Annotated in this window: 54 protein-coding genes (1 of these 54 cut by a window edge); 27 read left to right on the forward strand and 27 right to left on the reverse strand. The window is 63.9% G+C overall.

Features of this window, described 5'->3' with window-relative positions; genetic code table 11:
• On the reverse strand, positions 1-115 hold the beginning of the coding sequence (locus tag ACX3OZ_RS05835) for a DUF4260 domain-containing protein (RefSeq protein WP_459093820.1). The gene continues 257 nt to the left of window position 1, outside the view; 115 of the gene's 372 nt are visible here — the first part of the coding sequence; it begins with the start codon at positions 113-115; its stop codon lies off the left edge, out of view.
• 218 nt (positions 116-333) lie between these two features.
• On the opposite strand from ACX3OZ_RS05835, the gene ACX3OZ_RS05840 reads away from it, so the two are divergent.
• The 5 genes from ACX3OZ_RS05840 (at position 334) to ACX3OZ_RS05860 (ending at position 2,434) form a co-directional block, all read left to right on the forward strand.
• A complete protein-coding gene (locus tag ACX3OZ_RS05840; RefSeq protein ID WP_459093821.1) occupies positions 334-534 on the forward strand; it encodes a twin transmembrane helix small protein in 201 nt (66 codons plus the stop codon).
• A gap of 1 nt (position 535) precedes the next feature.
• Positions 536-1,138 carry a cob(I)yrinic acid a,c-diamide adenosyltransferase gene (locus tag ACX3OZ_RS05845; protein WP_459093822.1) on the forward strand — a complete coding sequence of 201 codons (603 nt, stop codon included), beginning with the start codon at positions 536-538 and terminating at the stop codon, positions 1,136-1,138.
• 90 nt (positions 1,139-1,228) lie between these two features.
• The gene (locus ACX3OZ_RS05850; RefSeq protein WP_459093823.1) at positions 1,229-1,930 is read left to right on the forward strand and encodes a rhomboid family intramembrane serine protease; all 702 of its coding nucleotides are present in this window, start codon (positions 1,229-1,231) and stop codon (positions 1,928-1,930) included.
• Between the two features lie 89 nt (positions 1,931-2,019).
• Positions 2,020-2,202 carry a putative motility protein gene (locus ACX3OZ_RS05855; RefSeq protein WP_459093824.1) on the forward strand — a complete coding sequence of 61 codons (183 nt, stop codon included), beginning with the start codon at positions 2,020-2,022 and terminating at the stop codon, positions 2,200-2,202.
• Between the two features lie 10 nt (positions 2,203-2,212).
• Positions 2,213-2,434 (forward strand): hypothetical protein, encoded by a 222-nt coding sequence (locus tag ACX3OZ_RS05860; RefSeq protein WP_459093825.1) that lies wholly within the window; start codon positions 2,213-2,215, stop codon positions 2,432-2,434.
• A 170-nt stretch (positions 2,435-2,604) separates the two neighbouring features.
• Here ACX3OZ_RS05860 and ACX3OZ_RS05865 read toward each other — a convergent pair whose 3' ends face one another.
• Entirely contained in the window at positions 2,605-3,270 is a 666-nt protein-coding gene (locus tag ACX3OZ_RS05865) for a TlpA family protein disulfide reductase (protein WP_459104013.1), read from the reverse strand.
• 22 nt (positions 3,271-3,292) lie between these two features.
• Between ACX3OZ_RS05865 and argH the strand changes: the two genes are divergently transcribed.
• The 3 genes from argH to lysA all read left to right on the forward strand — a co-directional run bounded on the left by argH (position 3,293) and on the right by lysA (position 7,105).
• On the forward strand, positions 3,293-4,738 hold the full coding sequence (argH, locus tag ACX3OZ_RS05870; protein ID WP_459093827.1) for an argininosuccinate lyase: 1,446 nt from the start codon (positions 3,293-3,295) through the stop codon (positions 4,736-4,738).
• 205 nt (positions 4,739-4,943) lie between these two features.
• Entirely contained in the window at positions 4,944-5,663 is a 720-nt protein-coding gene (locus ACX3OZ_RS05875; protein WP_459093828.1) for a gamma-glutamylcyclotransferase, read from the forward strand.
• A gap of 182 nt (positions 5,664-5,845) precedes the next feature.
• A complete protein-coding gene (gene lysA / locus ACX3OZ_RS05880; RefSeq protein WP_459093829.1) occupies positions 5,846-7,105 on the forward strand; it encodes a diaminopimelate decarboxylase in 1,260 nt (419 codons plus the stop codon).
• 67 nt (positions 7,106-7,172) lie between these two features.
• On the opposite strand, the gene ACX3OZ_RS05885 is transcribed toward lysA, so the two are convergent.
• Entirely contained in the window at positions 7,173-7,583 is a 411-nt protein-coding gene (locus ACX3OZ_RS05885) for a response regulator (RefSeq protein ID WP_459093830.1), read from the reverse strand.
• Positions 7,583-8,437, reverse strand: a complete 855-nt coding sequence (locus ACX3OZ_RS05890) for a DUF3426 domain-containing protein (RefSeq protein WP_459093831.1) — start codon at positions 8,435-8,437, stop codon at positions 7,583-7,585. Before ACX3OZ_RS05890 ends, ACX3OZ_RS05885 begins: the two co-directional genes overlap by 1 nt.
• 217 nt (positions 8,438-8,654) lie before the next feature.
• Here ACX3OZ_RS05890 and ftsE point away from each other — a divergent pair, with 217 nt between their 5' ends.
• From ftsE to ACX3OZ_RS05925, 7 genes are all read left to right on the forward strand, one after another.
• A complete protein-coding gene (gene ftsE / locus ACX3OZ_RS05895) occupies positions 8,655-9,317 on the forward strand; it encodes a cell division ATP-binding protein FtsE (RefSeq protein ID WP_459093832.1) in 663 nt (220 codons plus the stop codon).
• Positions 9,310-10,239 (forward strand): cell division protein FtsX, encoded by a 930-nt coding sequence (locus tag ACX3OZ_RS05900; protein WP_459093833.1) that lies wholly within the window; start codon positions 9,310-9,312, stop codon positions 10,237-10,239. The genes ftsE and ACX3OZ_RS05900 overlap by 8 nt, the downstream gene beginning before the upstream one ends.
• 156 nt (positions 10,240-10,395) lie before the next feature.
• A complete protein-coding gene (locus tag ACX3OZ_RS05905; protein ID WP_459093834.1) occupies positions 10,396-11,205 on the forward strand; it encodes a lysophospholipid acyltransferase family protein in 810 nt (269 codons plus the stop codon).
• A 128-nt stretch (positions 11,206-11,333) separates the two neighbouring features.
• Positions 11,334-11,678, forward strand: a complete 345-nt coding sequence (locus tag ACX3OZ_RS05910) for a hypothetical protein (RefSeq protein ID WP_459104014.1) — start codon at positions 11,334-11,336, stop codon at positions 11,676-11,678.
• A 339-nt stretch (positions 11,679-12,017) separates the two neighbouring features.
• A complete protein-coding gene (gene rpmF / locus ACX3OZ_RS05915) occupies positions 12,018-12,197 on the forward strand; it encodes a 50S ribosomal protein L32 (RefSeq protein WP_459093836.1) in 180 nt (59 codons plus the stop codon).
• A 118-nt stretch (positions 12,198-12,315) separates the two neighbouring features.
• Positions 12,316-13,716, forward strand: a complete 1,401-nt coding sequence (gene fumC, locus ACX3OZ_RS05920) for a class II fumarate hydratase (protein ID WP_459104015.1) — start codon at positions 12,316-12,318, stop codon at positions 13,714-13,716.
• Positions 13,717-13,931: 215 nt separating this feature from the next.
• Complete coding sequence (locus tag ACX3OZ_RS05925) at positions 13,932-14,387, forward strand: hypothetical protein (RefSeq protein WP_459104016.1); 456 nt, start codon at positions 13,932-13,934, stop codon at positions 14,385-14,387.
• Positions 14,388-14,405: 18 nt separating this feature from the next.
• Here ACX3OZ_RS05925 and ACX3OZ_RS05930 read toward each other — a convergent pair whose 3' ends face one another.
• The 3 genes from ACX3OZ_RS05930 to gloB form a co-directional block, all read right to left on the reverse strand.
• Positions 14,406-14,657, reverse strand: coding sequence for a hypothetical protein (locus ACX3OZ_RS05930; protein WP_459104017.1), 252 nt, complete (start codon positions 14,655-14,657; stop codon positions 14,406-14,408).
• Positions 14,658-14,804: 147 nt separating this feature from the next.
• Complete coding sequence (locus ACX3OZ_RS05935; RefSeq protein ID WP_459104018.1) at positions 14,805-15,344, reverse strand: GNAT family N-acetyltransferase; 540 nt, start codon at positions 15,342-15,344, stop codon at positions 14,805-14,807.
• 2 nt (positions 15,345-15,346) lie between these two features.
• On the reverse strand, positions 15,347-16,114 hold the full coding sequence (gene gloB, locus ACX3OZ_RS05940) for a hydroxyacylglutathione hydrolase (RefSeq protein ID WP_459104019.1): 768 nt from the start codon (positions 16,112-16,114) through the stop codon (positions 15,347-15,349).
• 105 nt (positions 16,115-16,219) lie between these two features.
• On the opposite strand from gloB, the gene ACX3OZ_RS05945 reads away from it, so the two are divergent.
• From ACX3OZ_RS05945 to ACX3OZ_RS05955, 3 genes are all read left to right on the forward strand, one after another.
• Positions 16,220-16,951 (forward strand): class I SAM-dependent methyltransferase, encoded by a 732-nt coding sequence (locus tag ACX3OZ_RS05945; RefSeq protein ID WP_459093842.1) that lies wholly within the window; start codon positions 16,220-16,222, stop codon positions 16,949-16,951.
• Between the two features lie 364 nt (positions 16,952-17,315).
• Positions 17,316-18,410 (forward strand): pyridoxal phosphate-dependent aminotransferase, encoded by a 1,095-nt coding sequence (locus ACX3OZ_RS05950; protein ID WP_459104020.1) that lies wholly within the window; start codon positions 17,316-17,318, stop codon positions 18,408-18,410.
• Positions 18,407-19,378, forward strand: coding sequence for a prephenate/arogenate dehydrogenase family protein (locus tag ACX3OZ_RS05955; RefSeq protein ID WP_459093844.1), 972 nt, complete (start codon positions 18,407-18,409; stop codon positions 19,376-19,378). Before ACX3OZ_RS05950 ends, ACX3OZ_RS05955 begins: the two co-directional genes overlap by 4 nt.
• Before the next feature lie 163 nt (positions 19,379-19,541).
• Here ACX3OZ_RS05955 and ACX3OZ_RS05960 read toward each other — a convergent pair whose 3' ends face one another.
• On the reverse strand, positions 19,542-20,513 hold the full coding sequence (locus ACX3OZ_RS05960; protein WP_459093845.1) for a DUF2125 domain-containing protein: 972 nt from the start codon (positions 20,511-20,513) through the stop codon (positions 19,542-19,544).
• Positions 20,514-20,652: 139 nt separating this feature from the next.
• Here ACX3OZ_RS05960 and ACX3OZ_RS05965 point away from each other — a divergent pair, with 139 nt between their 5' ends.
• Positions 20,653-21,195 carry a gamma-glutamylcyclotransferase gene (locus tag ACX3OZ_RS05965; protein ID WP_459104021.1) on the forward strand — a complete coding sequence of 181 codons (543 nt, stop codon included), beginning with the start codon at positions 20,653-20,655 and terminating at the stop codon, positions 21,193-21,195.
• Positions 21,196-21,197: 2 nt separating this feature from the next.
• Here the strand turns inward: ACX3OZ_RS05965 and ACX3OZ_RS05970 are convergent, their stop codons facing one another.
• Positions 21,198-21,905, reverse strand: a complete 708-nt coding sequence (locus ACX3OZ_RS05970; protein WP_459093847.1) for a transglycosylase domain-containing protein — start codon at positions 21,903-21,905, stop codon at positions 21,198-21,200.
• Between the two features lie 88 nt (positions 21,906-21,993).
• Here ACX3OZ_RS05970 and ACX3OZ_RS05975 point away from each other — a divergent pair, with 88 nt between their 5' ends.
• The 5 genes from ACX3OZ_RS05975 to ACX3OZ_RS05995 all read left to right on the forward strand — a co-directional run bounded on the left by ACX3OZ_RS05975 (position 21,994) and on the right by ACX3OZ_RS05995 (position 25,319).
• The gene (locus tag ACX3OZ_RS05975) at positions 21,994-22,896 is read left to right on the forward strand and encodes a polyprenyl synthetase family protein (RefSeq protein WP_459093848.1); all 903 of its coding nucleotides are present in this window, start codon (positions 21,994-21,996) and stop codon (positions 22,894-22,896) included.
• Between the two features lie 4 nt (positions 22,897-22,900).
• Complete coding sequence (locus tag ACX3OZ_RS05980) at positions 22,901-23,536, forward strand: MOSC domain-containing protein (RefSeq protein ID WP_459093849.1); 636 nt, start codon at positions 22,901-22,903, stop codon at positions 23,534-23,536.
• A 10-nt stretch (positions 23,537-23,546) separates the two neighbouring features.
• The gene (locus ACX3OZ_RS05985) at positions 23,547-24,032 is read left to right on the forward strand and encodes a YbaK/EbsC family protein (protein WP_459104022.1); all 486 of its coding nucleotides are present in this window, start codon (positions 23,547-23,549) and stop codon (positions 24,030-24,032) included.
• 110 nt (positions 24,033-24,142) lie between these two features.
• The gene (locus ACX3OZ_RS05990; RefSeq protein ID WP_459093851.1) at positions 24,143-24,745 is read left to right on the forward strand and encodes a glutathione S-transferase family protein; all 603 of its coding nucleotides are present in this window, start codon (positions 24,143-24,145) and stop codon (positions 24,743-24,745) included.
• 145 nt (positions 24,746-24,890) lie between these two features.
• The gene (locus ACX3OZ_RS05995) at positions 24,891-25,319 is read left to right on the forward strand and encodes a PACE efflux transporter (RefSeq protein WP_459093852.1); all 429 of its coding nucleotides are present in this window, start codon (positions 24,891-24,893) and stop codon (positions 25,317-25,319) included.
• Between the two features lie 152 nt (positions 25,320-25,471).
• Here the strand turns inward: ACX3OZ_RS05995 and ispG are convergent, their stop codons facing one another.
• Entirely contained in the window at positions 25,472-26,710 is a 1,239-nt protein-coding gene (gene ispG, locus ACX3OZ_RS06000) for a flavodoxin-dependent (E)-4-hydroxy-3-methylbut-2-enyl-diphosphate synthase (RefSeq protein WP_459093853.1), read from the reverse strand.
• 145 nt (positions 26,711-26,855) lie between these two features.
• On the opposite strand from ispG, the gene ACX3OZ_RS06005 reads away from it, so the two are divergent.
• The gene (locus ACX3OZ_RS06005) at positions 26,856-27,158 is read left to right on the forward strand and encodes a YkvA family protein (RefSeq protein WP_459093854.1); all 303 of its coding nucleotides are present in this window, start codon (positions 26,856-26,858) and stop codon (positions 27,156-27,158) included.
• 49 nt (positions 27,159-27,207) lie between these two features.
• On the opposite strand, the gene pyc is transcribed toward ACX3OZ_RS06005, so the two are convergent.
• From pyc to ACX3OZ_RS06035, 6 genes are all read right to left on the reverse strand, one after another.
• Positions 27,208-30,648 carry a pyruvate carboxylase gene (gene pyc, locus ACX3OZ_RS06010; RefSeq protein WP_459104023.1) on the reverse strand — a complete coding sequence of 1,147 codons (3,441 nt, stop codon included), beginning with the start codon at positions 30,646-30,648 and terminating at the stop codon, positions 27,208-27,210.
• Between the two features lie 106 nt (positions 30,649-30,754).
• Positions 30,755-31,171, reverse strand: a complete 417-nt coding sequence (locus ACX3OZ_RS06015; RefSeq protein WP_459104024.1) for a protein tyrosine phosphatase family protein — start codon at positions 31,169-31,171, stop codon at positions 30,755-30,757.
• A 100-nt stretch (positions 31,172-31,271) separates the two neighbouring features.
• Complete coding sequence (locus tag ACX3OZ_RS06020; protein ID WP_459104025.1) at positions 31,272-32,348, reverse strand: quaternary amine ABC transporter ATP-binding protein; 1,077 nt, start codon at positions 32,346-32,348, stop codon at positions 31,272-31,274.
• Entirely contained in the window at positions 32,349-33,218 is an 870-nt protein-coding gene (locus ACX3OZ_RS06025; RefSeq protein WP_459104026.1) for an ABC transporter permease, read from the reverse strand.
• A 121-nt stretch (positions 33,219-33,339) separates the two neighbouring features.
• A complete protein-coding gene (locus ACX3OZ_RS06030; protein WP_459104027.1) occupies positions 33,340-34,365 on the reverse strand; it encodes an ABC transporter substrate-binding protein in 1,026 nt (341 codons plus the stop codon).
• Positions 34,366-34,623: 258 nt separating this feature from the next.
• Positions 34,624-35,664 (reverse strand): glycine betaine ABC transporter substrate-binding protein, encoded by a 1,041-nt coding sequence (locus ACX3OZ_RS06035; RefSeq protein ID WP_459104028.1) that lies wholly within the window; start codon positions 35,662-35,664, stop codon positions 34,624-34,626.
• Between the two features lie 226 nt (positions 35,665-35,890).
• Between ACX3OZ_RS06035 and ACX3OZ_RS06040 the strand changes: the two genes are divergently transcribed.
• Positions 35,891-37,099: an ABC transporter substrate-binding protein gene (locus ACX3OZ_RS06040; RefSeq protein ID WP_459093861.1), complete on the forward strand. Its 1,209-nt coding sequence runs from the start codon at positions 35,891-35,893 to the stop codon at positions 37,097-37,099.
• Between the two features lie 65 nt (positions 37,100-37,164).
• Positions 37,165-37,755, forward strand: a complete 591-nt coding sequence (locus ACX3OZ_RS06045) for a class I SAM-dependent methyltransferase (protein ID WP_459104029.1) — start codon at positions 37,165-37,167, stop codon at positions 37,753-37,755.
• A gap of 58 nt (positions 37,756-37,813) precedes the next feature.
• Here ACX3OZ_RS06045 and ACX3OZ_RS06050 read toward each other — a convergent pair whose 3' ends face one another.
• The 11 genes from ACX3OZ_RS06050 to ACX3OZ_RS06100 form a co-directional block, all read right to left on the reverse strand.
• On the reverse strand, positions 37,814-39,136 hold the full coding sequence (locus tag ACX3OZ_RS06050) for a branched-chain amino acid ABC transporter permease (protein ID WP_459093863.1): 1,323 nt from the start codon (positions 39,134-39,136) through the stop codon (positions 37,814-37,816).
• Complete coding sequence (locus ACX3OZ_RS06055; protein ID WP_459093864.1) at positions 39,133-40,137, reverse strand: branched-chain amino acid ABC transporter permease; 1,005 nt, start codon at positions 40,135-40,137, stop codon at positions 39,133-39,135. The genes ACX3OZ_RS06050 and ACX3OZ_RS06055 overlap by 4 nt, the downstream gene beginning before the upstream one ends.
• A 5-nt stretch (positions 40,138-40,142) precedes the next feature.
• On the reverse strand, positions 40,143-40,847 hold the full coding sequence (locus ACX3OZ_RS06060; protein WP_459093865.1) for an ABC transporter ATP-binding protein: 705 nt from the start codon (positions 40,845-40,847) through the stop codon (positions 40,143-40,145).
• Positions 40,848-40,897: 50 nt separating this feature from the next.
• On the reverse strand, positions 40,898-41,668 hold the full coding sequence (locus ACX3OZ_RS06065) for an ABC transporter ATP-binding protein (RefSeq protein ID WP_459104030.1): 771 nt from the start codon (positions 41,666-41,668) through the stop codon (positions 40,898-40,900).
• Between the two features lie 162 nt (positions 41,669-41,830).
• Positions 41,831-42,217 carry a methylglyoxal synthase gene (locus tag ACX3OZ_RS06070; protein ID WP_459093867.1) on the reverse strand — a complete coding sequence of 129 codons (387 nt, stop codon included), beginning with the start codon at positions 42,215-42,217 and terminating at the stop codon, positions 41,831-41,833.
• A gap of 95 nt (positions 42,218-42,312) precedes the next feature.
• Positions 42,313-44,064, reverse strand: a complete 1,752-nt coding sequence (locus ACX3OZ_RS06075; RefSeq protein ID WP_459104031.1) for a methyl-accepting chemotaxis protein — start codon at positions 44,062-44,064, stop codon at positions 42,313-42,315.
• A gap of 503 nt (positions 44,065-44,567) precedes the next feature.
• On the reverse strand, positions 44,568-46,151 hold the full coding sequence (locus ACX3OZ_RS06080) for a methyl-accepting chemotaxis protein (RefSeq protein ID WP_459104032.1): 1,584 nt from the start codon (positions 46,149-46,151) through the stop codon (positions 44,568-44,570).
• A gap of 137 nt (positions 46,152-46,288) precedes the next feature.
• The gene (locus ACX3OZ_RS06085; RefSeq protein WP_459104033.1) at positions 46,289-48,691 is read right to left on the reverse strand and encodes a methyl-accepting chemotaxis protein; all 2,403 of its coding nucleotides are present in this window, start codon (positions 48,689-48,691) and stop codon (positions 46,289-46,291) included.
• 147 nt (positions 48,692-48,838) lie between these two features.
• Positions 48,839-51,247, reverse strand: a complete 2,409-nt coding sequence (locus tag ACX3OZ_RS06090) for a methyl-accepting chemotaxis protein (RefSeq protein WP_459093871.1) — start codon at positions 51,245-51,247, stop codon at positions 48,839-48,841.
• 416 nt (positions 51,248-51,663) lie between these two features.
• Complete coding sequence (locus tag ACX3OZ_RS06095) at positions 51,664-53,700, reverse strand: methyl-accepting chemotaxis protein (protein ID WP_459104034.1); 2,037 nt, start codon at positions 53,698-53,700, stop codon at positions 51,664-51,666.
• Positions 53,701-53,964: 264 nt separating this feature from the next.
• Positions 53,965-56,043, reverse strand: a complete 2,079-nt coding sequence (locus tag ACX3OZ_RS06100) for a methyl-accepting chemotaxis protein (protein WP_459104035.1) — start codon at positions 56,041-56,043, stop codon at positions 53,965-53,967.
• Positions 56,044-56,203 lie beyond the last annotated feature (160 nt).

A 56,203-nucleotide genomic window follows, 5' to 3' on the forward strand; every position in this document is an offset into this window, starting at 1 on the left:
ACACCGGGATCGCCAGCCACCACGCCCAGCCACTATCCAGCTGCCAGAACAGGACCAAAGCGCCCACCAGCACCAGCGCGCCCTCAAACCGCTGCCAGATCACGAACCAGCTCATCGCACGCCACCTTCCATTGCTTTCCGTGTCCCTCGCCATGGCAACGGACATTAGGCACCCCCATCTACTCGGACAAGCCGATCCATTTGTGACAACCGGCCGCGCTGATCACCGACAGGGAATTGTTCACCTCGTCCCGGATTCGTGCGATCTATGATGCGCTGGCCGCAGGTCTTGCCGCCTCCATCACTGACCAGCGCTCCAATCGGTAGGATGTCATGCAACTCGCTCTCAATATCGCCATCGCCCTCGCCTTGCTCTTCGTTGTCGTCGTGCTGGGCATGGGTCTGTGGAACATGACCAAGGGCGGGCCGGGCAGTACCAGCCAGAAGCTGATGCGCCTGCGCGTCGCCGGTCAGGCCGTGGTGCTGCTGCTGCTGATGGCCGCCTTGTTCTTCTTCGGCGCCGGGCGCGGCTAGCATGGTCAAGCTCAACCGCATCTACACCCGCACTGGCGACGACGGCACCACCGGGCTGGTGCGCGGCCCCCGCCGCCCCAAATTCGATTTGCGCGTCGACGCCTATGGCACGGTGGAAGAGGCCAACGCCACTATCGGCGCGGCGCGTATCCATACCGGCTCCATGCCCAAAATCGATATGCTGCTGGGCCGGATCCAGAATGATCTGTTCGATGTCGGCTCCGATCTGGCAACGCCGGGTGCCGACAGCCCCGACGCCGATTTCCCCTCATTGCGCATCCGCGCCGTGCAGACCGCTTTCCTCGAGCAGCAGATCGACCATTTCAATGCCGATCTGGCGCCGCTGAAAAGCTTCATCCTGCCCGCCGGCACGCCGCTGTCGGCGGCCCTGCACATCGCCCGCACCGTCACCCGCCGCGCCGAGCGCATCACCGTCGAACTGGCCGCTGCCGAGCCCGACACCAGCCCCGAGGCCGTGCGCTATCTCAACCGCCTGTCGGATCTGCTCTTCGTGCTGGCCCGCGTCGCCAATAATAATGGCGCCAAGGATGTGCTGTGGGTCCCCGGCAACCATGGCGATGTCAAAAAGGGCGGTCGCGACTAGGCCCCCGATCTCCGCGCGGGTCTGGAACCGACCGGAGTTTCAAGACATTAGTGCAGCCGGGCGATGTCGCCAGGGTAAGGGCCAAAAGCAATGTTTCTGCCGCTGCATGACACCAATCCCATGCGCCATATCGGTTTCCCCTATGTCACCTATGGGCTGATCGGCCTCACCATCATCTGTTTCATGCTGCAGGCGGTGCTACCGCCGGCGGCCTTCGATCAGGCCACCATCGATTTCGGCATGATCCCCATCGTGGTGCGCGATCTCTATCCCCAACCGGTGCCGTGGCTGCCCGATTGGGCGACGCTGGTGACCTATGCGTTCCTGCATGCTGATTGGCTGCATCTGCTCAGCAACATGCTGTTTCTGTGGGTGTTCGGCGACAATATCGAGGACGCGCTGGGCCATTTCAAATTCGCCCTGTTTTACCTCGCCTGCGCCGTGCTCGCCGCGCTGGCGCATCTGGCGTTCAACCTCAACGACAATGGCCCGCTGATCGGCGCTTCGGGCGCCGTGGCCGGGGTGATGGGCGCCTATATCCTGCTTTACCCGCATGCCCGCGTCTTCGTGCTGGCCCGCATCGTCATCCCGATTCCGCTGCCGGTCCCCGCCTTCTGGATGCTCGGCTTCTGGGTGGCGACGCAGTTGTTTTACGTGCTGATCGGCTCGGAAGAACCTGTCGCCTGGTGGGCGCATCTGGGCGGCTTCCTCGCCGGCATCGTGCTGGCCGCCCTGCTCAAGCGGCGCGACGTGCCGCTGTTCGGCGGTCGCTGGGCGCCGGCTGCGCGCTAATTCAAACTAAATTAACACCGTCGCCGAAGACTTTGTTTACGCCGCCCTCCTAGGCTCCCGCCTGGACCAGTCAGCACAGGAGGTCTGCGATGAATACCGACCTCTCGACCCAGATGATGGCGATGAATTCGGTCAAGCTGCAAACCAGCGTGCAGATTGCCGTGTTCAAAAAAGCCCATGAGATGCAGACCGACCTGCTCGAAACCCTGATGCAGTCGGCGCTTTCGACCCCACCGCCCGGTCAGGGCGCCAAGGTCGACAAGCTGGCCTAGGGAGAAGGTGATGAGCAATGCTCTCGGTATCAGCCCATCGGTGATGATCAACCGCATGGTGGATCGCGCCGGCACCCCGCTGGCCGCCCAATTGGCCAAAGTCGCCGAATTGCGCATGGAACTGATGCTGGCCGTCGACGACGACCAGCAACAAGCCGCCAGCGCCAGCCCCACCGGCGAAGCCCCGGCCGTAGCGCTCAGTTCAGGCGCGGTGGTGGACCGGCTTATCTGATTTTCTTCTTCCCTTCTCCCCTTGAGGGAGAAGGTGCCCGAAGGGCGGATGAGGGGTTGCTTCCCCAAGCATTGAAGCATGGGCCTGCGCAGCACCCCTCACCCTGCTTTTCCGCTGAACGCGGCAAAGCTGTCCCTCTCCCTCAAGGGGAGAGGGGAAGAAAGGTAGAACTAGCTCTTGAGCGCCAACAGCGCCTCAACCACCGCTTCGCCATCGGCGCTATGCCACTCCGCCGGGCCCTGCAGCACGGCCAGCTCGCAGCCATTTTCATCCAGCACTAGCGTCGCCGGCAGGCCCACGGCCACGGCCTGCTGCTTCAGCCGCTCGAAGGCGGCAAACGTGTTGTCGGCATAAAGCGGCAGATTGGCGAACGCGCCGTCATCAAGGAACGACTGCGCCTTGGCCACCCCGCCCTCGCCAATATCGAGATTGATCGGCAGCACCATGAAGGCGTCCGAATTATATTTCGTCGCCAGCGCGTCGAGCGCCGGCATTTCCTCGCGACACGGCACGCACCAGCTGGCCCAGAAATTGACCAGCAGCGCCTTGCCCTTGAAATCAGCAATGGTCATGGCCTTGCCGTCGGCGTCCTTGAACGCCAGCGTGGCATAGCCGCGCCCTTCGCCGGTGCCATTCAGCGCCGCCAGCTCGCCCTTGGCCGCAGCGTCGATCGCCTGCGCCGCCGCGTCCTGCACCGGACATTCCTTTGCCTGTCCAGCATTGCCGAGCCACAGCCACGCCGCTATAGCTAGCGCCAATCCCGTCACCCCCAGGATGACCCACAGCCGGACCCGGCTGTGGGTCATCCTGGGGCGAGGCGCGTGCATATCGGTCATAAAGCAATCTCCGAGGTATTCGATGAGCAACAAGATGTGGGGCGGGCGGTTTGCCACCGGCCCGGACGCCATCATGGAAGAAATCAACGCCTCGATCGGATTCGACCAGCGTTTATTCCGCCAGGATATTGCCGGATCGATCGCCCATGCCACAATGCTCGCCGAGACGGGCATTCTGACGCAGGAGGATCGCGACAGCATCGTCGCAGGTCTAACCGAGGTGCTGGCTGAAATCGAGGGTGGCAGCTTCACGTTCTCGCGGGCGCTGGAAGACATTCACATGAATGTCGAAAGCCGCTTGCGTGAAAAGATCGGCGATGCCGCCGGCCGGCTGCACACCGCCCGTTCGCGCAACGATCAGGTCGCGACCGATTTCAAGCTCTATGTCCGCGACACCATCGACACGCTGGTGATCCAGATTCACACCCTGCAGCTGGCGCTGGTTACCCGCGCCGAGCAGGAAGCCACCACCATCATGCCCGGCTTCACCCATCTGCAAAGCGCCCAGCCGGTGACCTTTGGCCACCATTTGCTGGCCTATGTCGAAATGCTCGGCCGCGACGCCGGCCGCCTGCTCGATGCCAGGAAGCGCCTCAACGAGAGCCCGCTCGGCTCGGCGGCGCTGGCCGGCACGCCCTATCCCATCGACCGGCAGATGACCGCGAACGCGCTCGGCTTTGACCGCCCGACCGCCAATTCGCTCGACGCCGTCTCCGACCGTGATTTCATCCTCGAAACCCTGGCCGCCGCCTCGATCTGCGCCATGCATCTGTCGCGCTTCGCCGAGGAAATGGTGATCTGGAGTTCGGCTCAGTTCGGCTTCATCAAGCTCAGCGACAAATTCACCACCGGCTCTTCCATTATGCCGCAGAAGCGCAATCCGGACGCCGCCGAGCTGGTGCGCGCCAAGATCGGCCGCATTCTGGGCGCGCTGACCAGCCTGATCGTGGTGATGAAGGGCCTGCCCTTGGCCTATTCCAAGGACATGCAGGAAGACAAGGAAGTCGCCTTCGATGCGCTCGACGCGCTGTCGCTGTCGCTGGCCGCCATGACCGGCATGGTCGGCGATCTCACCGCCAACCGCGAACGCATGCGCGTCTCGGCCGCCGCCGGCTTCTCCACCGCCACCGATATCGCCGACTGGCTGGTGCGCGAGCTGAACATCCCGTTCCGCGACGCCCATCACATCACCGGCCAGATCGTTGCGCTGGCCGAACAGAAAAACACCGGCTTGGAAGGCCTCACCATCGAGGACTTCAAGACCATCGATGAGCGCATCGACAGCCGCATCCACAAGGTGCTCACCGTCGAAGCCTCGGTCGCCGCCCGCAAATCCTATGGCGGCACCGCCCCATCCAACGTGCTGATCCAGGCCGCCCGCTGGAAAACCGAGCTGACCGGCCAGCCCCACGACCCCCTGCCGCTGCCCAAGTCGCGTGGCAGTCATGGCGATGGTGGGGTTGAATAATTTCTCAACTGCCCCAATGCTCCCCTGCGGGACCTGTCGCGATTTTGCCCCACCCACGATGTCACCCCGGCCTGAGCCGGGGCCCATCTCCCGATCCCGCCGGCGCCCCCATCTCAGGATGGGTCCCGGCTCAAGGCCGGGATGACGCCGCATTGGTGACTGGCATTTGGCAACAGACTCCCTGCCGAAAAATAAGGAGAATTTGGTGGCCAAAAAACCCCGACAGATGCGCCTCACCGAGCGTCATGTCGGCTATCTCCAGCCCCAAATCCTGTCCGACGTGCTGCCCCCGCCGCCGCCCGGCCTGCGCGAGGCCGGCCCGGACGATCACCGCAACACCATTGCCAGCCTGTTCGGCCCCGATCCCGGCGCCGACGAAGTCTGGATTTTCGCCTATGGCTCGCTGATCTGGAAACCGGCCTGCGACTTCGTCGAAATGCGCACCGGGCTAGTGCGCGGCTGGCACCGCTCATTTTGCCTCGGCTGGAACAACCGCTTTCGCGGCAGCGATGAGAATCCCGGCCTGATGCTGGCGCTGGATCGCGGCGGCGCCTGCAAGGGCGTACTGTATCGCCTGCCGCCCGACCGGGTCGAACACTGCCTGACCCAGCTATTCGAGCGCGAAATGGGTTGGCGGCCCTCGCCCTTCCCGCCCCGCTTCGTCAATGTCGCCACCGACGAGCGCAGCATCCGCGCCCTCACCTTCTGCATCGACCGCAATTCGGGTCGCTATGTCTCGGGTCTCAGCATCGACGCCATCGCCGACATGCTGGCCACCGCCGTCGGCTCGCGCGGCTCGATGGCCGAATATCTGTTCGCCACGGTCAAGCACCTTGAGGATATCGGCATTCACGATCCCCATCTCTGGCGCCTGCAAGCCATGGTCGCCGACCGCATCGAAGCCACCTATGAGGCCGCGCGCTAAGTCGGGCTTTTGTTTTTCACGGCGTCAGTTTAGATCACCGGGCCCTCCCTTCTCCCCTCGTGGGAGAAGGTGGCTCGCGTAGCGAGACGGATGAGGGGGCAACGCGGGTTGAGCAAACCCCTCACCCGCCCTTCGGGCACCCTCTCCCACAAGGGGAGAGGGGGAAGACAGGAAGATTGGCCTTGGTCCACCATTTTCAACACCGCGACGACACGCTGTTTGCCGAGGACGTCAATCTCAACGAGCTCGCCGCCAAGGTTGGCACGCCGTTTTACGTCTATTCCAGCGCCGCCCTCCGCAGCCAGGTGCGCGCGGTACAGGCCGCCTTTGACGGCATCCCCACCCTGCTCGCCTATGCGATGAAGGCCAATTCCAATCAGGCCGTGCTCAAGCTGATGGCCAGCGAGGGCGCCGGCGCCGATGTGGTGTCGCTCGGCGAATTGGAACGCGCTTTGGCCGCCGGCATCAAGCCGGCAAAGATCGTGTTTTCCGGCGTCGCCAAGACCGTCGCCGAAATGCGCCGCGGCCTCGAAGTCGGCATCAAATGCTTCAACCTCGAAAGCGAGCCCGAACTCGAACGCCTGTCGATGATCGCCCAGGATATGGGCCTGACCGCCAAGGTCTCGGTCCGCATCAATCCTGACGTCGATGCCCGCACCCACGCCAAGATTTCCACCGGCAAGGCCGAGAATAAATTCGGCATCGCCTATGCCCGCGCCCGCGAAGTCTATGCCCGCATCGCCGAGCTGCCCAATGTCGAAGCCGTGGGCGTCGACATGCATATCGGCAGCCAGATCACCGAACTCGCCCCCTTCGCCGAGGCCTTCACCCTGCTCGCCGACCTGGTCAAGGCGCTCCAGGCCGACGGCCACGCCATCGCGCATATCGATGTCGGTGGCGGCCTCGGCATTGTCTATAACGCCGAGGAAGACGCGCCGCCCCTACCGGCCGCCTATGCCGACGTGGTGCGCGACAAAATCGGCCAGCTCGGCTGCACCCTGGTGATCGAACCCGGCCGGCTGCTGGTCGGCAATGCCGGCATCCTCGTCACCAAGGTCGAATATGTGAAGGAAGGCGGCACCAATTTCGTCATCGTCGACGCGGCGATGAATGATCTGCTGCGCCCGACGCTGTATGAGGCCTATCACGACGTCCAGCCGGTCAATCACTCCAACCTCGCCCCGATCACCGCCGACATCGTCGGCCCGGTCTGCGAGACGGGTGACTATCTCGCCAAGGGCCGCACCATGCCCGGCGTCAAGGAAGGCGATCTCCTGGCGGTGATGAGCGCCGGCGCCTATGGCGCGGTGATGGCCTCGACCTATAATTCGCGCCCGCTGATCCCCGAAGTACTGGTCGACGGCACCCGCCACCACGTCATCCGCCCGCGCAAATCGCTGGAAGAATTGCTGGCCCTCGATAGCGTGCCGGACTGGCTGTAGGCGACACTCCGCACATACTCGGTGACATCGCGGTTGGGACGAGCGCTGTGCTAAGCGGCCGGCGCCCCTACTGCTCCCGCGCCCGCCGAGCCAGTGACAACACTTCCACCGGCTTGCCGACCAGCGCGTCATCGACCTTCTGCAACAATTCCGCCAGCGTGAACGGCTTGGTGATGACGTCATAGATCAGCGCGTCGAGCCCATGCGCCCGCTCGCGCTGATCGGCAAAGCCGGTCATCAGCACGATGATCATCTGGGGATATTTCGCGGCCACATGCAGGGCCAGCGCAATGCCGTCCATGATCGGCATCTTGATATCGGAAAGCAGCAGGTCGAATTGCCCCTCTTCGGCATCAGCCGTCTCGGCGGCCAGCCCGCCATCTTCTTCGGCGACGACCTCATGGCCCTTCATGGTCAGCGCGCTCACCACGAAGGCGCGCACTGACGGATCATCTTCGGCAACCAGAATACGGGCCATCAATGTTGCTCCAGAATAGAAAACTCGGTGGCGGGTTCAGCCCCGCCTATGGTCATTTCCTGCCCGCCGGCAAAGCTTAGCCGCACCCTTGCAGCGTCGCCCGGGGGCAGAGTGAGTTGGGTATCGAAGGTCGAGCGTTCGCCCGCCATCAGGTCGCGCACCGAGGGGGTCACGCTCCATTCGTAAACGCCGCGCCCCTGCGCATCGATCAGCGTCACCACCACCGCCGGCACCATCACCGGCTCGGGCATCAGTCCGACGATCTGCGCCGAAACGATCAGCACATCCTTGCCGTCGCGCAGCGTGCGCAGCGTCGACACATTGGAAAATTCCAGCCCCACCACATTGACGCCCAGCCCGATCGCCTCATAGACGCCGGCCAGCTCCGGAAACCGCTCCACCACCTGCGTCCGGCCGAAATAGCCGACGATCAAGATCGCGCCGAGCAGCAGCACCGCCAACACTCTGACACTGCGCCGCAGCCGCGCCAGCGGCAGCTCGGCCGCCATGGCATTCTGGCGCTGGCTGAACGCCTTTTGCCGTTTGCGCATCAAGGCGGCATCGGCGCTGGTGCTTTGCTGCTGGGTCGCTGCATTGGCCTGTTCCAGCGCCTGCCGCGCCGCCCCATCCGTGGTCGCGGAACGTTCCTCGGCCATCATCACTTCGTCGAGCGCATCCTCGGTGATCGAATCAAACGCCGCTTGCTGCTCCGGCGTCGGCGGGGTTTCCGGTGCCACCGGGCGCTGCTTCCAGGCCTGTCGGCACTGGGCGCACTGCACCTTGCGACCGGCCGAGCCTATGGCCTCATAGGTCACCTGATACTTGGTCTGGCAATGTGGACAGGTAATGATCATCGGGCCAGACAGAACGGAGGAGGCAGTAACGCAGCGCCGACCCTAGCGGCAGGGGGTTAAAACTCCTCAAACCTGTGCGACCCACCGATCAATCCACCACATTTTCGTCCCTTTCATCCCGGCAAGGACAGCGCCTGCACATGCCGCCGCCATGGCTGTTATGATGCGCACAACACCTGATTCGCCCGCATGGCGGACCAAAGGGGAGCCTCTGTTCTTGATCGAGTTTTCCAATGTCGGGCTGCGCTACGGCAATGGTCCGGAGATTCTGCGGGACCTGAGTTTTTCGGTCGAGCCGGGCTCGTTTCATTTTCTCACCGGCCCTTCCGGCGCCGGCAAGACCAGCCTGCTGCGGCTATTGCTGCTGTCGCTGAAGCCGTCGCGCGGCCGCGTCACCATGTTCGGCGAGGATGTCAGCCATCTCAGCCAGGACCGCCTGCTGCAGATGCGCCGCCATATCGGCATCGTGTTTCAGGAATTTCGCCTGCTCGACCATTTGACCACCTTTGAAAATGTGGCCCTGCCGCTGCGCGTGCTGGGCCAGCCCGAAAGCGAATACCGCCCCAATGTCACCGAACTGCTCGAATGGGTGGGGCTGGGCGAGCGCATGAATGCGCTGCCGTCGCTGCTCTCGGGCGGCGAAAAACAACGCGCCGCCATTGCCCGCGCCGTCATTGCCCGGCCCAAAGTGCTGCTGGCCGACGAGCCCACCGGCAATGTCGATCCGGACCTGTCGAGCCGGCTGGTGCATCTGTTTGCCGAACTCAACCGCACGCTGGGCATGACCATCATTCTGGCGACCCACGAACTGCCGCTGCTGGACCAGTTCAGCTATCCGCGCATGCTGCTCAGCAAGGGCGAGCTGGTGATCCATGATTGAGCGTATCCTGACCGTCCTGCCGAGCCGTCGCGGCGCCGCCCCCATCGTCCCCGAAAAAAGCGTGGCTGGGCGCACTTTGCTGCTGCTGATCACCATTATGGGCTTTCTGTCCGCCGTTACTTTGGGCGGGGTGGTGCTGGTGCAGAAATCAGCCATTGCCTGGTCGTCCGATGTCGGCCGCGAAGTCACCATCCAGATCCGCCCGGTCTCGGGCGAGGTGATGGAATCCAATCTGCGCACCGCCGTGTCGCTGGCCGAATCCACCCCCGGCATCGCCTCGGCGCGGGCGCTGACCCTGGCCGAAAGCGAGCAATTGCTCGCCCCCTGGCTCGGCGCCGGGCTCGATCTCACCGCCATCGAAATTCCCCGCCTCGTCGTGGTGCAGCTGGCCGATCCGGTTGATGCCGATATCGAAGGGCTGGAGCGCAATCTCGGCGCCATCAAGGGGGCAAGTCTGGACACCCACGCCGCCTGGCGGCAGCAGCTCAACACCATGGCCGGCACCATCGTACTCTCGGGCCTGCTGGTGCTGATTCTGATCGGCGCTGCCACGGTGCTGGCCATCGTCTTCGCTACCCGTGGCGCCATGGCCACCAACCGCGAAATCGTCGATGTACTGCATTATATCGGCGCCTCCAACAAATTCATCGCCGGCGAATTCCAGGGCCGGTTCCTCTCCATCGGCCTGCAGGGCGGCTTGCTCGGCACCGTGGCCGCCTTGCTGTTCTTCGCCCTGATCGGCACCGCCGCCGGCAATATGCTGTCGAGCGAAGCCGGCGCGCAGGTCGGCGTGCTGTTCGGACGTTTCGCCCTCGGCATTGACGGCATGATCGGCATCATCGCCGTCGTCCCGGTCATCGCCGCCCTCACCGCCATCACCTCCCGCGTCACCGTCCGCCGCTTCCTGGCCGAGACGTCGTAGGCATAGCGACCTCAATGTTGGGGAGCCCCAATGTGCTCCCTCCCCCTTGAGGGGAGGGGACAGCATCGGGGCCGACATAGCCCATGGAACGCCCTCGCCAAGCCGGCGTTTGCCCGTTATGACGCTCAAAACGGCCCCACGCCGTAGGAGAGGCTGATGGCTATCGTGCAGGCAGTGCGCTCGGCGCTGTTCTATTTCGTCTTTATCGGCCAGACCGCGCTGGTCGCTATCACCATCGGCACCATCGCCATGTTCCGCGGCCGTACCCCGGCCAGCTGGGCCATCGCCAAATTCTGGTGCCGCTCCAATTTGGCCTATCTGCGCTTTTTTACCGGGGTGAAAACCCAGGTCAGCGGCATGGAAAACATTCCCGAGGGCGGCTGCATCATCGCCGCCAAGCACCAGAGCGACTGGGATGTGTTCTCGATTTTCCCGCACACGGGCAGGCCGGCCTATATCGTCAAAAAAGAACTGATGCAGATCCCCTTCTTCGGTCCGGCGGCGCGCTCGCTCGATTGTATCGAAGTCGATCGCAAGCGCGGCGCCGAAGCCATTCCCTTGATGATGGCGCAGGCCCATGCCGCCATCGCCCGCGGCTGCCGCATCGTCATCTTCCCCGAAGGCACCCGCAAGGCGCCGCTCGCCCCCGCCGACTACCGGCAGGGCATCGTCCGGCTCTATCTCGAGCTCAAGGTGCCGGTGGTGCCGGTGGCGCTGAACTCGGGCCTGTTCTGGGGCCGCAACAGCCTGCTGATCTGGCCGGGCACTGCCGAAGCCAAATTCCTGCCGCCGATCGAAGCCGGGCTCTCGGCCGACGTGTTTCAGGAGCGACTCAAAAAAGCCATCGAGTCCGAATCAGATGCCTTGATTCTCAAGGCTGCTGAACATGGTCTCTCCCGCCCCCTCGATCCCAAGCTGCGCGCCCGCCTCGACGCTCTCAAGCAAGCGGCCGCCGACGCCCCATAACCACTACATATTGACGATTCGGACGAACGCGAACATAGATGTAGTAATCAAGCATGGAGCCGCTTGACGTGCTTGGTGTTTTGTTCTACCTTTGTTCCAATTCGACGATCGCTGTGGGGATGGCGTAAATGGCCAAAACTGTCGAGAGCAATGTCCTGACCCACGGTTTTGGCCGCCACAGCAGCTGGCAAGGCCGCTCCGGTCGCGCCTATGGGCTGATCAGCGAAAACTTCGAACATTTCGTGCTGGGTGAGGACAATCTGTTCCTCATCGCCAAGGGCAGTCATGTGCTCTGGGTCGGCTCGACCACCGAGCTGGTCAATGATCCGATGAGCCGCACCCGCTTCCGGCTGGCGCTCGATTGCGCCGATCGCGCCTTCCGCGTGCTCGCCCCCGGCGCCGCCGCCGAGCGCCTCTCCACCATCTGGGACCTCGAAGGCGCCGAGCCCCTGCCCGGCGTACAGGCGGCCTAGGCCGCATTTGGCCTTTCGTAGGGAGAGCCACCAGCCCCCACCCTCCCCCTTGCGGGGAGGGACAGCGAGATAGGACTTAGCCCTTCGCTAAGTCCGTAAATCGAGCCGGGTGGGGGTATCTTTCCGCGAGTCCGGTGCCCGGGAGCCCCCCACCCTTGATCCCTCCCCGCGAGGGGGAGGGTGTCGACTACGAGAGCAACGCAATCCGACACGCAGACTCTTGCAAATCCCCCTAGCCAAGCCTTCCAGCTTGCTCTATAGAGCCGATCAACCCCTTTCAGAGATGAACTCTCTGGGCCGCTTTGGCGGCACAACGATATTGAATTCGGAGTACCGACCATGGCAGTGCCAAAACGCAAGACCTCGCCGATGAAGCGCGGCTTCCGCCGTTCGGCCGACGCCCTCTCCGCCCCGGCCTATGTCGAAGACAAGGATTCGGGCGAGCTGCGCCGTCCGCACCACGTCGACCTGAAGACCGGCATGTATCGCGGTCGTCAGATTCTCGACGCTCGGAAGTAAACCAAAGACGAGGCGCGCCTTGCGTCCGTTTCTGATATGCCGACGGCCGACCCTTCACTGGGTCGGCCGTTTTGCTATGTCTGCCGCCGGAAAGAGCGGCCTAAACCGGAGTTAAGCCATGAGCATGCGCGTTGAGTCGGACACGATGGGCACCATCGAGGTTCCTGCCGATAAATATTACGGCGCGCAAACGGCCCGCAGCCTCGCCAATTTCGACATTGGCGGCGAGAAGATGCCCCGCGAAATCATCACCGCCTTTGGCGTGCTGAAGAAAGCCGCGGCGCTGGCCAACCACAAGCTCGGCCTGCTCGACGTCACCACCCGCGACCTGATCATTTCCGCCGCCGACGAGGTGATTGAAGGCAAGCTGGCCGACCACTTCCCGCTGGTGGTGTGGCAGACCGGTTCGGGCACCCAGTCCAACATGAACGTCAACGAAGTCATCTCCAATCGCGGCATCGAAATGGCCGGTGGCGTCATGGGCTCCAAAAAGCCCGTCCACCCCAATGACCACGTCAATATGAGCCAGTCGTCCAACGACACCTATCCGACGGCCATGCATATCGCCGCCGTCGAGGCGATCGAGAATTACCTGATCCCCCGCGTCACCCTGCTGCGCGACACCCTCGCCGCCAAGGCCGAGGAATTCATGGATGTGGTCAAGATCGGCCGCACCCATCTGCAGGATGCCACCCCGGTGACCCTGGGCCAGGAGATCAGCGGCTGGGTCGCCCAGATCGATCATGGCCTGGCTGCCGTCAAGGTCACCCTGCCCCAGCTCAAGGAGCTGGCACTGGGCGGCACCGCCGTCGGCACCGGGCTCAACGCTCACCCCGATTATGCCGTGACCGTCGCCGCCGAGATCGCTAGCCTCACCGGCCACGATTTCATCACCGGCGCCAACAAGTTTGCCCTGCTGGCCGGCCACGATGCCTTTGTCGGCACTTCGGGCGGCCTCAAGCAGCTCGCCGCCGCCTTCATGAAAGTCGCCAATGACGTGCGCTGGCTGGCCTCCGGCCCCCGCTCAGGCCTCGGCGAAATCACCATTCCCGAAAACGAACCCGGCTCCTCGATCATGCCGGGCAAGGTCAATCCGACCCAGTCCGAAGCCATGACCATGGTGGTGACCCAGGTGATGGGCAATGACGCCACCATTGGTTTCGCCGCCAGCCAGGGCAATTTCGAGCTGAACGTGTTCAAGCCCGTCATCGCCTACAACATTCTGCAGTCCATCCGCCTGCTCGCTGACAGCGCAAAATCCTTCAACGATCATTGCGCCATCGGCATCGAGCCCGACCGCACCCGCATCGCCCAGCTGCTGGAACAGTCGCTGATGCTGGTCACCGCGCTCAACCGCAAGATCGGCTACGACAACGCCGCCAAGATCGCCAAGACCGCCCACAAGAACGGCACCACTCTGCGCGAAGAAGCCATCGCCCTCGGCCTGCTCACCGGCGAAGAATTCGACGCCGAAGTCAAACCCGAACAAATGGTCGGCCCGCTCAAGCTCAAAAGCTGATCTCCGAGAACGCCAGGCTCTCAGTCGACACCCTCCCCCTTGCGGGGAGGGATCAAGGGTGGGGGTCGGCTGGCCCCATATCGGGGCTCGCGCACCCCCTCCCAGCCTCCCCCGTCAAGAGGGAGGTGTCGCGCAGTGGATGCGACCCGTTACAAGCCCTTCCCGCCCGCCATCACCTCTGGCATTGTGCGCTCCGCCCCTTTGGAGAGCCCGCCATGACCGAGACCGTTTACATTCCCTCCAATGGCCGCCAGCAACCCACCCGCCCCGGCCGGTTCATCCCGCCGCTGCTGGTGTTTCCGTTCCTGGCCTATAATCTGATCGTGTTCACGATTTTTGCCGGCAATCCGCTCAATTGGGCGGCGGGCATGTTCGCTCTGCCCATGCCCTCGGGCACGCCCTGGCACATCAGCGCCGGCGATTTCCTGCTGGTCGTCGGCATTGTCTGCCTGTTCTTCGAAGTGCTGAAATCCACCCGCAGCAACCGCGCTTCCATCGTCGAGCACATGCTGTCGATGGCGATTTTCGTGGTGATGCTGGTGGAGTTCCTGCTGGTCGGCTCGGCCGCCAGCTCGGTGTTTTTCCTGCTGATGGTGATGAGCCTGATCGACGTCGTCGCCGGCTTCACCGTCTCCATCACCAGCGCCCAGCGCGACGTCTCGATGAACTAGGGCGGGGGCGCTCCGCCCCTAAGCCACAATACTCGTGCGATAGCCCGCCGGCAGCCGCTTGACCGCGATCCTGGCCCCAGCGGCATAAGCGCCGATCGCCCCCTCGGCACTGCCCCGCCGCCGCGCCCGCTGCGGCGGCAACACATCCCGCTCGGCCAGCAGCTGACTGACAAATGCCGCCATCGGCGCACTGCGCAGCAATGACGGCCGTGGCCGTGCCGCTTCCAGCCGCATCGGCAGTCCCGCCCGGATCGTCTCACTATCGGCCATCTCAGCCTCGCTTTGTCCCAAAGCAGGCCAGCACGTCCCGATATGAGACAAATCATCTGGCCTTACCCCCTATTAGGGGCAAGCGGCGTGCCAGATGCTAATCATTTGTTAACTATAATGCCATCGCGCTGTGGATCGACCAGCGCGTCACAGGCTCAGCCGCATCACATGGCGGCGCTTTCCTGCCGTCCCGACCGGCGCAAAGCCCAGCCGCTCGAAGGCCGGCACAAAACCCATGAAGCGATAGCTCGGAGAATCGGGGGCGACCGGATAGGCCTCCAGCACGGCAGCGCCCTGCGCCTTGGCATGCTGTGCCGCCGCCGTGATCAGCGCGGCGCTGAGCCCGGTCTTGCGCTGCGCCTTGGCGACATACATGCAGGTCAGCGACCACACCGGCAAATCGTCCTCCGGGCCACCCAGCCCGCGAAAACTCTGTTTGGGCGCCACTGACACCCAGGCCACCGGCACGCCTGCCAGATAGGCCAGCAATCCCACCGGCACGCCCTCGGCGATCCGCCCCAGCATCTGCCGCTGGCGACTGGGGCTCTTGGTGTCCTTGAGTTCGTCGCTGCTGGCCCGCCAGGTCATGCACCAGCAATAGCTCGGCGCACCGGGCGCGCCGAACAGGCTTTGGAAATCGCTGACTGTCTCATCCGTGACCGGTTTGAAAATCAGCGCGGCGGACATCGCTAGAAATTGTCCTTGCCCTTGCGGATCGCGGCGAACACCTCGGCGGCGCTGGCGCCTTCCAGCCCAAAATGCTTCGCCAGGCCCGGATCGTCGGCGCGTAGTAACGGATTGGCCGCCTTGTCCTGGCCGAGGGGGAACGGGATGGTGGCCTTGCCGGCCTTGCGCAGTGCCTCAACCTCGGCGGCGCGCTGCTGCAACGCCACATTGTCTGGGTCGATCGACAGCGCAAACGCGGCATTGCTGGCGGTATATTCATGGCCGCAATAGACCAGCGTGTCGTCCGGCAACTCGCGCAGCGCCTTGACGCCGTCCCACATCGGCCCGGGCGTGCCTTCAAACATGCGGCCCACGCCGAGCGAGAACAGCGCGTCGGCGGTGAACAGATGCTTGCCGACCTTGTCGTGAAACACGATATGCCCCAGCGTATGGCCCGGCGCGTCAAACACGTCGAACACTGTCTCGCCCAGGCTCACCGTCTCGCCGCCGGCCACCAGCTCATCAAGCCCGTCGATCTTGTCGGCCTCGGCCCGTGGCCCGACCACACGCGCGCCGAATTCGGCCTTCAGCGCCGGAATCGCCTCCACATGGTCGATATGGTGGTGGGTGATGAAAATATCGCTCAGCGTCCAGCCGCGATGCTCCAGCGCGGTCTTGATCGCGGCGGCGTCCGGCGCATCAATCGCCGCCGTGCGGCCGCTGGCGGTGTCGTGAACCAGATAGCCGAAATTGTCGCTCCGGGCGGGGAACACATCGACGATCAGACCCATGGCACTACTCCTTCATAATCAGATTAAGCTGATAGCTAGGCCGCCGAGGGGCACAAAACAACCGCCCCGTTGGACAAGACCGGGCGAAAGCGGCAGAGTTGGGCCATGACTGCCGATGTCACCCGCCTCATCACCTATTACAAATCGCCACTGGGCCGCATTTCGCGCGCCCTGGTGCGCGAACAGGTGACTGGCCTTGCCGGCGATGTGCGCGGCAAGCGCGTGCTGGGGCTGGGCTTTGCCACCCCCTATCTGCGCTTTGCGCTGGAGCCAGCCGAACGCGTGCTGGCCTTCATGCCGGGCCGCCAGGGGGCCTCAGCCTGGCCGCGCGAGGGCCCGTCGCACACGGTGCTGTGCGATCCGCTGGAAATGCCGCTGACCGACGCCGCCATCGACATGACCATTGCCGTCCATGCCCTCGAACACGTCGCCGACGACGAGGAACTGATGCGCGAACTGTGGCGCATCACCGCGCCCAACGGCCATCTGGTGCTGGTGGTGCCGCGCCGCCGCGGCATCTGGGCGCAGCGCGACAACACCCCCTTCGGCTCGGGCAATCCCTATTCCGGCGGCCAGCTCGACAAGCTGCTGCGTGACCACAGCTTCGTCCCCGAGCTGTGGCGCGACGGCCTGTTCCTGCCGCCGTTTCAATCATCTCTGGTGCTCAAATCCACCCGCCTGTTCGAACGCGCCGGGCGCCTGTTCGGCCCCGCCATGAGCGGCGTCATCTGCGTCCGCGCCCGCAAGGAAGCCTTCCCCGCCATCGCCCGCCGCAAACGCGAAGAACGCTTCGTCCGCGTCCCCGGCATGAGCACCGCGACAGCTCGACAGAGCTAGCCAGCTCTCCGCCGCCCACCGCCCCCGCAGTCATCCCCCTCACCCCTTGCGGGAGAGGGACCGGATTTCTGCGTCCAGCAGAAATCCAGGGTAGGGGTGGTTTAGCCCCGATCACAGTAGCTCCCGCCCCCTCCGCCGAACCCGCCCCACACCCCCACCCTTGATCCCTCCCCACAAGGGGGAGGGAGACGATGAACACCGGCGCCTCAGCCAGCGCCTCCCTCCCCTCGATGGGGAGGGAACGAGGGTGGGGTGGGGCCAAACCCACCGAGGTCCTTATCCAGGGTGCAAGCGTACTTCCCTTTGCCTTCCCCCCGCAGTTTGACTATGGTCCGCGCGGTTTTTCCGCCCAGCGTACCCCATCATGTCCGATCCCATTCGACCCGTTCCGCAGCCCGGCATTCTCGACATTGCGCCCTATCTGCCCGGCAAGGCCGGCGCGGCGGGAAGCCAGGCCGTCAAGCTCAGCGCCAATGAATCCCCGCTCGGGGCCAGCCCCAAGGCCATCGCAGCCTTCCACTCGGTCGGTGATCACCTCGAAATCTATCCCGAGGGCTCCTCGCGCCTGCTGCGCGAGGCGCTGGGCGAAGTGCATGCCATCGACCCGGCGCGCATCGTCTGCGGCAATGGTTCGGACGATCTGCTGCATCTGTTGGGCCAGACCTATCTGGGCGACGGCGACGACGCGCTGATGAACCGCTACGGCTTTTCGGTCTATCCCATCATCACCCGGGCGACCGGCGCGACCATCACCATGGTCCCCGAGACCAATTACACCGCCGATGTCGATGCGCTGCTGGCGGCCGTGACGCCCCGGACCAAAATCGTCTGGCTGGCCAATCCCAACAATCCCACCGGCACCTATCTCAGCGACGCCGAAGTGCGACGCCTGCATGCCGGGCTGCGCCCCGATATCCTGCTGGTGATCGACAGCGCCTATGCCGAATATGTCACCGCCGCCGATTATTCGGTGGGGCTCGATCTGGTCGGCGAGGCCGAAAACGTCGTCATGGTCCGCACCTTCTCCAAGATGGGTCTGGCGGCGGCGCGCATCGGCTGGATGGTCGGCCCGCCGCATCTCGTTGACGCCATCAACCGCATTCGCGGCCCGTTCAACGTCAATCTGCCGGCCCAGCTGGCCGCTGCGGCGGCAACGCGCGACGTTGAATTCACCGCCCAGCTCAAGACCTATAACGCCAAATGGCGCGATTGGCTGACGGCCGAGCTGCATTCCAACTCCATGTATGTGCTGCCCAGCCAGGCCAATTTCGTCATGGTGCTGTTCCCCGACGACGCCCTCGCCGCCAAGGCCTTTGAGGCGCTGTATGAGCGCGGGTTGATCGTCCGCGAAATCGGCCCGTCCTATGGCATTACCAACGGCCTGCGCATTTCCATCGGCTCCGAACAGGCCATGATCGGCGTCGCCGGCATTCTCAACGCATTGGTCAAAATCTCATGAGTGCGCATTTTCGCAAGCTGGCCCTGATCGGTATCGGGCTGATCGGTTCCTCCATCGCCCTGGCGGCGCGCCGGCAGGGTCTGGTGGAGGTGATCTCCATCGCCACCCGCCAGCAGGCGACGCTGGACGAAGCACGCGAACTGGGGTTGGGCGACATCTATACGCTCGACGCCGCTGAAGCGGTGCGCGGTGCCGATCTGGTCATCATCTGCACCCCCGTCGGCGCCTATGAAAGCGTCATGCGCGCCATCGCTCCGGCACTGGAGCCGGGCGCCATCCTCTCCGATGTCGGCTCGGTCAAGGGTCACGTGGTCAAGACGCTGGCGCCTTTGGTGCCGGCTGGCGTCAGCCTCATTCCCGGCCACCCCATCGCCGGCACCGAATATTCCGGCCCCTCCGCCGGCTTTGCCGAACTCTTCGCCGGCCGCTGGTGCGTCCTGACCCCAGCCGGCGACGTCGATGCCGCCCAGACCGAAAAGCTGGCCGCCTTCTGGCGCGCCATGGGCAGCCAGGTCGAAGTCATGGAAGCGGGCCACCACGATATGGTGCTGGCCATCACCAGCCATATCCCGCATCTGGTGGCCTACAATATCGTCGGCACCGTCGCCGATCTCGAAGCCGCCACCCAGTCCGAAGTCATCAAGTTCTCCGCTTCGGGCTTCCGCGACTTCACCCGCATCGCCGCCTCCGACCCGGTGATGTGGCGCGACGTCTTCCTCACCAATCGCGACGCGGTGCTCGAAATGCTCGGTCGCTTTTCGGAAGACCTCTCGGTGCTGCAACGCGCCGTCCGCACCGGCGACGGCCCGGCGCTCGAAGCCATGTTCACCCGCACCCGCGCCATCCGCCGCTCGATCATTTCGGCCGGCCAGGAAACCGCCACCGCCAATTTCGGCCGCGAACTCGAAACCCCACCAGCCCCGCCAACCCCCTTCATCCGCGAACACGGCGGCGGCGACGACGCTTAGCTCCCTTCTCCCTGAGGGGAGAAGGTGGCCCGAAGGGCCATCTCGATCCCCTCCCCATCGTCACCACCCGGTTTATCCGGGTGGTCCACTCCACGCGCTGAGCGAATGGATTGCCGGGACAAGCCCGGCAATGACGAATGAAGGGGAGACCTACTGAGGCGCCCTAAAACAGCGGCGCCAAAGCCGCGATCGGCACCAGACCCGAAAACACCGCGCCGGCGCGGAAGCTGAGCAGATTGCTGTGCGACCCATCGGCCGCCGGCGTGCCCAGCACCAGAGTGCGCCACGGCTCTTCGAGCAGCGGACCGAGCCGTTCAGCGACACCAACCGACTTCACCGAGATCTGACCATCGAGCATGCCCTGCGGATCGAGCCGCAATTCGCCCTGCGCGTCGAGGCTGGCATCGGCGTCGGTGGCGTGGACCGAAACGACTTTAAGAAAACCACCAGAACTTTGCCAGTTTGCTGCCAGCGCTTGCTGGTCCCAAACGCGCACATCATCGGGCAATCCGGTCAGCTCCAGCTGCACTTCGGCCGTGGCATCGCTGAGCGTCAGCCCCGGCCATTGCGCGTTCTGTGCCCGTGCAAAAAGCGCCAGCGCGGCCAGCCCGCGCTCGCCATCATGCTGCTCGGGAATGTCAAACAGATGCGCCTCAACCAGCGGGCTTTGGGCGATCAACGACTCGCCAATGAGGTTGTCGAACCAGGTCACATCCTTGCCCGATACCGAGGCACGGGCGATGCGCCAGTCGCTCAGTCGGACGCTGGCTTCCAGGCTCGACCAGTCTAACCCATTGCGCGTGCCGGTAAAATTGTCGCTCAGCTGCAGCGGCCCCTGTGCCGAAGCCAGCACATGGGTCGGCGCGTAAACGAGAATGCTGGCGCGAATGCCGGGCACCTCTACCGTCACATCGCCGCTGACGATCTGCGCCGCAACGCAATCGGCATCGAAGCGGAATGGGTAGCCGCCGACATGCAGCGTCTCACAAGTGATGCGCGGCGTGGTGATGCCATCGGCGTCGGCGAGCAGCTCGATATTGGTCTTGACGATGCCCGCCAGCACGACCCAGGCCACGCTCCACAGCGCCACCACGGCCAACACGACACTGCCAAGAATAATGATTCGTTTCTTCATGGCGAAACTCTTACCTAAAGCGGCTTGCCTGCGCACCCCGTTCACCGGCGGTAAATCCCCGCTGCCTTAGGATCGCCCGGCTTCTATTGCAATTCAGCGTGCGGGCAGGCTTGCCCGGCTTTCTGTTCAGGTTATGGCGATGCAAACCACGGCGACGCATTGGGTTTTCGGCTACGGCTCACTGATCTGGAACCCCGGTTTCCCTCACCTTTCCGCCCAGCAGGGCCTGCTCCGGGGCGCCCATCGCAGCCTCTCCATCGTCTCCCACCACCATCGCGGCACCGAGGAACATCCGGGCCTGGTGTTCGGGCTGGCCCGCGGCGGCTCCTGCCGCGGCATGGTGTTCGAAGTCGCCGATACCGACTGGCAGGCCGTCCGCGATTATTTGCAGGCGCGTGAACAGGTTACTTCGGTTTATCGCGACGCCATGCGCCCGGTGCATCTGGCCGGCGGCCGCAGCGTCAGCGCCCTAGCCTTCCTCGTCGACGAGCGACACGAGCAGTTTGCCGGCCATCTCAGCCTCGACCAGCAACTCGCCATGGTCCGCGTCGCCGTCGGCCTGTCGGGCCGCAATGTCGACTACGTCCTCAACACCGCCAGCCACTTACGCGAATTGGGCATTCGCGACCGCCAGCTCATGGCGCTGGCCGATTTGCTACGCGACGAGCCAGCGGCGGCGTGACGCTATAGCGCCAGCTGCCCATTCTCGCCGACACAAGCAGCGCGCTCGCCAAATTGCAGCGCCCGCCCCTCGATGATCCGGGCAATGCGCTGCATCCCCGCTGATGGACGCGCCGGCTGCCGCAGCAGTGGATTGGGCAGCGCCGTCACCAGCAGCGTCGCGGTGCGCCAGTTGAGGTTTTGTGGTTCAATACCAAAGGCATAGTGGGCGCCCGCCGCCACGCCAAACTGCCCCTCCGGCCCCCATTCGGCGATATTGAGGTAGATCTCCATGATCCGCTTTTTCGGCATGATCAGGTCGATATAGAACGCCAACGGCACCTCCAGCGCCTTGCGCACGACGCTTTGGCCATTCCACAAAAACAGGTTCCGCGCCACCTGCATGGTGATGGTCGACGCCCCCCGCGCCTCCTCCCCCGCCATGAATTTCTGCACTTCGTCGCGCAGCGCCCCCATATCGACGCCGCCATGCCGGCAGAACTGGCCGTCTTCGGACAAGATAACCGACGCCTTGAGCCGGTCGGAAATGTCAGCGATATCGCGCCACTGCCGATCCACCGGACGGCCCGTGACATAGCGCTCCAGCATCGGCACCGAGATCGGATCGACCACCAGGTAGAGCGGCGTGAGCAGGGCCGGAATGGCCACGGCAATCGCCAATGCGATGCCGAGCCAGCGCAAGATGCCCTTGAGTGTGCTGCGTCGTGCCATGGGCACCCCTTAGCCGAGCAAACAAGGAGTTTCCAGTGCCACTTCCTCCCGGCTTGCAGCGGCGCGGCTGACCGGCTAGCAACGAGTCATGTATGATTTCGCTGCCGATATCGCCGATTGCGCTGCTGCTGTGGAAACCGCGCTGGAGCGCCAGCTTGTTGTTGCGCGCCTGTCAGGCCCCGGCCCGGCCGACGAGCGGCTGATTGCAGCCATGCGCCATGGCAGCCTTGAGGGTGGCAAACGGCTGCGGCCGCTGCTGGTGCGGCAGGCCGCCGCCATTTTCAACGCGGCCCCAGTCGGCGCGCTGACCGCCGGTCTCGCGGTGGAAATGATCCACTGTTATTCGCTGATCCATGACGATCTGCCGGCGATGGATGACGACGATCTGCGTCGCGGCCGCCCCACGGTGCACAAGGCCTATGACGACGCTACCGCCATCCTGGCCGGCGATGCCCTGCTCACCCACGCCTTTGGCATGCTGGTCGATCCGGCCTGCCATCCCGATCCGGCCGTGCGCCTGGCGCTGGTGGCCGAACTGGTTGCCGGCTCCGGCGCCGGCGGCATGGTGGGCGGGCAGATGCGTGATATCGCGGGCGAGCGCGGCGGCTTTTCCGGCAATGAAATTTCCACCATGCAGGCGATGAAGACCGGCGCGCTGATCCGCGCCAGCGTCCGCATGGGGGCCATTCTGGGCGGTGCCGAGCCGCGGGCCCTGTCGGTTCTCACCGCCTATGCCGAGGCCGCCGGCCGCGCTTTCCAGCTGGCCGACGACATTCTCGACGTCACCGCCACCCCTGAAGCCATGGGCAAGGCCACCGGCAAGGATGCCGCCAAGGGCAAGCAGACTTTGGTTGGCCAATTGGGCCTCGACGGCGCCCGCGCCCGGCTCGACCAGATCGTCAATGAGGCGGTCCTCTCGCTGCGCACCTTTGGTCCCAAGGCCGATGGGCTGCGCGCCACGGCCCGCTATTTTGCCAGCCGGGAGCATTGAGCAAGTGGCCACGCTGCTCAGCGTCAATCGCGGCAAGGCCGAACCGATCCCCGCCAAATCCGCGCTGACCGGCATCTTCAAGCGCCCGGTCGACGGGCCGGTCGAGATCGACGCGCAAGGCCTCGTGGATGACGCCATTGTCGACCGTCGCCACCATGGCGGCGTTGATCAGGCCATCTATGCCTATTTCGCCGATGACTATTTCTGGTGGGCCGGTGAGCTGGGACAGACCATGGAGCCCGGCCTATTTGGCGAGAACCTCACCATTTCCGGCGTCGAAGGTCGCAACGTCGCGGTCGGCGACCGCTTCGCCATCCATGATGTAGTGCTCGAAGTCACCTCGCACCGCACGCCCTGCACGGTGTTTTCCGCCCGCATGGGCGACAAGTTCTGGGCCAAGCGCTTCCATCGCGCCGGCCGCCCCGGCGCCTATTGCCGGGTCATTACGCCGGGCACGGTGGCCAGCGGCATGGACGTCGCCTATCATCCCTATGCCGGGGAACGCATCAGCGTCGCCGCATTGATGGCGCTGGATGGGGTGCGCGAGATCGATCCCGATTTCATGCGCCGCGCCCTCACCACGCCGGTGCATCATTTGATGCGCGCCGATTACGAAAACCGCCTCGCCCGCCTGTTCTGAAAGCGTCAAGATGAGCCTCCAATCCGTTCAAGCCGACCTCGCCGCCCGCGCCCCCGACCTCATCGTCGAAGTCACCACCGCCTCCACCGCCACGGTGCAACTGGCCGCCGCGGTGCATGGCGTCGAACCCGGCCAGATCGCCAAGACGCTGTGCATCCGCGTCAAGGACGAGGAATTCCTGCTGGTGACGCGTGGCGACGCTCGCCTCGACAACGTCAAATCCAAGGCCGCCTTTGGCGGCCGTCCGCGCATGCTCGGCGCCGAGGATGTATTGCGCCTGACCAGCCACGAAGTCGGCGGCGTCTGCCCCTTCGGCCTGCCGGCGCCGCTGCCGATCTACCTGGATAGCTCGCTCAAGGTTTACGCCGAGGTGATCCCCGCCGGCGGCGACACCCATGCTTCGGTGCGGCTGAACGTCGAGCGGCTGGCTGAATTGTGTGGTGGCCAATGGGTCGATGCCTGCGTGCCGCCGCTCGAAGTCGAAGCCTCGGTCTGACCGCAGGACATATTGCCGCGATCACGATAGCTTCACTGGTGCGCGCCGCACCGCCACCCTAGCTAAGCTGCACAGCCGCTTGGCTGGATGGATGACGAGTTAGGTTCCTGATGAAACTGTTTTATGCCCCCGGCGCGTGTTCGCTGGCCTCCCACATTGTACTCAACGAGCTGGGCCGGCCCTTTGCCATCGAGGCTGTCGATCTGCGGACGAAAAAGACCGCGTCCGACGCCGACTATTTTGCCATCAATCCGCGCGGCGCCGTACCGGCCCTCCAGGTCGCTGAAGGTCAGGTGCTGACCCAGGGTCCGGCGATCCTGCAATATCTGGGCGACAGCTCGGACATTGCCGCCTTCAAGCCCGCCGCCGGCACGCTGGAGCGCGCCCGCCTGCAGGAAGCGCTGGGCTTTATCGGCGATTTGCACAAGGCATCCGGCGGGTTGTTCAAGCCCAATATGAGCGACGAAGAGCGCGCCATTGTGCTGGCCGAAATCACCCGCCGGCTGAAGCAGTTCGAGGCGATGCTGCCCGAAGCCGGCCCCTATCTGCTGGGTGACTATACCCAGGCCGACGCCTACGCCTTCACCGTCATCAACTGGAGCCGCAGCACCATCGATCTGGCCACCGCCTTCCCCAAGATCGCAGCGCTGATGGCTGCCGTTGGCGCCCGCCCGGCCACTCAGGCCGCGCTCAAGGCCGAAGGCCTGATCTAGGCTACCTGCCCGCAAGGCATAGGGGCTTTGCGCCCCTTTGCCTTGCCCCGGCGCGCGGAAGGCCCTATATCGCCACTGCGAGGACGGCCTCCCCCTATTTTGGGACCTGCATTCGGGACGACCCGACACTCAAGGGAATGTTTCAATGCGGACCACCGCCGACCGTATCCGCCACGCTGTCAGCTTCGAAGTCATCGGCATTGCGCTGGCCACACCACTTGCCGCGCTAGCCTTCCACCTGCCCGGCGGCGATTCCGCCGTGGTGGTGGTGTTCGGCGCCACCATCGCCATGCTGTGGAACTATGTCTTCAATCTCGGCTTCGACCATCTGATGGTGCGCTGGCGCGGCAATACCGCCAAAACCGTCCCCATCCGCGTCGGTCATGCCATGCTGTTCGAGCTCGGCCTGCTGATCTTCATGCTGCCGGCCATCGCCTGGTATTTGCAGATCTCGCTGTGGGATGCGCTGCTGATGGATATCGCGCTGGCCGCGTTCTACATGGCCTACGCCTTCGTGTTCAATTGGGCCTATGACCGGGTGTTCCCGCTGGCCGAATGGCAGACCCAGGCCTGATCATAAAAAAGGGGCGCTAGCGCCCCTTTTGCATTTCTAAGCCAGATTTCCGGTCAGCCCGAGTACCAACAGCATAAGCAGCATGGCGCCCAGCCAGAGCCAGCGGCGGGGCACCGAAGCGAAGGGCGCGAAGAGCTGGCGGAAGAAATCACTCATTCCGCTGCCTCCCGGCCAGCGCCGAATTTGCGCTCGATATAATCGGCCACCATCACTTTGAACTGATCGGCCACATCGGCCCCGCGCAGCGTCGCCACCTTCTGGCCATCGACAAACACCGGCGCCGCCGGGGTTTCGCCAGTGCCGGGCAGCGAGATGCCGATATTGGCATGCTTGCTCTCGCCCGGGCCATTGACGATGCAACCCATCACCGCCACCGACAGACCTTCCACCCCCGGATAGCGCTCTTTCCACACCGGCATCGAGCTCGAGAGATGATCCTGAATCTCCTTGGCCAGCGACTGGAAGGTGGTGGAGGTGGTACGGCCACAGCCGGGGCACGCCGCCACCACCGGCACGAACTGCCGGAAGCCCATGGTCTGCAGCAGCTCCTGCGCCACCTTGACCTCGGTGGTGCGATCGCCGCCCGGTTCGGGGGTCAGCGAAATGCGGATGGTGTCGCCGACGCCCTGCTGCAGCAAAATGCCCAGTGCCGCCGACGAGGCGACAATGCCCTTGGACCCCATGCCAGCCTCGGTCAGCCCCAGATGCAGCGCATAATCGCAGCGCGAAGCGAGATCCTGATACACCGCGATCAGATGCTGGACGTCGGATACCTTGGTCGAGAGGATGATCTTGTCGCGGCCCATGCCCAGCTCTTCGGCGCGCTGCGCGCTCAACAGCGCTGACTGGATAATTGCTTCGCGCTGCACGGCTGAGGCCGAAATCGGCGTCTGCGACACCGCGTTTTCGTCCATCAGCTTGGTGAGCAGCTCTTCATCGAGCGAGCCCCAGTTCACCCCGATACGCACCGGCTTGTTGTACCGGTTGGCAATCTCGATCAGCGTCGAAAACTGCGTGTCGCGCTTGGCCTTGAAGCCGACATTGCCCGGATTGATGCGGTATTTGGCCAGCGCCTCGGCGCAGGCCGGGTGGTCGGTCAGCAGCTTGTGGCCGATATAGTGAAAATCGCCGACCAGCGGCACGTCATAGCCCATGACGGCCAGCCGATCGCGGATGATCGGCACCGCAGCGGCGCTCTCATCGCGGTCGACGGTGATGCGGACGATCTCCGAACCGGCGCGCGCCAGCTGCATCACCTGTTTGACCGTCGCATCGATATCGGCAGTATCGGTATTGGTCATCGACTGCACGACCACGGGCGCGCCGCCGCCGACCATCACGCCGCCAACATCCACACCCACCGATTGCCTGCGCATTGCCGGGCCAGCCATAAGACACCTCTAAAGTTCTGCAGCAGAAATAGGCCGGGCGGCCCGCCGACGCAATGTTTCTAGGTGATGCCAACCGACGCAGGCGGACCCAAAAATGTGATCGGCCCGCTCTTGATCCCCGGCGGACCCATCCCATTTATCAATCATGTTCAGCACCCTCCTCCCCCGCATCGTCCTTTTCCGCAAAGAAGCCCTTCTGCTTTGGAAGGCGTTACTGGCGCGTGAAACCCCGCTTTACCTCAAGGCCGCGACGCTGTTTGCCGCGTTCTACCTGATCAATCCGTTCGACATCATTCCCGATGTCCTGCCCTTCATTGGCTGGGTCGATGATCTGATCCTGATCCCGTTGATGGTGAGCTGGATCGTCAGCCGCCTGCCGGTGCCGGTGCGTGCCGACCCGCGCGAGCGCAACGGCCAGACCATTGATGGTCAGGCGCGCCGGGTCTAGGCGAACACTCCCCCAATAAAAAAGGCCCGGATCACTCCGGGCCTTTTTTCTATTCGAAGCGGACCAGCAGGTCCTTGGCGTCAATCTGGTCGCCGGGCTTGATCAGCAATTCGGCGATCACCCCATCGGCTTCGGCGTGGATGGCGGTTTCCATCTTCATCGCTTCAATCGAACACAGCACATCGCCGGCACTGACTGTCTGACCCTGTTTGACGTTGAGCGCCGAGATCACGCCCGGCATCGGCGCGCCAACCTGCTTGGGATCGCCCAAGGCGGCCTTGGCCCGCACTTTGACGGCGCCGGCGGTCAGCCGGTCGGGCACGGTGATGGTGCGCGGCTGACCATTGAGGTCGAAGAACACCCGCACTTCGCCCTTGTCGTTGGTTTCGGCGCGGCTGAGATATTGCAGCACCAGCGTTTTGCCCTTTTCCAGATCGACCAGCAGTTCCTGGCCTTCCACGAGGCCATAGAAATACACCGGCGTCGGCAGCACCTCGGTGGGGCCGTAGCGATCCTGAGTCTTTTCAAAATCGGAAAAAACTTTGGGGTACATCAGGTAAGAGGCGAGGCGGAAATCATCGATCGGATGGCCGACTTCGTCCTCGATCTTCTTGCGCTCGGCTTCGAGGTCGACATCCTTGAGATAGGAGCCCGGCCGTTCAGTCAGCGGGGCCTTGCCCTTGAGCACCTTCTTTTGCAGCGCCTCGGGGAAGCCGCCCGGCGGCTGGCCCAGATCGCCAGCGAAGAAGCCGACCACGGAATCCGGAAAGGCGATATCGCGCTTGGGGTCTTCCACATCGGCGCGAGTCAGTCCGGCCGAAACCATGGCCAGTGCCATGTCGCCGACCACCTTGGAGCTCGGCGTCACCTTGACGATATCGCCGAACATCTGGTTGACGTCGGCATAGGTCTGGGCGACTTCGTGCCAGCGGGTTTCCAGACCCAGCGAACGCGCCTGTTCCTTGAGATTGGTGAACTGGCCACCCGGCATTTCGTGCAGATAGACTTCCGAAGCGCCGCCCTTGAGATCGCTCTCAAAGGCGCGATACTGCGTGCGCACCGCTTCCCAATAGAAGGAAATCTGGCGGATCGCCTTGGCGTCGAGTCCGGGATCGCGCTCGCCGTCCCGCAGCGCCGCCACGATGGAGCCAAGGGTCGGCTGGCTGGTGGTACCGCTCAGCGCATCCATCGCCGCATCGACCGCATGGACGCCGGCATCGACTGCCGCCAGCACGGTAGCGGAGGCCGCCCCCGAGGTGTCGTGGGTATGCAGGTGGATCGGCAGGTCGGTTTCGTTGCGCAAAGTTTCGATCAGCTTGCGCGCTGCTGCGGGCTTCAGCAGCCCGGCCATATCCTTGAGACCCAGAATATGCGCGCCGGCCTGTTCCAGCTCCTTGGCCAGCCCGACATAATATTTGAGATCATATTTGGCGCGGTCGGGATCGAGCACATCGCCGGTGTAGCAGATGACGCCTTCTGCCACCTTGCCGGCATCGAGCACCGCATCAAGCGAGACCCGCATATTCTCGACCCAGTTCAGGCAATCGAAAACGCGGAAGATATCGACGCCACCCTTGGCCGCCTGGGCGACGAAGAACTTGACGACATTATCTGCATAGTTGGTGTAGCCGACGCCATTGCTGCCGCGCAGCAGCATCTGCGTGAGAATATTGGGCGCGCCTTCGCGCACCTTGGCCAGCCGCTCCCATGGGTCTTCATTGAGGAAGCGCATCGCCACGTCAAACGTCGCCCCGCCCCAGCATTCGAGGCTGAACAGGTTCGGCAGACCGCGCGAATAGGCTTCGGCAATGCGGGTGATGTCGAAGCTGCGCATGCGCGTCGCCAGCAGGCTCTGATGGGCATCGCGCATGGTGGTGTCGGTGAACAACACCCGCTTCTGGCTTTTCATCCAGTCGGCGAGCCCCTTCGGCCCGTCACGATCCAGAATCTGCCGGCTGCCTTCGATGGCCGCCAGCGGCGGAAATTCGGGCACCACCGGCGCCGCGGCAGCTGCGGGCGGCCGAGGCCGGTCGCGCACTTCGGGATGGCCGTTGACCGTCACGTCCGCGATGTAGCTCAACAGCTTGGTCGCGCGATCCTTGCGCGGGGTGAAGTTGAACAGCTCCGGCGTCGTATCGATGAAGCGCGTGGTATAGCGGTTCTCGACGAAATCGGGGTGGGTGATGATGTTTTCGAGGAAGGCCAGATTGGTCGAGACGCCACGGATGCGGAACTCGCGCAAGGCGCGATGCATGCGGGCAATCGCTTCTTCGGCGGTCGGGGCCCAGCAGGTGACCTTTTCCAGCAGCGGATCATAGAACCGGGTGATGATGGCCCCGGAATAGGCAGTGCCGCCATCAAGCCGCACGCCAAAGCCGGTAGCGCCGCGATAGGCGGTGATGCGGCCATAATCGGGAATGAAATTCTGCTCGGGGTCTTCGGTGGTCACCCGGCACTGAATGGCATTGCCGTTGAGCCGGATATCCTGCTGCAGCGGCACGCCGGATTCGGGGGTGCCGATCACCGCGCCATCGAGCAGATGGATCTGCGCCTTGACGATGTCGATGCCGGTCACTTCCTCCGTGACGGTATGCTCGACCTGGATGCGCGGATTGACCTCGATGAAATAGAATTTGTCAGTGTCGGCATCCATCAGGAATTCAACAGTGCCGGCGCCGCGATAATTGGCGGCATTGCCCAGCCGCACGGCGGCATCGGTCAGTTCCTTGCGCACTGCATCCGACAGATACGGCGCCGGAGCGCGCTCCACCACCTTCTGGTTGCGACGCTGCACCGAGCAGTCGCGCTCATAGAGATGCACCAGATTGCCATGGGCGTCGCCGATCAGCTGCACTTCCACATGCCGCGCCCGCTCGACCAGCTTTTCGAGATACATCTCGTCCTTGCCGAACGCCGCCTTGGCCTCGCGCTTGCCTTCGGAGACTTCCGACAGCAGCGACGCCTCATCCATGATGCGGCGCATGCCGCGCCCGCCGCCGCCCCAGCTCGCCTTGAGCATCAGCGGATAGCCGATCTCGGCAGCCAGCTTTTTGATCATCGCCGGATCATCCGGCAGCGCGCCGGTCGCCGGCACCACCGGCACGTTGGACGCGATGGCCATGTTGCGCGCGGCAACCTTGTTGCCGAGGTCGCGCATGGTCTGGGCGCGTGGGCCGATAAAAATGATACCGGCTTCCTCGCAGGCATCAACAAATTCCGGGCTTTCTGCCAGCAGGCCATAGCCGGGATGGATGGCATCGGCACCGGACAGCCGCGCGATACGGATATATTCCTCGATCTGCAGATAGGCTTCGACCGGGCCAAGCCCCTTGCCGATCAGATAGGCCTCATCCGCCTTGAAGCGGTGCAGCGCCAGCTTGTCCTCTTCGGCAAACACGGCCACCGTTTTGAGCCCCAGCTCATTGGCGGCGCGGAACACGCGGATGGCAATTTCGCTGCGATTGGCGACGAGGATTTTCTTGATAGGCATGGATAACCGTTCCGAGCTGGAGGGGTTAGGGACCCGTAAGGGTCCGGCTCAGGTCGTCAACGGCGGTCGTGACGGTTGCCCGTTCAACCGCCGAAACAGATTAAGTCTAGTTGCGGCCGAGATGACCGGCGAGGTGGCTCATGTCGTAGCCGGCTTCGGCCGCCTGCGAAATGATCTCATCCGCCGCTACGTCTCCGGCCTGGCTCAGCGCCCACAAGGTGGTGGAACGCGTCCCCGAACGGCAGAAACAGAAGACCGGACCAGCGCTCCCCTCGAGCACTGATTTGGTCTGCTCGACCATGGCGGGGGAAACCCCTTCACGGCCCAGCGGGATAGCATAATAGGCTAGGCCCGCCGCCTTGGCGGCAGCCTCGATGACGGCGCCGTCCGGCTGGTCGGGCGATTCGCCATCGGGGCGGTTGTTGACGATGGCCACGAAACCGGCGGCTTTGAGCGCGGCGACATCCTCAGGCTGAATCTGCCCCGAGACGGTGACGTGATCGTTGATCCGTTTCAAATCCAAAGTCGCTACTCCCGCTGCCACACTCGGCTTCACGGCGCCCTTATATCTGCGCCATTGCGCCGGACGCAACTACGACGGAAGGATAGCTGTCATGAAGCTGTCACGGGTCTTCGCCGACGCCCGGCGTATACCGCGCCAGAGCCTTGATGACCTGCCGAGCGGTAATGCGCCCGATCTGGCGGCCTTCATCATCCAGCACGCCCACCCATTGGTGTTCATCAAACAGCGGCAGCACATCCTCACAGCGGGCATTTTTGGACACCGCCTGGGCGCAGGGCTCGTGCTCGCCCCGCTCCATGATCGAGCGCACATGGATGGCGCGGGCCTTGTTCACCTCGCGCACAAAGTCCTCGATATGCGCATTGGCCGGCCGCAGCACGATATCTTCCGGCTTGCCTTCCTGCTGCAGCGCCCCATCCTTGAGCACCGCGATGCGGTCGCCGATCTTGAGCGCCTCATCGAAATCATGGGTGATGAACAGAATGGTCTTGCCCAGTGATTTCTGCAGCTCGATCAATTGATCCTGCATGCCGGAGCGGATCAGCGGGTCGAGCGCCGAAAAGGCCTCATCCATCAGGATGATGTCGGTATCCAGCGCCAGCGCCCGCGCCAGACCGACGCGCTGCTGCTGGCCACCCGAGAGCTGGCGCGGCTGGCTTTGCTCATAGCCGGACAGCCCGACGATCTCGATCCACTTGGCCGCCGCCTTGAGCCGCTCGGCCTTGCTGACGCCGCGCACTTCCAGCCCATAGGCGACATTGTCGATCACCGAACGATGCGGCAGCAGGCCAAACTTCTGGAACACCATGGCCACCTGGGTGCGCCGATAGGAGCGCAGCGCGTCGTGGTCCATCTGCAGCACGTCGGTGCCATTGACCACGATCTCGCCGGAGGTGGGCTCGATCAGGCGATTGACGTGGCGGATCAGCGTCGACTTGCCCGAGCCCGACAGGCCCATGACCACGAAAATCTGGCCACGGGCGATATCGAGCGACACATCGTCGAGCCCCACCACATGGTCGGTCTCGGCCTGTACTTCGGCCTTGGATTTGCCGGAGCGCAGCAGCGCCAGCGCGCCTTGCGGGTCCCTGCCGAAAATCTTGGTCACCCCACGCATGGCGATGGCGAGGTCGGTGGCTTTATCGCCCAACTGGGCGGGCGAGGTCATGACGTTCATCTAGCGCGCCTCCGACAGGCCGATACGGCCCTGCAATTGTTTGCCGAATGATTGGGTGATGCGGTCGAAAATGATGGCGAGCGCGACAATGCCGAGCCCGGCAAACAGCCCGCGGCTGACTTCAAGCCGGCCGATGCCCTGCAACACCTGATAGCCCAGCCCGCCGGCCCCGATCATCGAGGCGATCACCACCATGGCCAAGGCCATCATCGTGGTCTGGTTGACGCCAGCCAGAATGGTCGGCAGCGCCAAGGGAATCTGCACGCCGAACAGGCGCTGGCGCGGACTGGTGCCGAAGGCCCGGCTGGCCTCCATTACCGCCGGATCAACCGAGCGCAGGCCCAGATCGGTCAGCCGCACCAAGGGCGGCGCCGCATAAACGATGGTGGCGATCAGCGCCGGAATCTTGCCGGGGCCGAAGATCATCACCGTGGGAATGAGATAGACGAAGCTGGGCATGGTCTGCATCAGATCCAGCACCGGGGTGATGATCTGCCGGGTCCGCGAGGACCGGCTCATCCACACGCCGACCGGAATGGAGACCAGAATGGCGGTGATGGTCGCGGCGATCATCAAGGCCATGGTGGTCATGGCGTCCTGCCACAAATCCATCACGCCCAGAAACAGCAGCGAGGTCAGCACCACCGCCGGCAGCTTCCAGTTCCGTGTGGCCAGCCAGGCAATGCCGCCCAGAATGGCCATGATCAGCCACCACGGGGTGGCGATCAGCAGGCTCTCAATGGATTTGAGCAGCATCAGCAGCGGATAGGCGGCGGCCTCAAAGCCATCGCCCCAATTGCGGACGACCCAGTTGAGGGCATCGTCAATGGCGCGTCGCAGCGGCCGGGAATCAATAATATCGGGAAACACGCGGGCTCTCTTTTCGGGAGTTCGGTGCGCATGATGCCGAAAAGCGATAGATCGCGCCTTCGGGCATCATACGGAAAGCGGCCGGGTCGCAACCCGGCCGCGTCATCATGGGAACGAACAATCAGCTCAGGCTGGCTTTGACCTTTTCGGCCACTTCGGGCGACACCCAGCCGCTCCACAGCTCTTCCTTGGTACGCAGGAAGTTTTCGGCGGTCGCGGCGGCATCGGCCTGGTTCTCGTCGCCATAGACCAGCAGCTCGCTGATTTCGGCATTGGTCAGGCCGACCTTGGTGAAATACTCGGCCACTTCCGGGGCTTCCTCGGTCAGCCAGGCGGCAGCGCCAACCACGGCGGGCGAGGACGGATAGGCGGTCACGCCGGCGGGTTCGTCGCAATCGGGATCGGTGTTGCAGATATAGACGGCCTCATCGGGCTCGCCCATTTCCAGCTGCACCGCGTCATACTTGCCCAGGATTGCTGTCGGACCCCAATAGTAGAACACGATAGCTTCTTCGCGTACGAAGGCGCGGGCGATGGAAGCATCCAGCGTGCCGCCCGAACCGGGCGAGAACAGGTTCCACGTCGCATCCATGTCATAGGCCTCGAACAGCGCCGAGGTGGACAGCTCGCAGGCCCAGCCCGGCGGGCAGGAATACAGCCGCCCCTGGCTGGAATCTTCGGGATCGGGGAACAGATCGGGGCGCGCGATCACGTCGGTGGCCGACACCAGTTCGGGATGGGCCTCCTGGGTGTAGCGCGGGATGAACCAGCCTTCGACCGTGCCATCGGTGATGGCCTCGCCCAGCGACACCACACTGCCCTCGGCAACGCCTTCGGCCCAGGGCTCTTCAATGGCGCTGGTCCACAGCTCGGGCGCTACGGCCGGCGAGCCACGCGTCAGCATGGACGATGAGGTGGGAACAGTGTCGCCAGTGACGATCTCGACATCGCAGCCAAAGCCGGCTTCGAGAATGGTGGCGTGAATATGAGCCAGAGCGGCCGCTGACGGCCAGGTCATCTCGGCAATGTCGATGGTGCGATCAGTACCGCAGGCGGCGGTGGAGTCCTGGGCGATGGCGGGTACGGTTGCAGCGGACAACAGCGCAACGGTCATCGCGGCGGCAATGCCACCGGATTTCAATATCATCAGGTCGTCTCCTGGGATTTTTGGGATGTTCAAACCATACAGCACAATACAGTCCTGTCAAATCGCCCAATACTTGACAGATAACTGTTAAAATTGGCAATTTAGACTTGGCGTCTATTCTGAAATAGATTTCAATAAGACTGCCACAAGAGAAAAACTTGCTCACGCAAGTGCCCGCAAGTGGTCACGACATCACGCCGCAAGTGAAAAATAATTAGCGGCCATCTGATCGCCGCAAAATCGCCCAGTTTGCAGCGGTTACGGCGCGGCCGGGCCGGCCCAGCGGCGCCAGAGATCTTCTCGCTCGGCCACAAAGCGGTCGGCAATGCCCTCCACCGTGGCCCCGGGCTCGTTCAGCTGGGCCAGCAAAGCATTCATCTCGGCGAGCGGCAGGCTGGTGCGCTGGAAATAGGCGGCGATGGTCGGAATGTCGGTAAACACCCATTCAGCAAGGGCCACGACCACGGTTTCGCTGGGGAAGGCGCTGGGCACTGGCGTGGGGCAGCCGAGCCGCGCCAGGCACTTGGCCGCCTCTTCGTCATAGGCGCCCATATCGAGCGGCACGAAATTGAACTGCGCCAGCACCGCATTGGGCTGCCAGTAATAAAACAGGATCGGCTCGCGTCGGCTCACCGCTTCGGCGATCAGCATATCCATCTCGAAGCGATTGCCCGGCTCGACCAGTTCCACCATGCCGGTCAGCCCCAGCGCCGCGAGCAGATTGCGGTTGATCAGCGCGCAGGCCCAATCGGCCGGGCAGGAGACGAAGCGCACCTTGACCCCATTATTGAGCGTCGGCATGGCGGCCGCCAGCCCGGCGACGCCGGTCAGTTCCGGATGCCCCGCCGCGACATAATCCGGCATGAACCAGCCCTCGAACTGGGTCTCCACATAGGTGGAAGAGGCAGGCCGCAGCATTTGCGCGGCGATGCCGGCATTCCACACGTCGGCGATACGCGTCACCCACATTTCCGGCGCCACGGCCGGCTGGCCGGTCGACCCCATCGACGACCCCGTGGCCGCCAGATCGCCGGGCGTGACCCGCACCTCGCAGCCAAATTCGCGGGCCAGAACCCGGGCATGGATTTCGGCCAGCAATTCCGCCGATGGCCAGCTCATTCGGGCAATGGAGAGTGGCTGGACACCACAGGGCGGCGGCGGCGCAACCGGCTCCGCCGGCGCAGCGGCGGGCTGGGCCGCATCCTGGGCCTGATCGAGCACGGTGAGCTGCGCCAGGGCCGGCGTCGCGGCCAGCGCGAGCAGTCCCAGCAGTGCCGCGCGCCATCGCTTCGCCATCATGGCTGCCACTCCCACCTCAGGCCAAATCTATGCAAAATGCGGCCCCGTTAAGCAACAGCCACAGCGGGCTGATTTGCCAATCAATACCCGGTGACTCCGCCCAATCAAATGTGCAACAGTCCCCCCAGTGGGGCGTGGGTTGCGCCCCCTTTATCGCGTCGTTCCGCGTGGAAAAGACTGGCTCAGGCAAGAGCCGCCCCCGGACCGGCCCAGCAGAGGGACGAACATGATCAATCTCAAGAATACACTGGTAATGGCTGTTGCCGCTTCGGCGCTCGCCATTGCTGCCCCTGCCATGGCGCAGGAGGTCAAGCTCGGCTTCCTGGCCGACATTACCGGCCCCATCGCCGGCTTCGCGCCTGGCATGGTTGATGCCGCCAATCTGGCCATCACCAATGTCAACGATCAGGGCGGCATGTTCGACGGCCAGAAGCTGACTTCGGTGCTGGCTGACAGCGCCTGCGACGGCGGCGCCGCTGGTCCGGCTGCTGACCGTCTGGTCAATACCGAGCAGGTCGTGGCGATCTTTGGCGGCTACTGCTCCGGCGCCACCATTGCCGGCGCCAATGGCTCGGCCATTCCGGGTAATGTCGTGATGATCTCGCCAGCCTCGACCGCTCCGGCCGTTGCCGAGCTGGACGACAACGACCTGGTGTTCCGCGACGTGGTTCCGGACTCCATCCAGGGCGTCAAGGCCGCTGAACTGCTGCTCGCTCAGGGCACCAAGGAAGTCGGCGTGACCTATGTCAATAACGACTATGGTTCGGGCCTCGCCGGTGCCTTTGTCGACGCCTTCGTCGCTGGTGGCGGCAAGGTGCTGGCCAATGTGGCCCATGAAGACGGCAAGGCCGACTACCGCCCCGAAATCGGGCAGGTCGAAGCTGCCGGCGCATCCACGCTGGTGATCTATGGCTACGAAAACGCCGGTGGCGGCGCCATCCTGAACCAGGCCATCGAAGCCGGCTCGTTCACCCAGTTCGTTGGTGGCGACGGCATGGCCGGTGAAGCCCTGCTTGCCGGCCGCGATGCGGCTGCGCTTGAAGGCATGATCCTGACCCAGGCTGCTGCGGCTGCTGGCCCGTCCTTCGACGCGCTGGACGCCCTCACTAAGGCGGCTGGCCAGGACGTCAACGGCACCTATGTGACCAACTCCTACGACGCCGTGTTCCTGCTGGCCCTGGCCATCGAAAAGAGCGGCTCGGCCGATCGTGACGGCATCTCCGCCGCCCTGCGTGAAGTCTCCAATGCTCCTGGCGAAACCATCCTGCCGGGCGAGTGGACCAAGGCCAAGGAGCTGATCGCAGCTGGCACCGACATCAACTACGAAGGCGCTTCGGGCACCATCGAGTTCGACGCTGTCGGTGACGTGGCCGGCGCCATCAACTACTTCGTCATCGAAGGCGGCAAGTCCGTCAACAAGGGCCTGATCGAGTAGTCTTGATCGCCTGAACCGACTGAAGGCCCGGGAGCGATCCCGGGCCTTTTTCATGGGAGCCGCTCATGGCAAATGACGAGACACTGGCGTTTTACGCCAACAACGCCGCCGACTATGTGCGTGACGGTGGCGACCGGCCCACCCCACGCCTGGTGGCCTTTCTCGACGCCCTCACCCCCGGCGCCCGCATTCTCGAGCTCGGCACCGGCAGGGGGCGCGACGCCGCCGTCATGCTGGAGCGCGGCTTTGATGTCGACGCCACCGACGCTTCGCCCGAGCTGGCGGCCGAGGCCAGCACGCGACTTGGCCGCATGGTGCGCATGCTGCGTTTTGACGAACTTGATGCGCCGGCGACCTATGACGCGGTCTGGGCCTGTGCCTGCCTGCTGCACGCCCCGGCGGCCGAGCTGACCGACGACCTGCGCCGCATCCATGCCGCCTTGCGCCCCGGCGGCCTGTTCACCGCCAGCTTCAAGGCCGGCACTGGCGAAGGCCGCGACCGCTTCGGCCGCTACTACAACTATCCCGACCGCGACACGCTGCTGGCGCATTTTCGCGCCGCCGCCGACTGGTCGAGCCTACAGCTCGAAGAGGTTGCGGGGAACGGCTATGACCGCGCGCCCACCCAATGGCTCTGGGTCACTGCCCGGACATAAAAAGGCCCACAGCTGAACGCTGCGAGCCCTCTAAATTTTTCGCCGGCTTGTGCCGCGCTTAGCCCTCGCGGCGGATCACTTCGGGGATCAGCCCCTTTGGCGCGAAGCGCAGGGCGACCGAGATCACCACACCGAGTACGAAGACCCGCATCTGCAGCGCGCGCGAGTCGATTTCGGGAATCGCACCCCAGCCCAGATTGGTCGTCAGATGCGACAGGTTGAGGAACAGCAGCTGCGCCACCGGGTCGGACAGGATCCAGACCACATAGATCAGCAGCGCCCCCAGCAACACGCCCCAGCTATTGCCGGCGCCGCCAACGATCACCATCACCCAGATCATGAAGGTGTGGTTGATCGGCTGATAGCCCGAGGGATCGAAAATCTGGCTGAACGTCACCAGCATGGCGCCGCCAATGCCCATCAGCACCGAGCCCAGCACGAACAGCTCCAACTGCCGACCGGTCACGTCCTTGCCCATCGAACTGGCGGCAATGTGGTTGTCGCGGATGGCCCGCATCATGCGGCCCCACGGCCCGCCATAAGCGCGCTGGATGAAGTAGAACACGACGATCAGCACCACCACCGCCAGCGCCAGGAAACCCATCCGGGCCTGCACGAAGCTGTCGGCAATGCCCACGCCATTGGCCTGCAGCGCCTGGGGCAGCGGCGTCGGCCACGGGATCGGCGACACCGACATGGTGCCGCGGGTCAGCCAGTCCATATTCTTGATCAGCGCCCGGATGATCTCGGAAATGCCGATGGTGGCGATGGCGAGATAGTCAGTGCGCAGGCCAAGGCTGATCTTGCCGACAAAAAAGGCAATGATCGCCGCCAGCAGGCCACCGAACAACCAGCCCAGCACCGGATTGAGCCCCAGCCCGCCGATAAAGCCGGCGGTGGATTCGATATAGGCGGCGGCGGGATCGATCTGGCTGCGATAGATCACATAGGCAATGAACCAGGCCAGCACGACGACGAAGCCATAAAGGAAGCCGCGCAGCCCCAGACGCTTGGTCTGGCGCGCGGCATAGACCAACGCCACGCCGATCAGGAAGGCGAGCAGCGCCCGCCCCAGCATCATCGGCCCGTCTGAATCCCAGAAGCTGGCATTGACCGGATAGGAGATGAACACCACCCCGGCGCCGCCCACCATCAGGAAGCCCATGATGGCGAAGTTGAACAGCCCGCCATAACCCCACTGGATATTCAGACCCAGCGCGATCAAGGCGAAGCCGGTGGCCTGCACCAGGATCAGCAGCATGCTGGCGCTGCCCTGCGACACGCCAGCGGCTGCCACCAGCACGAAGAGCGCGATGAACAAGGCGATGCCGCGATAAAGCGGGCGGTCGATCCAGCGGATTTTTGCCTCGGTCGCGCTCATGACGACGCTCCCTTGAAGATACCCGTCGGTCGCACCAGCAGCGTCACCACCAGAATGATGAAGGCGACGGTGAGCTTGTACTCGGTGGGCACCAGCGCCAGATTGGCCGGCAGTTCCATGCCCTCGGGCAGCAAGCCGTTGAGCGGGCGCAGCACGGCCGTCCAGTTGAACACCGCCAGCGTTTCGGCAAAGGCGATGAGGAAGCCGCCGACGATGGCGCCATAGGCATGGCCCAGCCCGCCAACGATGGCGGCAGCAAAGATCGGCAGCACGATATTGAAGGCCAGATCGGGCATCAGCGCCACGTCGAGCGCCAGCATCACCCCGGCGACGCAGGCCAGACCGCCGGCGATCACCCAGGTCACCCGCACCACCAGCGCGGTATTGATCCCCGACACCTGTGCCAGATCGGCATTGTCGGCCATGGCGCGCATCGCCTTGCCCAGTCGCGAGCGGGTCAGGAACAGATGCAGCGCGATCACCAGAATGGCAGTGACCACGAACATCAGCACCTGCGGCTCGGTGATCGAAATCGGCCGCGTCCCGCCAAAGGCGCTCATATCGATGCGGAAGATATCCTTGGGTTCATTCTCGTAGAAGCTGCGGGTGCCCGAACCGAAAATCAGCCGGATCAGGCCCTGGATCATCAGCGTCACGCCGATCGAGGCGATCAGCAGCGTCACCGGCTGGGCCCCGCGCTTGCGCAAAGGGGCATAAAAGCCCTTGTCGATGCCCAATGCCAGGAAGGCGGCGATCACCATGGCGATCGGCAGCACCACGAAGCCCATCGGCAGCGGCGTCACGATGCCCATGGCCGTGAACAGCCCCGCCAGCACAAAGGCGATGAAGGCCCCCATGGTCATCATGTCGCCATGGGCGAAATGGGCGAAGCGCAGAATGCCGAAGATCAGCGTGATGCCGATGGCACCCAGCGCATAGATCGAACCGAGCACGGTGCCCGAAATCAGCACGCGATTGATAAAGAATATGAGTTCGTCCATGACCCTCAGCCCCCGAGGAAACTTTTGGCGACTTCGGGATCGGCAATCAGCTCGGCGCCCGTGCCGGTAAATCGGTTCTGGCCATTGGCGAGCACGAAGCCGCGCGAGGCGAAGGCCAGCGCCTGACGCGCATTCTGCTCGACCATGAGAATGCCGACGCCTTCCTTGTTAACCCGCACGATGGTTTCGAAAATCTCGATGACATAGCGCGGCGACAGCCCGGCTGAGGGCTCGTCCAGCATCAGCAGGGTTGGCTTGCTCATCAGGGCGCGGCCCATGGCCACCATCTGACGCTGTCCACCCGACAATTCGCCCGCCGGCTGGCGGCGCTTTTCCGCCAGCACCGGGAACATCTGATAGACCCAGTCCATCGTGTCCTTGAAATCGTCGCGCCGGGTAAAGGCGCCCATTTCGAGGTTTTCTTCGACGGTCAGCGAGGTGAAGACGTTCTTTTCCTGCGGCACGAAGCTGAGCCCCTTGGGCACCAGCGCGTCGGGCAGCGAATTGACGACATTCTCGCCCTGAAATTCGATGGTGCCGCCGGTGACCTTGAGCAGGCCGAAAATCGCCTTGAGCGTGGTCGACTTGCCGGCGCCGTTGGGCCCGACAATGACGCCGATATCGGACTGCTCAATGGCCATGCTGACACCATTGAGGATCGGCGCGCCACCATAGCCGCCGACGACATGTTTCAATTCAATCAGGGGCATTAGCGGGTTTCCCCCAAGCAGAGCCGGCTTTGGAACAACAGAACCCTCATCTACGCCACCGCCACGGGGGTGCCGAAATAGGCTTCGACGATGGCGGGATTGGCGCGGATTTCGGCCATGGAGCCCTCGGCGATCTTTTCGCCCTGCGCCATTACGATTACCGGGTCGCATAGCCGGGCGATCAGATCCATATCGTGCTCGATGACGAAGAAGGTGTAGCCCAGCTCCTTGTTCATCCGCTCGATATTGCTCGCCAGATCGTTGAGCAGCGTCTTGTTGACGCCCGCCGCGACCTCGTCGAGCAGCACCACCTTGGCGTCGACCATCATGGTGCGGCCCAGTTCGAGCAGCTTTTTCTGCCCGCCCGAAAGATTGCCGGCCAGCTCGTTGCGCACATGGCCCAGCTTGAGGAAGTCGATGACATCCAAGGCTTTTTTGCGCACCTCGGTCTCGCGCGAGCGCGCCAGACCGGGCCGGAACCAGGCATTGCCCAGCGACTCGCCGGGCTGATCGCCGGGGACCATCATCAGGTTTTCGATGGCCGACATATTGGAGAATTCATGCGCAATCTGGAAGGTGCGCAGCATGCCGGTGCGGAACAATTGATGCGGCTTGAAGCCGGTCACATCGGCGCCGTCGAAGATCACCGTGCCCTCATCGGGCTCGATGTTGCCGGCGACAATATTGAACAGGGTGGACTTGCCCGCACCATTCGGTCCGATCAGCCCGGTCACCGAGCCGCGTCGCACCGAGAGCGAGCAGTTGTTCACAGCGGTCAAGCCGCCAAAGCGTTTGCTGACGTTACGAACGTCGATAACCAAGTCAGAAGGCACCAAAGCCGTCCCGTCTCCCCAATACGATGCATGCCCGGTTGAACATCCAGGCTATTTTGCGGCATCTGTTCATAAGGCGGGCAATGGGTCAACTTGACTTTTCAAGTTGCAAGCCGGCTTTGCAATCGCTTCAACGCCGGAAAATCGCCGCTAAACGTCTGGCGCGTCAGGCGATCCCAGATAGACCAGCACCGCGTCGGCCGTCGATTTATTGTTGGCGCAGAGCACATCATACAGCGTCGCCAGCCGGGTCAGCGCCTTGACGTCGACGTCATGCGGCTGCGCCGTCATCGGATCGATAAAGAAGATCAGAACATCCAGTTTGCCCTCGGCGATCATCGCGCCGAGCTGCTGGTCGCCGCCCAGCGGGCCGCTTTTGAGCAGCGCCACCGACAGGCCCGTGGCGGCCATCACCCGGCTGCCAGTGGTGCCGGTGCCCCATAGTTCATGCTGGCTAAGGATGTGGCGATGTCGGGCGGCCCAGACGCAAAGATCGTCCTTTTTATCGTCATGTGCCACCAACCCGATCCGCGCCATGCTGCTCTCCATCCTGCTCAGATTGCTTCAAGCATGCTTGCAGCAATCTGGGCAATGGCTGGCAGCATGCTGACAGTTTTCTTGCGGTTGTCTTGCTAGAATTCGTTCCAGTCCGGCGAGATCGCCGCATTGCCGATACTGCGCAAGGCGGGGGTCGGCCGGGCCGGCTTTTTGGCGACCGGCGCAGCGCCTTCCATTTTGAAGATGTCGACGATCTGATCGAGTTCACTGGCCTGGGCTTCGGTCTGCTCGATGGCAGCATTGGTCTGTTCGACCAGCGCGGCATTGTGCTGGGTCATCTCGTCCATCAGCCGCACCGCGACGGTGACCTCCTCGAGCGCCGCCGCCTGTTCGCTATTGGCCAGGGCAATGGCATCGATCAGGGTCGAGCTTTCCCGCGCCCCATTGAGGATGGCCAGCAGCTGTTCGGAGGCCTGACCGACCAGGCGGGAGCCATTTTTGACTTCGCTGGCGCTGGCTTCGATCAGCACCTTGACCTCGCTGGAGGCCTGCGCTGCCGATTGGGCCAGGCGCCGCACTTCGACAGCGACCACGGCAAAGCCCTTGCCGGCATCACCGGCGCGGGCGGCTTCGACCGAGGCGTTCAGCGCCAGCAGATTGGTTTGGAAGGCGATGTCGTCGATCAACCCGATAATATTGGAGATCTTGCCCGAGCTGGTCTCGATGGCGCCCATGGCTTCATTGGCCCGGGCCATCACCTGCCCGCCTTCGGTGGCGCTGGAGGAGACGGCCTGCGCCTTCTGGCTGGCGGTGGAGGCGCGGGTCGCATTGTCCTGTACGGCGGTGGAGAGCTGTTCCACGGAGGCCGAGGTTTCCTCGATGGTCGCCGCCTGCTTGGTGGTGCGTTCCGACAGATCGTTGGCGCCGGAGAGGATTTCGCTGGTCGCGGTCTTGAGCGAGCGCGAGGTCTTTTGCAGGCCGCCGACAATATCGAGCAACCGCCCCAGCGACTGATTGAAGGCCAGCCGCAACTGCTCATACTGGCCGGTGAATTCGCTATCGATGCGCCCGCTCAGATCGCCCTCGGCCATTTTGGCGAGGCTGGCGGTCAGATGGGCGATAATGCCTTCGGCGCGTTTGCGCTCGGTGATGTCGGTGGCGAATTTCACCACTTTGACCACCCGGCCCTGCGCATCAAGGATCGGGTTGTAGGACGCCTGAATCCAGACTTCCTTGCCACCCTTGCCGAAGCGCTGGAACTCGGCGGCCACATATTCCCCGCCATGCAGCCGCTCCCAGAAGCTTCGGTAGTCGGCGCTGGCGGCATAGGCCGGATCGCAGAACATGCGGTGATGCTTGCCGACGATGTCGTCGAGCCGATAGCCGAGCACGGCAAGGAAATTTTCATTGGCACTGCGCACCGTGCCGTCGAGGTTGAATTCGACGATGGCCTGCGCCCGGCTGATGGCGGCAATCTGGGCCTCGTGGTCGGCCGCCTGATTGGTCTGGGCGGTGACGTCGGTGGCGAATTTGATCACCTTGACCGGCTTGCCGGCCTTGTCGAACACCGGATTGTAGCTGGCCTGAATCCACACCTCGCGCCCGCCCTTGCCAAGGCGCCGATAGGCGGCGGCCTGGAACTTGCCGGCGGCAAGATCGGCCCAGAACTGCTGATAGGCCGGCGACTGCGCCTCGGCGGGATCGGCAAAGAGGCGGTGATGCTGGCCCACGACCTCATCGAGCGCATAGCCCAGGGCATTGAGGAAATTCGCGTTGGCGGTGATTATGGTGCCGTCGAGCCCGAACTCGATCACCGCCTGGCTGCGCATGATCGCCTCGACCTTGGCCTTGTCGTCGCTGCCGCTATTCCGTCCGAATAATCCCATCGAAAAGGCCCTCCAGCCCCATGCGTCCAGCGCTGACCGGCGCAGCAGTCAGGTTAGAAAATAATGGATAAATGTGAGTTTTGATGGCGCTAGTGGACACTGCGTAGATGCAGCGGGTCCGCTTGCGGCCTGTGGCCGTCTGGAGGTCTAGTGGCTGGCAGCGGCAGTTGATTTGCGGAGTGAAGCACGGCTCGATCGTCCACCTTGAATCGCCGGGCCTGCCCGCGATGCTGCGTTGATCTGCGTCCCGCTCAAGCTGCGCGAGAAAGGTTAATGGACCGACAATTTCGCGCTGGGGCGGGCCTATGGGGGGCTTGGTGTTGGAGGGCCTCGATGCCGTCCCCTCCCCCTTGAGGGGAGGGTTAGGGTGGGGGTGTCGGAGCCTCCACACACATCGAGCCTGGGGGAACCACGATACCCCCACCCCCGCCCTCCCCTCAAGGGGGAGGGAGCCTATCGGGGCTCGCTGAGATCGATGGTTACAACCAACCGCCGACTGTCCGCTAGAACTCGTTCCAGTCCTGCGCCAGCGCGGTGTTGCCGACGCTGACCGGGCCGGCGCGGAAGCGCGGGGTGCGGGTCACGGGGGGGGCGCGGCTGGAGCCGATCTTGAACACGTCGACAATGCTATCGAGATCGCTGGCCTGGCTTTCGGTCTGCTCGATGGCGGCATTGGTCTGTTCGACCAGCGCCGCATTGTGCTGGGTCATCTCGTCCATCTGCCGCACGGCGATGGCGACCTCTTCGAGCGAGGCGGCCTGGTCCTTGTTGGCCTGGGCGATGGTGTCGATCAGCGTGGCGCTTTCCTGCGCCCCGGCCAGAATATCGAGCAACGTTTCGGCGGCCTGACCAACCAGGCGGGTGCCGCTCTGCACCTCGCGGGCACTGGCCTCGATCAGCGTCTTGACGTCGGCCGAGGCATTGGCGGCCGATTGGGCCAGCCGGCGGACTTCGACAGCGACCACGGCAAAACCCTTGCCGGCATCGCCAGCGCGGGCGGCTTCGACTGAGGCGTTGAGAGCCAGCAGATTGGTCTGGAATGCGATGTCGTCGATCAACCCGATGATGTTGGAGATCTTGCCCGAGCTGGCTTCGATGGCGGTCATGGCCTCATTGGCCTGCTTCATCACCGTGCCGCCCTGGGTGGCGTTCTGTGCCACCACCTGGGCCTTGCCGCTGGCGGTCGCGGTGCGGCGGGCATTTTCCACCACCACTAGCGACAATTGTTCCACCGCCGCCGAGGTCTGCTCGATGGTCGCCGCCTGCTTGGTGGTGCGGTCGGCCAGATCATTGGCGCCGGAAAGGATTTCCCCGGTCGCCGTTTTCAGCGACCGCGAAGTCTCGCGCAGCTGGCCGACAATATCGGTCAGCCGGTCGGCTACCGCATTGGTGTCGTCCTTGATCTGGGCAAATTCGGGATCGAACTCGGCGATGATGCGATGGGTCAGATCGCCGCCCGCCATCTCCTTGAGCACTTCGCCGGTCAGCGTCACCGCGCGATTGATCTTGGCCTTGGCCGCATCATCGGCAGCGCGGGTGTCCTCGGTGAGCTTGTCGAAATAGGCGGTGACGCCGATGTCGATATCGAGCAGCGTCGATTTGATCAGGCTGGCCAGGGTCAGCGCCATGTCGTCGGCAGCGGCCAAAACCTCCTCGGACGAGGCGGGCTTTTTGCCGAAGCGGCCCTTTTTGGGCTGCAGCGCCTCGGTCATCATGTCATGCACGAGACCGGTCACCAGCGTTTCCAGAATGACGCCATAGCCACCGATATGCCAGCGCGGCTCCAGCCCGATCCTGGCATGAACCAGGCCGACGCGGCTGCTGGCCTCGAAATAGGTATCGTCCTGCGCGCCATCGGCAATCGCCTGCCAGTGCCCGACCTGCCGGGCCTGGACCTTGTCCATCTGCGGCTTGCCCTCAAAGAAGCGCGCGACCGCCGGGACCTTGGCGATCTTGGCGTAAAATTTATCGAGCGCCAGCGGCAGATGCTTGTCGACATGGATTTTCGCCCTGGCTTGCCGCTGGCGAGCCGTCTGATCGAGGCCGATGAAGTCGAGACGGGATTGCAGGCTGTCTTTGGTGGGCATAGGGGCGCTCAAGGGGTAACTGCGTGACGTGTGTGCCATAGTCCGGCGGCGGACCATGATCTGGATCAATTGCCCTACAGTGATGCGGGCATGGTGAAGGCCCGGTTAACCGGGCCCTCGGCGGGTGACAGCGCCGTTCAGGCAGCACGGCCGGACGAGCGCAGCGGCGTCACCCGGGTCGGGGCGGCCAGGGTGAACACCCCGATCACCTGATCGAGTTCATTGGCCTGCGCCTCGGTCTGCTCGATGGCGGCATTGGTCTCTTCCACCAGCGCCGCATTATGCTGGGTCATCTCGTCGAGCTGGCGCACCGCGACATTGACCTCGTCGATGGAGGCCGCCTGTTCGCGGCTGGCCTGGGCGATGCCGTCGAGCAGCAGCGCATTGGCGCGGATGGCATCCTGCACCAGCACCAACCGCTCGGCAGCGTTGGCCACCAGCTGGGAGCCGCCCTTGACCTCATTGGCGCTCTGCTCGATCAGCAGTTTGACGTCGGCAGAAGCGCTGGCCGCCGATTGCGCCAGGCGACGGACTTCGACGGCGACCACGGCAAAGCCCTTGCCGGCATCGCCGGCGCGGGCCGCTTCCACCGAAGCATTGAGGGCCAACAGATTGGTCTGGAAGGCGATGTCGTCGATCAGCCCGATGATGTTGGAGATCTTGCCGGAGGACTGGGTGATGCGGCCCATGGCCAGAGTGGCCTCGCCCATCACCGCGCCGCTGGCTTCGGCCTCGACCGAGACGGCCCGCGCCTTCTGGCTGGCCTCGGCGGCATGGTCGGCATTGTCGAGCACGGTCTGGCTGAGCTGGGCGATGGCGGCGCTGGTCTGCTCGATGGTGGAGGCCTGCCGCGTGGTGCGCTCGGACAGATCATTGGCGCCGGAGAGGATTTCCCCGGTCGCGGTCTTGAGCGCGCCCGAGGTGCCGCGCAATTGGGTGACGATCTGGCCGAGCTGTTCGGCCACGCCATTGGTGTGGTCGCGCAGGCGGCCAAAGGCGCCCTTGTAGTCGCCGGTCATGCGGTGGCTGAGATCGGCGCGGGCCAGGGACGCCAGCACGCTGCCGGTTTCGCCGAGGCCGCGCTCGACGGTGGCGACCAGATCGTTGAAATTGTCGGCCAGGAGGCGCAGTTCGGGATCGGCGAGCTCGGTGCCGACACGGTGGGAGAAATCGCCGTCGATGGCGGCCCCGACCACGGCGCCGATATCCTGTTGCAGCGCCCTTATGACACTGACCTGCCCGGCGCGTTCGGCGCTCATATCGTGCTCGACAAGGCGCAGTTCGGCCATTTTGAGGCCGTTGCGGCGGAACACTTCCACCGCCTCGGCCATATAGCCCAGCTCGTCGGCGCGCTCGAGGCCGGGCACGGTCAGCTCCAGCCGGTCGGCAGCAATCTCGGCCATGGCGTCGGTGAGGCGCGAAATCGGTCGGGTGATGGTGCGGGCGATCAGCACGCTGACCAGCGTGGCCAGCGCCAGCAAGGCCAGCCCGATCAGCAGCATGGTCTGGCGCAGATTATTGGCGGGGGCGGAAATATCGGCCTGGCTCTCCAGCGCCACCACCGCCCAATCAACGCCGCCAAAGCTCAGCGGCTCGCCGGCCAGTACATAGGTTTGCCCATTGGCATGTTCGAGCGTGCCGATGCCAGCGGTGCCAGCCAAAGCGGCGCTGACCGCTTCGCCCGCAATCGACAGGGTGAGCACATCATTGTCCGGCGTCTGCGGCGCGTCATTGCGGGCCAGCCCGTCCTGGCCGACCAGATAGGTTTCCCCACTCTCTCCCAGCCCACGGGTGCGGCCCAGCACGTCGCCGATGCGGGCGGTGGGCAGGCGCAAAGCCAGCACGCCGATCAGAAAGCCCTGATCATAGACCGGCCCGGCGATGAAGCTGGCCGGGGCCCCGGCGCTGGGCGCATAGGGGGCGAAATCGGAGAGGAACACCTGACCGGCCTCACCCGCCATGGCGGCGCGGACGACCTTGCCCAGATCGCTGGCGGCCCAGGGCCCGCCGCCTTCGGCAAAATTGGTGGCGAAATCGGCGTCCTTGAACACCGAATAGACATTGTTGAAATCGGTATCGAACAGCAGCACGTCGTCATAGCCGCGCTTTTCCAGCAGATCGCGGAAATCAGCATGCAGGCTCCGGTGATGCAGATCATAGACCGGCAGCTTGTCAGAGGTGTCGAGTTTGAGCCGTTCGCCGGCCGGATTGGGGTTTCCCGTCAGATAGGCACCCTGCAACAGCTCGGTGGGATCGCCCTGCCCTTTGAGCGAGCGCATGGCGCCGGCGAAGGTATCGATATTGGCGGCGATCTCGGAGCGCCCGGCAAACAGCGTCAGATCCTCGGCCACTTCGCGCAGATAGGCTTCCAGCGCCGAATGGGCATTGGCGGCGGCGGAGGTCAGGCGCTGCTCGGCCTGGCTGGTGACAATGGCACTGCTGGCGACATAGGCCGCCAGCGCCAGACTGGCCCCGGTGACAAGCGCAATCGCCACGACCATGGCCGGCAGCTTGAAGGCAAGTTTGAGCTGGGTCGTCATGCGATGAACTTCCGCTGTTGAGGCGGCAAACCATAGGAAGAATATGGTTAAAGAAGCGCTTCCGGGGTCGTTACACGGCCGTCACACAAACGAAAACGCCCTCCCGCTGGGGGAGGGCGCTGGACAGATAGCGACAGGCGAAGCCTGCTAGAACTCGTTCCAGTCGGCCGAGATGGCGGCACTGCCCTGGCTGAGATAGGCCTGGGCGGCGCGCTTGACGGCGGCCGGCCGGTTGGTGGTCGCTGCGCTGCGCGTCGGGGCGCGGACTGGGTCGGGTTCGCGCATGCCGGTATTGAACACCGATACGATATCATCGAGCGCGCTGGCCTGGGCCTCGGTCTGCTCGATGGCGGCGTTGGTTTCCTCGACCAAAGCGGCGTTGTGCTGGGTCATCTCGTCCATGGTGCGGACGGCGACATTGACCTCTTCGATGGCCCCGGCCTGCTCGTGGCTTTCGCGGGCAATGCCATCCATCAACTGGTCATTGGCGCGCGCCGCGGTCAGCATGGTCATCAACCGGCCGGCGGCATCGGACACCAGACGCGAGCCCATGCCGACCTCATTGGCCGACTGCTCGATCAGCACCTTGACGTCCGCCGAGGCACTGGCCGCCGACTGCGCCAGGCGCCGCACTTCCACGGCGACCACGGCAAAGCCCTTGCCGGCATCACCGGCGCGAGCCGCTTCCACCGAGGCGTTGAGGGCCAGCAGATTGGTCTGGAAGGCGATGTCGTCGATCAGGCCGATGATGTTGGAGATCTTGCCGGAGCTGACTTCGATGGCCGCCATGGCGGCATTGGCCTTTTCCATCACCAGCCCGCCCTGTTCGGCGGTGCGGGTGACTTCGGCGGCGTTGACGCTGGCATCCTTGGCGCGCTGCGCATTCTGCAACACGGTGGCGGCGAGCTGTTCCATGGCCGCCGAGGTTTCCTCGATGGTGGCCGCCTGTCGCGTGGTGCGTTCGGACAGGTCGTTGGCACCCGACAGGATTTCGCTGGTCGCGGTCTTGAGGGTGCGCGAAGTGACGCGCAGCTGGGTCACCACTTCGGTGAGCTTGTCGCCCACCGCATTGGTATCGGCCTTGAGGCTGGCGAAGGCGCCCTGATAGTCGCCATGCATGCGCATGGTCAGGTCGGTATTGGCCAAGGCCGTCAGCACCCGGCCGGTCTCTTCGAGGCCGCGATCGACGGTATCGACGAGGCTATTGACGCTCTGCGCCAGCCCGTTGAGTTCGGGATCGGGGAATTCGGTTTCGACCCGGCGGGTGAAGTCGCCGGCAATGGCGGCATCGACCACCTGACCGAAGGCGTGTTGCAGGTCGCTCATCATGGCGCGCCGGCTCTGTTCGTCGGCAATGATGCGCGCCGCTTCGGCCTCGGTCATCTGGCTGACCTTGAGCCCGTTCTGGCGGAACACTTCCACCGCCCGCGCCATGGCGCCGATTTCGTCGCCATTATCGGCATAAGGCACGGTGACCTCATATTCGCCCTTGGCCAGACCGCCCATGATCGCGGTCATGCGGCGGATCGGCTTGGCGATCATGTCGGCGCCGAGCCACACCAGCAGCAGCACCAGCGCCAGCAGGCCCGCACCGGCGCCCAGCGACAGATTGCGCATCTGGTCGACGCTGGCAAAGATGGTGGCCGAGGGCACATCCATCAGCAGGGTCCAGCTGTCGTCGACGCCATCAAAGGTGAAGGGCATCGAGGCGACGAATTGCTGAATGCCATTGGCATCGGTGTAATACATGCCCTTGCTCATCAGGCTCTCATCGAGCAGCACGCCGGCGATTTCGGGGGCCAGCTGCGTGCCGACCAGCGCCGGATCGGGATTGGCGATCCACTGATTGTCGCTGCTGATCAGCATGACATTGCCGACATCGAAGGGTCGCAGCTGGGAAATCACGCCGGCGATGGTGGCCAGGCTCAGATCGGCGGTGACCACGCCGGCCGGCTTGCCACCCTTGTGCACCACGGCGCTGATCGTGGTCATCAGCACGGTCTCGCCATCCACTTCATAGGCGAAGGGCGGCGTCAGGACGGTGCGGTTTTCCGCGAGCGGCAGCTGGTACCAGGATTCATTATTGGCCTGCGGCGACAAATCGAGCTTGTCGACGACGATTTTGCCGTCCTGATTGATGAAATAGGGCACGAAACGCCCGGTGGCGTCGGAATAGGGATGGTTGAGATAGGCCGCATCGCGGCCATCCAGCGCATCGGGCTCGAAAGCCAGCGCCATGCCGACCAGCTCGGGGCGAGCGGCGGTCGTCGCCGACATCAAGCGGCCCAATTGATCGCGATTGACCGGGCCTTCGGCAATGGCGCCTTCGACGGCCGTGGTGATGCCACGGGCCAGCGAAATCACGCCGCCCATCTGCCCTGAAACCAGCTGGCTATATTGGCCTAGCAGGGCGCGCGCCCGCGCTTCCGCCTCATTGCCCGCCGTCTCGTACATCAGCGTGGTACCAGCAAACACGATGCCACAGATCGATGTGGCGAACAGTACTCCCGCGCCGACCACCAGCTTGGTGCGGATCGACAGGTTGGAGAATTTCATTCTGTATTCCCTACCATAAGTGTCTCTTGCGAGACGGCCCCCGACAACCCGGCACAGCCGAGCCCCGTGACCGCAGCTGTGCGGCAGGAACCAGAATTTGATAGCGGGAAGCGACGCAAAGTTGCTTCTGCCGCGTGCTCGCGCGACCGGTTCAGGCCAAGTACAACTGCGTCCGCCTCCACCATGCCGAAGGCTGACTTAAGGTCGGGTTAAGCACGATCCGCTTCGTGAGCGGGCGGCGACAAAAAGGGTGGGGGGATGGGTTTGAAACCGGATCGTCACCCTCGGGCTTGACCCGAGGGGACTGAACTGGCTGCGGCACGGGAAGTGTAGAGCCCTCGGGTCAAGCCCGAGGGTGACGGCCGGGGTGGGTGGAGGGCGGCAGGTCAGGCATCATGCCACCCCAGGGGACGCCGCTAGAATTCGGCCCAGTCCTGCGCCAGTGCGGCATTGCCCTGGCTGAGATAGGCGCGCGGTTGCGCCCGGCCACTGCGTGTCGTCGTCGCGGCCTCGGCGTCGATGGTGAAAATGTCGATCACCCGGTCGAGTTCGCTAGCCTGGGCTTCGGTCTGTTCGATGGCGGCATTGGTCTCTTCCACCAGCGCCGCATTATGCTGGGTCATCTCGTCGAGTGTGCGCACCGCCACCGAGACCTCATCAATCGCTGCCGCCTGCTCGCGGCTGGCGCGGGCGATGGACTGCATCAGACTGGTATTCTCGTGCACGGCGTCCAGCATGGCGGTGAGCTGGTCGGAGGCATTGGACACCAGCTTGCTGCCGCCCCGGACCTCATTGGCGCTCTGCTCGATCAGCGCCTTGACGTCGGATGACGCACTAGCCGCCGACTGGGCCAGCCGCCGCACCTCCACCGCCACCACGGCAAAGCCCTTGCCCGCGTCACCCGCGCGGGCGGCTTCCACTGAAGCATTCAAGGCAAGCAGATTGGTCTGGAAGGCGATATCGTCGATCATGCCGATAATGTTGGAAATCTTGGCCGAGCTGGAGGTGATGCGTTCCATCGCCTGATTGGCTTGTTCCATCGTCACCCCGCTCTGGGCGGCGCTGTCGGACACCGACTGCGCCTTGCCATTGGCGTCTTCGGCCATGCGGGCATTTTCGGCCACCGTGCCGGCCAATTGCTCCATCGCCGCCGAGGTTTCCTCGATGGTCGCGGCCTGCTTGGTGGTGCGTTCGGAAAGATCATTGGCGCCGGAAAGGATTTCCCCGGTCGCGGTCTTGAGGGCGCGCGAGGTGGAGCGCAACTGGGTCACCACGGCGCTGAGCTTGTCGGCCACCGCATTGGTGTCGGTCTTGAGCTTGGCAAACGAGCCCTGATAATCGCCTTCCATGCGCAGGGTCAGATCGGTATCGGCCAGTGCTGCCAGCACCTCGCCGGTTTCGCCGAGGCCGCGATCCACCGTTTCCACCAGATTGTTGACGCTGCCGGCCAGCGCATTGAGTTCGGGATCGGGGAACTGGGCGTGGACGCGCTTGGAGAAATCGCCGGCGATGGCAGCATCCACCACCTCGCCAAACGCCGCCTGCAGCGCCACCATCATATCGGTGCGCTCGATGCGACGGCGCTGCGATGCGGCGCGCTCTTCCTCGGTCATCTGGCTGACCTTGAGGCCGTTTTCGCGGAAAACCTCGACGGCGCGGGCCATTTCGCCCACTTCATTGCCGCGGGTGATGAACGGCACTTCGGTTTCATAATCGCCCTCGGCTACCGACTTCATGGTCCGCGCCAGCTTGGGCACCGAACCCATCATCAGGCGCGACAGCACATAGCCGATGGCGCCCAGCGCCAGCAGAGTCACCAGACCCACCAGCAGCAGCATCTTGACCGCGTCGAGCACCACCGCTTCGACCTTGTCCTTGTCGACGCCGACAAACAGCAAGCCGACCGGCGCCCCGGCCTGATCCAGGATCGGCTGATAGGCGGTGTAATAGGCTGTGCCGGCCAGCACATCCTCGCCGTAATAGGGCTGGCCCGCGAGCAGGGTCGCATAGGCCGGATTGGCCTGGCCGAGGGTAGTGCCGGCCAGACGCTGGCCATCAGCGCCGGCAATGGTCGTGGTCATGCCCACAAAACCCTGGCTGGCCTCGTCCCAGCCGAAAATGCTGGCGGCCTCGCCGGTGATGCGGGCGATGGAATCGACGATGTCATGATTGAGAAACTGGCGCGGCATGGCCCAGGTGTGGATTTCGGCCAGCTCGCCGGCTTCGCCCCATTTGACCTCGGCGCCCGGCAGATTGCCTTCAACGATGGTGGCCGCCGTTTTGAGATTGGTCGTCTGCTGGCTCAGCGCCGTGCTGCGGGTGGAGGCGCTCAGATTGAGATAGATTGCCGCCGTGACCACGCTCACCGAAACAATGATGGCCGAGATCACCAATGCAGCGATCATCGTGGTCAGTTTTATATTGCCGAAGAATTGCCCAACGCGCGTCAACATTTCGATTGCCCCATGCTCCCCCCACGCGTTGCAGCAAGCTGCTCGCGCCTTGATCCGGTAAAATTACCAGAACGTGCTTAAGCGAATGTTTAACACGCCCGGAATCCGGGGCTTTGGGGGCGGCGGGACGGCTATGCCGTTCAATGTACTAAACATTCCAGAACGACCAAACCCGTCAAAAGCAACGACCCCCGCAACGCTGGAGCATTGCGAGGGTCGGTTTGGTCCGATTTCAGGTATGGCGCCGTTGGGTTGTCGCCAGCGTTAGAACTCGCTCCAGTCCGTCGCCAGCGCGGTATTGCCGTGGCTGCGCAGATTGGATGAGGCGGCGGCCAGACGCTGCTGCAGGCTGCGTGCGGCGCCAGTGCCGCCGGCAGGGCGCTGGTCACGCCCGGCGGGGACAGCCTGCTGGTCGAGGCGGAACACGTCGACGATGCGGTCGAGTTCGCTGGCCTGCGCCTCGGTCTGCTCGATGGCGGCATTGGTTTCTTCGACCAGCGCCGCATTGTGCTGGGTCATCTCATCCATGGTGCGGACGGCGGTGGACACTTCCTCGATGGCCGACGCCTGTTCGCGGCTGTCATTGGCGATGGATTCGAGCAGGCCATTATTGCCCCGCGCGGCTTCCAGCATCGCCTTGAGCTTGCCGGCCGCATCGCCCACCAGCTTGGAGCCGGAGCTGACTTCGCCAGCCGACTGCTCGATCAGCACCTTGACCTCGCTGGAGGCCTGCGCCGCCGACTGGGCCAAGCGCCGCACTTCCACGGCAACGACAGCAAAGCCCTTGCCCGCGTCACCCGCGCGGGCGGCTTCCACTGAAGCATTCAGCGCCAGCAGATTGGTCTGGAAGGCGATGTCGTCGATCATGCCGATGATGTTGGAAATCTTGGCCGAGGACTGAGTGATGCGTTCCATCGCCGAGGTCGCCGCATCCATCACCTGGCCGCCTTCTTCGGCGGTGCGGGTGACCTGCGCCGCGTTGACGCTGGCTTCCCTGGCGCGCTGCGCATTCTGCTGCACAGTGGACGCCAGCTGCTCCATCGCCGCCGAGGTTTCCTCGATGGTCGCCGCCTGCTTGGTGGTGCGTTCGGACAAATCATTGGCGCCGGAGAGGATTTCCCCGGTCGCAGTCTTGAGCGCGCCCGACGTGTGGCGCAGCTGGCCAACCACTTCGGTCAGCTTGTCGGCCACTGCGTTGATGTCGGTTTTGAGCGTGGCGAAGGCGCCCTCATAGTCGCCCTCCATGCGCTCGGTGAGGTCGGTATCGGCCAGCGCGCCCAGCACCTGGCCGATTTCGGTGACGCCGCGATTGAAGGTCGAGACCAGATTGTTGACGCTGCTGGCCAGCCCGTTCAGCTCGGGATCGGGGAATTCGACCTGCACCTGGCGGGTGAAGTCACCAGCGACCGCGGCATCGACCACTTCGCCAAAGGCCGATTGCAGCTCGCTCATCATCTTCTGCCGGTTTTCCTGATCGGCAATGATCCGCGCCGCCTCGGCCTCGGTCATCTGGCTGACGCGCAGCCCGTTCTGGCGGAACACTTCAACGGCGCGCGCCATGGCGCCCACTTCGTTGCCGCGTTCGGTAAACGGCACCTCGGTTTCGTAATTGCCTTCGGCGATGGCTTCCATCGAGCCGGCCAGCTTGGGGATTGGCTTGGTGATCACCCGCGACAGCACGAGGCCGACAAGGCCCAGCGCCACCGTGACCAGCCCGCCGACCATCAGGATCAGCCCGAGCACGGCATTGGCAGCTTCCTCGACCTTGGCCATCGGCGTGCCGACAAAGATCGCGCCCATGACTTCGCCGCTCATCTTTTCGATCGGCTGCAGGGCGGCGAAATAGCTGGCGCCATTGATCGGCAGCTGACCGATATAGCTTTCACCGGCCAGAATGGCGGCATAGGCCGGGCTGGAGGCGTCGAGCACCAGATCGGCCACGCGGCTGCCATCCTCGGCGGCAACGCTGGTGGTCTTGGCCATCAGCGCCTGCGTCGCCGTATCCATCACATAGATCGAGGCATCCTGCTTGGTGACGCGGGTCACTGAATCGATGATTTCGGTATCGTAGAACGGTGGAATGGCCCAGCTCTGGAAGGCCGCCATGGTGCCCTCATCGGTCCAGTTCAGCACCGAGCCGGAAATGCGCCGCTCGAGAATGGTCGCCGCCACCGCCAGATTGGTTTCCTGCTGCATCTGGCTGTCGGCAATAGAGCGATCATGCAGGTTCAAATAAATCGCGCCGGACACGGCAGCGATCGAGCCGATAATGGCAACCAGGACCAGCGCCGCGATGGCCGTGGTCATCTTGATATTGCCAAACATGGCAAAGAGCTTGCGCATAAGCGAATTCCCCAAGCATCCGGGCAGGCGAAGCATCGCGCGCCATGCGGACCCAAACTGATGGGGAAAGTTACGGGACAGCCGTTAAGCTAAAGTTGTCCGAGCGGCCCCGTATCGGCGCAGAACACGAATAATTTCGCCAAATCCCGGCTTAGCGCCG

This window comes from Devosia sp. A369, from assembly GCF_054489345.1.

Bases quoted from the DNA above. Each gene is read 5' to 3' on its own strand.
- ACX3OZ_RS06075 (WP_459104031.1), bottom strand. From the start codon at position 44,064: ATGGGATTATTCGGACGGAATAGCGGCAGCGACGACAAGGCCAAGGTC.
- ACX3OZ_RS05890 (WP_459093831.1), bottom strand. From the start codon at position 8,437: ATGATCATTACCTGTCCACATTGCCAGACCAAGTATCAGGTGACCTAT.
- ACX3OZ_RS05995 (WP_459093852.1), top strand. From the start codon at position 24,891: ATGCGGACCACCGCCGACCGTATCCGCCACGCTGTCAGCTTCGAAGTC.
- ACX3OZ_RS06085 (WP_459104033.1), bottom strand. From the start codon at position 48,691: ATGACGACCCAGCTCAAACTTGCCTTCAAGCTGCCGGCCATGGTCGTG.
- ACX3OZ_RS05910 (WP_459104014.1), top strand. From the start codon at position 11,334: ATGGCCAAAACTGTCGAGAGCAATGTCCTGACCCACGGTTTTGGCCGC.
- fumC (WP_459104015.1), top strand. From the start codon at position 12,316: ATGAGCATGCGCGTTGAGTCGGACACGATGGGCACCATCGAGGTTCCT.
- ACX3OZ_RS05965 (WP_459104021.1), top strand. From the start codon at position 20,653: ATGCAAACCACGGCGACGCATTGGGTTTTCGGCTACGGCTCACTGATC.
- argH (WP_459093827.1), top strand. From the start codon at position 3,293: ATGAGCAACAAGATGTGGGGCGGGCGGTTTGCCACCGGCCCGGACGCC.
- ACX3OZ_RS05955 (WP_459093844.1), top strand. From the start codon at position 18,407: ATGAGTGCGCATTTTCGCAAGCTGGCCCTGATCGGTATCGGGCTGATC.
- ACX3OZ_RS05885 (WP_459093830.1), bottom strand. From the start codon at position 7,583: ATGGCCCGTATTCTGGTTGCCGAAGATGATCCGTCAGTGCGCGCCTTC.
- gloB (WP_459104019.1), bottom strand. From the start codon at position 16,114: ATGGGTCTGATCGTCGATGTGTTCCCCGCCCGGAGCGACAATTTCGGC.
- ACX3OZ_RS05945 (WP_459093842.1), top strand. From the start codon at position 16,220: ATGACTGCCGATGTCACCCGCCTCATCACCTATTACAAATCGCCACTG.
- ACX3OZ_RS05905 (WP_459093834.1), top strand. From the start codon at position 10,396: ATGGCTATCGTGCAGGCAGTGCGCTCGGCGCTGTTCTATTTCGTCTTT.
- ACX3OZ_RS05855 (WP_459093824.1), top strand. From the start codon at position 2,020: ATGAATACCGACCTCTCGACCCAGATGATGGCGATGAATTCGGTCAAG.
- ACX3OZ_RS06095 (WP_459104034.1), bottom strand. From the start codon at position 53,700: ATGTTGACGCGCGTTGGGCAATTCTTCGGCAATATAAAACTGACCACG.
- ACX3OZ_RS05970 (WP_459093847.1), bottom strand. From the start codon at position 21,905: ATGGCACGACGCAGCACACTCAAGGGCATCTTGCGCTGGCTCGGCATC.
- ACX3OZ_RS06090 (WP_459093871.1), bottom strand. From the start codon at position 51,247: ATGAAATTCTCCAACCTGTCGATCCGCACCAAGCTGGTGGTCGGCGCG.
- pyc (WP_459104023.1), bottom strand. From the start codon at position 30,648: ATGCCTATCAAGAAAATCCTCGTCGCCAATCGCAGCGAAATTGCCATC.
- ACX3OZ_RS06005 (WP_459093854.1), top strand. From the start codon at position 26,856: ATGTTCAGCACCCTCCTCCCCCGCATCGTCCTTTTCCGCAAAGAAGCC.
- ACX3OZ_RS06035 (WP_459104028.1), bottom strand. From the start codon at position 35,664: ATGATGGCGAAGCGATGGCGCGCGGCACTGCTGGGACTGCTCGCGCTG.
- ACX3OZ_RS06050 (WP_459093863.1), bottom strand. From the start codon at position 39,136: ATGAGCGCGACCGAGGCAAAAATCCGCTGGATCGACCGCCCGCTTTAT.
- ACX3OZ_RS05900 (WP_459093833.1), top strand. From the start codon at position 9,310: ATGATTGAGCGTATCCTGACCGTCCTGCCGAGCCGTCGCGGCGCCGCC.
- ACX3OZ_RS05950 (WP_459104020.1), top strand. From the start codon at position 17,316: ATGTCCGATCCCATTCGACCCGTTCCGCAGCCCGGCATTCTCGACATT.
- ACX3OZ_RS05865 (WP_459104013.1), bottom strand. From the start codon at position 3,270: ATGACCGATATGCACGCGCCTCGCCCCAGGATGACCCACAGCCGGGTC.
- ACX3OZ_RS06060 (WP_459093865.1), bottom strand. From the start codon at position 40,847: ATGCCCCTGATTGAATTGAAACATGTCGTCGGCGGCTATGGTGGCGCG.
- ACX3OZ_RS05935 (WP_459104018.1), bottom strand. From the start codon at position 15,344: ATGTCCGCCGCGCTGATTTTCAAACCGGTCACGGATGAGACAGTCAGC.
- ispG (WP_459093853.1), bottom strand. From the start codon at position 26,710: ATGGCTGGCCCGGCAATGCGCAGGCAATCGGTGGGTGTGGATGTTGGC.
- ACX3OZ_RS05845 (WP_459093822.1), top strand. From the start codon at position 536: ATGGTCAAGCTCAACCGCATCTACACCCGCACTGGCGACGACGGCACC.
- ACX3OZ_RS06045 (WP_459104029.1), top strand. From the start codon at position 37,165: ATGGCAAATGACGAGACACTGGCGTTTTACGCCAACAACGCCGCCGAC.
- ACX3OZ_RS06030 (WP_459104027.1), bottom strand. From the start codon at position 34,365: ATGATATTGAAATCCGGTGGCATTGCCGCCGCGATGACCGTTGCGCTG.
- ACX3OZ_RS05960 (WP_459093845.1), bottom strand. From the start codon at position 20,513: ATGAAGAAACGAATCATTATTCTTGGCAGTGTCGTGTTGGCCGTGGTG.
- ACX3OZ_RS06040 (WP_459093861.1), top strand. From the start codon at position 35,891: ATGATCAATCTCAAGAATACACTGGTAATGGCTGTTGCCGCTTCGGCG.
- ACX3OZ_RS06080 (WP_459104032.1), bottom strand. From the start codon at position 46,151: ATGCCCACCAAAGACAGCCTGCAATCCCGTCTCGACTTCATCGGCCTC.
- ACX3OZ_RS06070 (WP_459093867.1), bottom strand. From the start codon at position 42,217: ATGGCGCGGATCGGGTTGGTGGCACATGACGATAAAAAGGACGATCTT.
- ACX3OZ_RS05990 (WP_459093851.1), top strand. From the start codon at position 24,143: ATGAAACTGTTTTATGCCCCCGGCGCGTGTTCGCTGGCCTCCCACATT.
- ACX3OZ_RS05860 (WP_459093825.1), top strand. From the start codon at position 2,213: ATGAGCAATGCTCTCGGTATCAGCCCATCGGTGATGATCAACCGCATG.
- ACX3OZ_RS05840 (WP_459093821.1), top strand. From the start codon at position 334: ATGCAACTCGCTCTCAATATCGCCATCGCCCTCGCCTTGCTCTTCGTT.
- ACX3OZ_RS06020 (WP_459104025.1), bottom strand. From the start codon at position 32,348: ATGAACGTCATGACCTCGCCCGCCCAGTTGGGCGATAAAGCCACCGAC.
- ACX3OZ_RS05985 (WP_459104022.1), top strand. From the start codon at position 23,547: ATGAGCCTCCAATCCGTTCAAGCCGACCTCGCCGCCCGCGCCCCCGAC.
- ACX3OZ_RS05975 (WP_459093848.1), top strand. From the start codon at position 21,994: ATGTATGATTTCGCTGCCGATATCGCCGATTGCGCTGCTGCTGTGGAA.
- ACX3OZ_RS05850 (WP_459093823.1), top strand. From the start codon at position 1,229: ATGTTTCTGCCGCTGCATGACACCAATCCCATGCGCCATATCGGTTTC.
- ACX3OZ_RS05930 (WP_459104017.1), bottom strand. From the start codon at position 14,657: ATGGCCGATAGTGAGACGATCCGGGCGGGACTGCCGATGCGGCTGGAA.
- ACX3OZ_RS05925 (WP_459104016.1), top strand. From the start codon at position 13,932: ATGACCGAGACCGTTTACATTCCCTCCAATGGCCGCCAGCAACCCACC.
- rpmF (WP_459093836.1), top strand. From the start codon at position 12,018: ATGGCAGTGCCAAAACGCAAGACCTCGCCGATGAAGCGCGGCTTCCGC.
- ACX3OZ_RS06055 (WP_459093864.1), bottom strand. From the start codon at position 40,137: ATGGACGAACTCATATTCTTTATCAATCGCGTGCTGATTTCGGGCACC.
- ACX3OZ_RS06100 (WP_459104035.1), bottom strand. From the start codon at position 56,043: ATGCGCAAGCTCTTTGCCATGTTTGGCAATATCAAGATGACCACGGCC.